Source organism: Ensifer sp. 4252, from assembly GCF_050434565.1.
Taxonomy (GTDB): Bacteria; Pseudomonadota; Alphaproteobacteria; order Rhizobiales; family Rhizobiaceae; genus Ensifer.
In genome coordinates, this window is sequence record NZ_JBNDIU010000004.1 from 335,941 (window position 1) to 391,065 (window position 55,125).

Annotated in this window: 54 protein-coding genes and 1 pseudogene (1 of these 55 only partly in view); 31 read left to right on the top strand and 24 right to left on the bottom strand. The window is 62.0% G+C overall.

Annotated features, from left to right (window positions below; translation table 11 throughout):
• The 5 genes from ABIE33_RS12660 to ABIE33_RS12680 form a co-directional block, all read right to left on the bottom strand.
• A protein-coding gene (locus ABIE33_RS12660) for a hypothetical protein (RefSeq protein ID WP_429125351.1) crosses the window boundary here: on the bottom strand, positions 1-104 show its 5' portion. Its footprint begins 181 nt before the window's first position; only the first 104 of its 285 coding nucleotides appear in the window; it begins with the start codon at positions 102-104; its stop codon lies off the left edge, out of view.
• A gap of 213 nt (positions 105-317) precedes the next feature.
• Positions 318-518 (bottom strand): hypothetical protein, encoded by a 201-nt coding sequence (locus ABIE33_RS12665; protein WP_429125353.1) that lies wholly within the window; start codon positions 516-518, stop codon positions 318-320.
• A gap of 200 nt (positions 519-718) precedes the next feature.
• A complete protein-coding gene (locus tag ABIE33_RS12670) occupies positions 719-934 on the bottom strand; it encodes a hypothetical protein (RefSeq protein ID WP_429125355.1) in 216 nt (71 codons plus the stop codon).
• A gap of 14 nt (positions 935-948) precedes the next feature.
• Positions 949-1,236, bottom strand: a complete 288-nt coding sequence (locus tag ABIE33_RS12675; protein WP_429125357.1) for a hypothetical protein — start codon at positions 1,234-1,236, stop codon at positions 949-951.
• A gap of 173 nt (positions 1,237-1,409) precedes the next feature.
• The gene (locus tag ABIE33_RS12680; RefSeq protein WP_429125358.1) at positions 1,410-1,613 is read right to left on the bottom strand and encodes a cold-shock protein; all 204 of its coding nucleotides are present in this window, start codon (positions 1,611-1,613) and stop codon (positions 1,410-1,412) included.
• Between the two features lie 710 nt (positions 1,614-2,323).
• Between ABIE33_RS12680 and ABIE33_RS12685 the strand changes: the two genes are divergently transcribed.
• The 3 genes from ABIE33_RS12685 to ABIE33_RS12695 all read left to right on the top strand — a co-directional run bounded on the left by ABIE33_RS12685 (position 2,324) and on the right by ABIE33_RS12695 (position 4,482).
• Positions 2,324-3,253, top strand: a complete 930-nt coding sequence (locus ABIE33_RS12685; protein WP_429125559.1) for a glycine betaine ABC transporter substrate-binding protein — start codon at positions 2,324-2,326, stop codon at positions 3,251-3,253.
• A 47-nt stretch (positions 3,254-3,300) separates the two neighbouring features.
• Positions 3,301-3,960 (top strand): L,D-transpeptidase, encoded by a 660-nt coding sequence (locus tag ABIE33_RS12690; RefSeq protein ID WP_429125561.1) that lies wholly within the window; start codon positions 3,301-3,303, stop codon positions 3,958-3,960.
• Between the two features lie 210 nt (positions 3,961-4,170).
• A complete protein-coding gene (locus ABIE33_RS12695; RefSeq protein ID WP_429125360.1) occupies positions 4,171-4,482 on the top strand; it encodes a hypothetical protein in 312 nt (103 codons plus the stop codon).
• A 969-nt stretch (positions 4,483-5,451) separates the two neighbouring features.
• Here the strand turns inward: ABIE33_RS12695 and ABIE33_RS12700 are convergent.
• Positions 5,452-6,054 (bottom strand): class I SAM-dependent DNA methyltransferase, encoded by a 603-nt coding sequence (locus ABIE33_RS12700; protein WP_429125563.1) that lies wholly within the window; start codon positions 6,052-6,054, stop codon positions 5,452-5,454.
• 371 nt (positions 6,055-6,425) lie between these two features.
• On the opposite strand from ABIE33_RS12700, the gene ABIE33_RS12705 reads away from it, so the two are divergent.
• Positions 6,426-6,713, top strand: a complete 288-nt coding sequence (locus tag ABIE33_RS12705) for a putative quinol monooxygenase (protein WP_429125362.1) — start codon at positions 6,426-6,428, stop codon at positions 6,711-6,713.
• Positions 6,714-6,758: 45 nt separating this feature from the next.
• Complete coding sequence (locus ABIE33_RS12710) at positions 6,759-7,391, top strand: glutathione S-transferase family protein (RefSeq protein WP_429125364.1); 633 nt, start codon at positions 6,759-6,761, stop codon at positions 7,389-7,391.
• Between the two features lie 52 nt (positions 7,392-7,443).
• Here the strand turns inward: ABIE33_RS12710 and ABIE33_RS12715 are convergent, their stop codons facing one another.
• Positions 7,444-9,072: an arylsulfatase gene (locus tag ABIE33_RS12715; RefSeq protein WP_429125366.1), complete on the bottom strand. Its 1,629-nt coding sequence runs from the start codon at positions 9,070-9,072 to the stop codon at positions 7,444-7,446.
• 346 nt (positions 9,073-9,418) lie between these two features.
• Here ABIE33_RS12715 and ABIE33_RS12720 point away from each other — a divergent pair, with 346 nt between their 5' ends.
• From ABIE33_RS12720 to ABIE33_RS12745, 6 genes are all read left to right on the top strand, one after another.
• Positions 9,419-10,648 (top strand): PLP-dependent aminotransferase family protein, encoded by a 1,230-nt coding sequence (locus tag ABIE33_RS12720; protein WP_429125367.1) that lies wholly within the window; start codon positions 9,419-9,421, stop codon positions 10,646-10,648.
• 187 nt (positions 10,649-10,835) lie between these two features.
• Positions 10,836-12,326 carry a DUF1254 domain-containing protein gene (locus ABIE33_RS12725; protein WP_429125369.1) on the top strand — a complete coding sequence of 497 codons (1,491 nt, stop codon included), beginning with the start codon at positions 10,836-10,838 and terminating at the stop codon, positions 12,324-12,326.
• Between the two features lie 51 nt (positions 12,327-12,377).
• Positions 12,378-12,503: a hypothetical protein gene (locus ABIE33_RS12730; protein WP_429125371.1), complete on the top strand. Its 126-nt coding sequence runs from the start codon at positions 12,378-12,380 to the stop codon at positions 12,501-12,503.
• An 86-nt stretch (positions 12,504-12,589) separates the two neighbouring features.
• Positions 12,590-13,837 (top strand): DUF1254 domain-containing protein, encoded by a 1,248-nt coding sequence (locus ABIE33_RS12735; protein WP_429125373.1) that lies wholly within the window; start codon positions 12,590-12,592, stop codon positions 13,835-13,837.
• Positions 13,838-14,030: 193 nt separating this feature from the next.
• Positions 14,031-14,801, top strand: a complete 771-nt coding sequence (locus tag ABIE33_RS12740) for a siderophore-interacting protein (protein ID WP_429125375.1) — start codon at positions 14,031-14,033, stop codon at positions 14,799-14,801.
• A gap of 150 nt (positions 14,802-14,951) precedes the next feature.
• On the top strand, positions 14,952-16,376 hold the full coding sequence (locus ABIE33_RS12745) for a tetratricopeptide repeat protein (RefSeq protein ID WP_429125377.1): 1,425 nt from the start codon (positions 14,952-14,954) through the stop codon (positions 16,374-16,376).
• Positions 16,377-16,455: 79 nt separating this feature from the next.
• Here the strand turns inward: ABIE33_RS12745 and ABIE33_RS12750 are convergent, their stop codons facing one another.
• Both ABIE33_RS12750 and ABIE33_RS12755 read right to left on the bottom strand, forming a co-directional pair.
• Positions 16,456-16,824, bottom strand: coding sequence for a DUF4180 domain-containing protein (locus ABIE33_RS12750; protein ID WP_429125379.1), 369 nt, complete (start codon positions 16,822-16,824; stop codon positions 16,456-16,458).
• 113 nt (positions 16,825-16,937) lie between these two features.
• A complete protein-coding gene (locus ABIE33_RS12755) occupies positions 16,938-17,750 on the bottom strand; it encodes an aminotransferase class IV family protein (RefSeq protein ID WP_429125381.1) in 813 nt (270 codons plus the stop codon).
• Between the two features lie 127 nt (positions 17,751-17,877).
• On the opposite strand from ABIE33_RS12755, the gene gcvA reads away from it, so the two are divergent.
• Positions 17,878-18,819 carry a transcriptional regulator GcvA gene (gcvA, locus tag ABIE33_RS12760; RefSeq protein WP_429125383.1) on the top strand — a complete coding sequence of 314 codons (942 nt, stop codon included), beginning with the start codon at positions 17,878-17,880 and terminating at the stop codon, positions 18,817-18,819.
• 354 nt (positions 18,820-19,173) lie between these two features.
• Entirely contained in the window at positions 19,174-20,835 is a 1,662-nt protein-coding gene (locus ABIE33_RS12765; RefSeq protein ID WP_429125384.1) for an arylsulfatase, read from the top strand.
• Positions 20,836-21,009: 174 nt separating this feature from the next.
• Here the strand turns inward: ABIE33_RS12765 and ABIE33_RS12770 are convergent, their stop codons facing one another.
• Complete coding sequence (locus ABIE33_RS12770; protein WP_429125386.1) at positions 21,010-21,999, bottom strand: aldo/keto reductase; 990 nt, start codon at positions 21,997-21,999, stop codon at positions 21,010-21,012.
• Between the two features lie 89 nt (positions 22,000-22,088).
• Entirely contained in the window at positions 22,089-22,499 is a 411-nt protein-coding gene (locus tag ABIE33_RS12775) for a (R)-mandelonitrile lyase (protein WP_429125387.1), read from the bottom strand.
• Between the two features lie 137 nt (positions 22,500-22,636).
• Here ABIE33_RS12775 and ABIE33_RS12780 point away from each other — a divergent pair, with 137 nt between their 5' ends.
• A complete protein-coding gene (locus ABIE33_RS12780; RefSeq protein ID WP_429125389.1) occupies positions 22,637-23,557 on the top strand; it encodes a LysR family transcriptional regulator in 921 nt (306 codons plus the stop codon).
• A 363-nt stretch (positions 23,558-23,920) separates the two neighbouring features.
• Entirely contained in the window at positions 23,921-24,412 is a 492-nt protein-coding gene (locus tag ABIE33_RS12785; protein WP_429125391.1) for a hypothetical protein, read from the top strand.
• Between the two features lie 297 nt (positions 24,413-24,709).
• Here the strand turns inward: ABIE33_RS12785 and ABIE33_RS12790 are convergent, their stop codons facing one another.
• From ABIE33_RS12790 to ABIE33_RS12800, 3 genes are all read right to left on the bottom strand, one after another.
• Complete coding sequence (locus tag ABIE33_RS12790; RefSeq protein ID WP_429125393.1) at positions 24,710-25,399, bottom strand: RES family NAD+ phosphorylase; 690 nt, start codon at positions 25,397-25,399, stop codon at positions 24,710-24,712.
• Entirely contained in the window at positions 25,396-25,800 is a 405-nt protein-coding gene (locus tag ABIE33_RS12795; RefSeq protein WP_429125395.1) for an antitoxin Xre-like helix-turn-helix domain-containing protein, read from the bottom strand. Before ABIE33_RS12795 ends, ABIE33_RS12790 begins: the two co-directional genes overlap by 4 nt.
• A 359-nt stretch (positions 25,801-26,159) precedes the next feature.
• Positions 26,160-27,209 (bottom strand): aldo/keto reductase, encoded by a 1,050-nt coding sequence (locus ABIE33_RS12800; RefSeq protein WP_429125397.1) that lies wholly within the window; start codon positions 27,207-27,209, stop codon positions 26,160-26,162.
• 222 nt (positions 27,210-27,431) lie between these two features.
• On the opposite strand from ABIE33_RS12800, the gene ABIE33_RS12805 reads away from it, so the two are divergent.
• The 3 genes and pseudogenes from ABIE33_RS12805 to ABIE33_RS12815 form a co-directional block, all read left to right on the top strand.
• Entirely contained in the window at positions 27,432-28,241 is an 810-nt protein-coding gene (locus tag ABIE33_RS12805) for an alpha/beta fold hydrolase (RefSeq protein WP_429125399.1), read from the top strand.
• A complete protein-coding gene (locus tag ABIE33_RS12810) occupies positions 28,238-29,101 on the top strand; it encodes a hypothetical protein (protein WP_429125400.1) in 864 nt (287 codons plus the stop codon). Before ABIE33_RS12805 ends, ABIE33_RS12810 begins: the two co-directional genes overlap by 4 nt.
• A gap of 28 nt (positions 29,102-29,129) precedes the next feature.
• Positions 29,130-29,456, top strand: a pseudogene (locus ABIE33_RS12815) (SphA family protein); the annotation flags it as partial.
• A gap of 397 nt (positions 29,457-29,853) precedes the next feature.
• Here the strand turns inward: ABIE33_RS12815 and ABIE33_RS12820 are convergent.
• The gene (locus ABIE33_RS12820; protein WP_429125402.1) at positions 29,854-31,407 is read right to left on the bottom strand and encodes an arylsulfatase; all 1,554 of its coding nucleotides are present in this window, start codon (positions 31,405-31,407) and stop codon (positions 29,854-29,856) included.
• Between the two features lie 630 nt (positions 31,408-32,037).
• A complete protein-coding gene (locus tag ABIE33_RS12825; RefSeq protein ID WP_429125404.1) occupies positions 32,038-32,721 on the bottom strand; it encodes a glutathione S-transferase family protein in 684 nt (227 codons plus the stop codon).
• A 274-nt stretch (positions 32,722-32,995) separates the two neighbouring features.
• On the opposite strand from ABIE33_RS12825, the gene ABIE33_RS12830 reads away from it, so the two are divergent.
• The 5 genes from ABIE33_RS12830 (at position 32,996) to ABIE33_RS12850 (ending at position 40,007) form a co-directional block, all read left to right on the top strand.
• Complete coding sequence (locus ABIE33_RS12830; RefSeq protein ID WP_429125406.1) at positions 32,996-34,954, top strand: elongation factor G; 1,959 nt, start codon at positions 32,996-32,998, stop codon at positions 34,952-34,954.
• A 181-nt stretch (positions 34,955-35,135) separates the two neighbouring features.
• Positions 35,136-36,476 carry a DUF1214 domain-containing protein gene (locus tag ABIE33_RS12835; protein WP_429125408.1) on the top strand — a complete coding sequence of 447 codons (1,341 nt, stop codon included), beginning with the start codon at positions 35,136-35,138 and terminating at the stop codon, positions 36,474-36,476.
• A gap of 508 nt (positions 36,477-36,984) precedes the next feature.
• Positions 36,985-37,458 (top strand): VOC family protein, encoded by a 474-nt coding sequence (locus ABIE33_RS12840; protein WP_429125410.1) that lies wholly within the window; start codon positions 36,985-36,987, stop codon positions 37,456-37,458.
• 118 nt (positions 37,459-37,576) lie between these two features.
• Complete coding sequence (locus ABIE33_RS12845) at positions 37,577-38,389, top strand: sulfite exporter TauE/SafE family protein (protein ID WP_429125412.1); 813 nt, start codon at positions 37,577-37,579, stop codon at positions 38,387-38,389.
• Positions 38,390-38,816: 427 nt separating this feature from the next.
• Entirely contained in the window at positions 38,817-40,007 is a 1,191-nt protein-coding gene (locus ABIE33_RS12850; protein ID WP_429125414.1) for a TCR/Tet family MFS transporter, read from the top strand.
• A gap of 133 nt (positions 40,008-40,140) precedes the next feature.
• Here the strand turns inward: ABIE33_RS12850 and ABIE33_RS12855 are convergent, their stop codons facing one another.
• Positions 40,141-40,644 (bottom strand): GrpB family protein, encoded by a 504-nt coding sequence (locus ABIE33_RS12855; protein WP_429125416.1) that lies wholly within the window; start codon positions 40,642-40,644, stop codon positions 40,141-40,143.
• A 187-nt stretch (positions 40,645-40,831) separates the two neighbouring features.
• Positions 40,832-41,749, bottom strand: coding sequence for a LysR family transcriptional regulator (locus ABIE33_RS12860; RefSeq protein ID WP_429125418.1), 918 nt, complete (start codon positions 41,747-41,749; stop codon positions 40,832-40,834).
• Positions 41,750-41,996: 247 nt separating this feature from the next.
• Between ABIE33_RS12860 and ABIE33_RS12865 the strand changes: the two genes are divergently transcribed.
• The 3 genes from ABIE33_RS12865 to ABIE33_RS12875 all read left to right on the top strand — a co-directional run bounded on the left by ABIE33_RS12865 (position 41,997) and on the right by ABIE33_RS12875 (position 45,509).
• Positions 41,997-42,791: a transporter substrate-binding domain-containing protein gene (locus ABIE33_RS12865; RefSeq protein ID WP_429125420.1), complete on the top strand. Its 795-nt coding sequence runs from the start codon at positions 41,997-41,999 to the stop codon at positions 42,789-42,791.
• 203 nt (positions 42,792-42,994) lie between these two features.
• A complete protein-coding gene (locus ABIE33_RS12870; protein ID WP_429125422.1) occupies positions 42,995-44,533 on the top strand; it encodes a M81 family metallopeptidase in 1,539 nt (512 codons plus the stop codon).
• Positions 44,534-44,711: 178 nt separating this feature from the next.
• Positions 44,712-45,509 carry a DUF1194 domain-containing protein gene (locus ABIE33_RS12875; protein ID WP_429125424.1) on the top strand — a complete coding sequence of 266 codons (798 nt, stop codon included), beginning with the start codon at positions 44,712-44,714 and terminating at the stop codon, positions 45,507-45,509.
• Positions 45,510-45,631: 122 nt separating this feature from the next.
• On the opposite strand, the gene ABIE33_RS12880 is transcribed toward ABIE33_RS12875, so the two are convergent.
• Positions 45,632-45,814 (bottom strand): hypothetical protein, encoded by a 183-nt coding sequence (locus ABIE33_RS12880; protein ID WP_429125426.1) that lies wholly within the window; start codon positions 45,812-45,814, stop codon positions 45,632-45,634.
• Between the two features lie 84 nt (positions 45,815-45,898).
• A complete protein-coding gene (locus ABIE33_RS12885) occupies positions 45,899-46,384 on the bottom strand; it encodes a RidA family protein (RefSeq protein WP_429125428.1) in 486 nt (161 codons plus the stop codon).
• A 197-nt stretch (positions 46,385-46,581) separates the two neighbouring features.
• Here ABIE33_RS12885 and ABIE33_RS12890 point away from each other — a divergent pair, with 197 nt between their 5' ends.
• Positions 46,582-47,280 (top strand): TetR/AcrR family transcriptional regulator, encoded by a 699-nt coding sequence (locus tag ABIE33_RS12890; protein WP_429125429.1) that lies wholly within the window; start codon positions 46,582-46,584, stop codon positions 47,278-47,280.
• Between the two features lie 427 nt (positions 47,281-47,707).
• On the opposite strand, the gene ABIE33_RS12895 is transcribed toward ABIE33_RS12890, so the two are convergent.
• From ABIE33_RS12895 to ABIE33_RS12905, 3 genes are all read right to left on the bottom strand, one after another.
• Positions 47,708-48,565, bottom strand: coding sequence for a sigma-70 family RNA polymerase sigma factor (locus ABIE33_RS12895; RefSeq protein ID WP_429125431.1), 858 nt, complete (start codon positions 48,563-48,565; stop codon positions 47,708-47,710).
• Complete coding sequence (locus tag ABIE33_RS12900; RefSeq protein WP_429125433.1) at positions 48,565-49,035, bottom strand: carboxymuconolactone decarboxylase family protein; 471 nt, start codon at positions 49,033-49,035, stop codon at positions 48,565-48,567. Before ABIE33_RS12900 ends, ABIE33_RS12895 begins: the two co-directional genes overlap by 1 nt.
• A 199-nt stretch (positions 49,036-49,234) precedes the next feature.
• On the bottom strand, positions 49,235-49,492 hold the full coding sequence (locus tag ABIE33_RS12905) for a hypothetical protein (RefSeq protein ID WP_429125435.1): 258 nt from the start codon (positions 49,490-49,492) through the stop codon (positions 49,235-49,237).
• A 140-nt stretch (positions 49,493-49,632) separates the two neighbouring features.
• Here ABIE33_RS12905 and ABIE33_RS12910 point away from each other — a divergent pair, with 140 nt between their 5' ends.
• The 3 genes from ABIE33_RS12910 to ABIE33_RS12920 are packed head-to-tail and all read left to right on the top strand — an operon-like array spanning position 49,633 to position 53,410.
• Positions 49,633-50,613, top strand: a complete 981-nt coding sequence (locus ABIE33_RS12910) for an ABC transporter substrate-binding protein (RefSeq protein ID WP_429125437.1) — start codon at positions 49,633-49,635, stop codon at positions 50,611-50,613.
• Positions 50,614-50,621: 8 nt separating this feature from the next.
• Entirely contained in the window at positions 50,622-52,397 is a 1,776-nt protein-coding gene (locus ABIE33_RS12915; protein WP_429125439.1) for an ABC transporter permease, read from the top strand.
• Positions 52,385-53,410 carry an ABC transporter ATP-binding protein gene (locus ABIE33_RS12920; protein WP_429125441.1) on the top strand — a complete coding sequence of 342 codons (1,026 nt, stop codon included), beginning with the start codon at positions 52,385-52,387 and terminating at the stop codon, positions 53,408-53,410. The genes ABIE33_RS12915 and ABIE33_RS12920 overlap by 13 nt, the downstream gene beginning before the upstream one ends.
• A gap of 73 nt (positions 53,411-53,483) precedes the next feature.
• On the opposite strand, the gene ABIE33_RS12925 is transcribed toward ABIE33_RS12920, so the two are convergent.
• On the bottom strand, positions 53,484-53,780 hold the full coding sequence (locus ABIE33_RS12925; RefSeq protein ID WP_429125443.1) for a hypothetical protein: 297 nt from the start codon (positions 53,778-53,780) through the stop codon (positions 53,484-53,486).
• Positions 53,781-53,996: 216 nt separating this feature from the next.
• On the opposite strand from ABIE33_RS12925, the gene ABIE33_RS12930 reads away from it, so the two are divergent.
• Positions 53,997-54,605, top strand: coding sequence for a glutathione S-transferase family protein (locus ABIE33_RS12930; RefSeq protein WP_429125445.1), 609 nt, complete (start codon positions 53,997-53,999; stop codon positions 54,603-54,605).
• Positions 54,606-55,125 lie beyond the last annotated feature (520 nt).

Consider the following 55,125-nt stretch of genomic DNA (forward strand, 5'->3'; position numbering starts at 1 on the left):
ATCTCCGCGTCGGTCAGTGCGGCAATCATATCTGCGGGTAACCCGTGCATGTGTATCTTTCTCAGGCCGCTCGTGTCTGCAAGCCGCCGGTTGAGGATGTCCAAGTCCCTGTCTGGGCTGCGACGATCGCGGCCCGTCGCTTCGTCAGTTGAGCTGCGCCGGAGCCGCGAAAGTGCAACCGGTCGTCAGAATTCCTTCGACGCGTTGGCCGGATTGATTGAAGCGCCGGTTCGGTAGGCAGAACCACCGGAGGCCCGCCTGCCGACTTGTGCGTTTGCTGTTCGTGGCGCGTGTTCAGATCACATCCCGTTGTGGGGTCACAACAGGCGGTGCCGCTCCAACGTCTCGCGGCCGCGCCGCAATTTGACAGTGCTCTCGTTCACGCTCTTCTGCTCGCCGTCCGACATGGATTTCGGCTTGCGGACAGAGGGTTTTCGGGTGGGCGGCTTGGTGATGGGCTCCATGGCGGGAGCGCCCTTCCACTGGAGCAGCTGTCTCAGTTTTCCGTAATAGGTCATGGCAATTCCTCTAGCAGGGCATTTCCAGGAAAAGTGCGACGCGGTTTTCCGTCTGAAATGCGCAAGAACAAAACGATAGAGCGTTTCTGAAACGCTCTACGGCATGTTTCCTTAAATCGTCGCCGATTTAAGGATAAAAACATGCAGCAATTCAAAGTGCTACAGCGACCTTTGCGCGTCTGATAAGACGCGCGGTGCTGTTAGTGGCGGGGCATGCCCCATTCGATCGGCTCCAGGTTTTCCTCTTTGCTGACGCGGTCCTGCCCAAGCTCGTCGTTGCGGATGCGGTACTGGGGCTGGCTGTCGCGAACGGGCATGATGGCGGTGATGCGGTAGGTTTCCGCCGCATTCGGCGAGAGATGGCTGCGATCCCTGAAACGGACCGATAATCCAACGGCGAAGCGATGTGCGGGCATTGGTTCTTGACCTCTCAGGGTTGGGGTGCCTGGCCGAAGGCATGCTTGGCGCGGTCCACCGCGATAATGCGATCGAGCTCATCCGGCGCGATCGCGACCATGCGCATGCACTGCTGATTGTCCGTCGTCGCCGGTACCTTGATGAACGTGGCGACGCGGTGATAGGCGAGCCACGAAATGCCTTCGATCAGTTCCTCGTCATCATCCACCTCATAGTCTCCGGCCGCGAGCATTCCTTCGACATCCGGCAATCGGAAGGGTTCGCTGAAGTGGACGGTTCGGTGCTTGGTTCGGCTGAACATAACGTCTCCTTCTACTTGCACAATTCCTTAAATCGGATCCGATTTAAGGTGAAATTATGCAGAAAATACATAGTGTTACAGCGTCCTTGGTGCGTCATATTTGACGCGCGGCGCTGTAACGCCGGCATTTGCTCGGCGTTGCGGCTATGACAATCGGTTCGTTGTCGACTGCGTCAGAGCCGCAGGTTGCGGGCGGCGATGCGGCCCTTCTCGTCTTTCCAGATCTCGAAGCGGAATGTCTGCCCGGGAAAGATCGATTTGATGCCTGATTTATAGAGCGCCCGCGCATCGACGTAGACCGCGCGACCACCGTCTTCCGGCTGGACGAAACCGTAGCCGCGGTTGAAGTCGAAACGCATGATCGTGCCTATGATCATGTCAGCACATGGGCATTCGAGGAACCGCGCGTGCACGCGGCGCGCACACTTCAGCGCTCGATATAGGGAAAGATGGCGGGTCGAGGGCCTCTGACGCCGCGAAAAGCCATAATGGCCAATGTCGATGTAACACTGTGAGCTTTAATTGCGTCTAACGCAAGGTGGCTACGAATTCGGCCAAACGAGTTGCAATCTCGATCCTGTTCGCGTCATGCCTGCCGCGCTTCACATGCCCGGGGAAATCGTTCGGGTTCATTGCTCATTTGCCGGCCGGCTATCTGCTCAACCGTTTCATCGCGCGCGGCAGACCGGCGCAATCCGGTGCGTGCTTGCGGCCGCCATCGCCGCTGCGCTCGACTGGCGGGCGGGGCGGCGCCGCCGGTGCCGGCGGCGAACGAGCCGATGCAGCGCGCCCTGCCGCTCCTTTGGGACAACTGCCGGCTGATGGAAAAAATCACAGCACTTTCAACGTCCGGTGTAGCCGGGCGTTGACGGATGTCGATCCTGTAGGCATCCTGCCGGCCAAAGAAGACCAGGTGGCGGAAAACGTTGCCGGGGCCGGAAGCGGCCCGACTACGGGAACAGTTGCATTCGATAGGGTGCGGGCATCGCCGCCGCCCGCTATGCCTTTCATACGCATTCGCAAGTCATTCAAGTCGATCGGTCAATGCTGTTCGGAGGGGACTGTGAAGAGACGTCTAGAGTTCTGCATGTCTGCCTGCCTGGTGCTCGCGCTCGGTTCCGCTGCCCCCGTCACGGCGGCGGACCTGGTGATCGCCATGCCCAACTGGCCGTCCGGCCAGGCGACGGCCAACATCCTCAAGGTCAGCATCGCCAAGAAATTCGGCCTCGATGCCGAGGTCAAGGAGCTCGGAACACTCAACGCCTTCGTCGGCTTCGAGACCGGCGATGTCGATATCCAGCCGGAAGTCTGGCAGCCCAATTTCGGCGACATCGTCAAGAAATACGTGACCGACAAGGGTGTGGCGACGCTCAGCGCGCGCAGCGTGTCGGCCTGGCAGGGGCTCTGCGCCACGCCGGAGGCGGCCGCGACGATCAAGACGATCGCCGATCTCAGCGACCCCGAAAAGACCAAGATCCTCGACACGGATGGCGACGGCAAGGGCGAGCTCTGGATCGGCGCGCCGACCTGGCTTTCGACCGGTATCGAGCGCGCCAGGGCCAACAGCTACGGCTATGGCGCGAACCTGACGCTGTTCGAGGCGGAGGAAGAGGTGGCGATGGCAGGTGTCGATGCGGCGATCGCGACGGCACGGCCGATGGTGTTTTACTGTTACGCGCCGCACCACGTCTTCGAGCTGCACAAGATCGCTCGCATCGAGGAGCCGCCGCACGATCCGGCCAAGTGGAAGATCGTTGGTGCGGATGACCCCTTGTGGGTAGCCAAGTCGACGGCTGCGACCTCCTGGGACGCGGCGCATTTCCAGATCGCCTATGCCACCAGCTTCGGCAAGAAACATCCCGACATCGCCAAATTCCTCGATCAGGTCGACTTCTCGCCCGAGGAGGTGACGAAGATGAGCTACGCGCTGGAGGTCGAGCGCCAGACGCCGGCCGACTACGCGAAGAAGTGGGCGGACGACAACGCGGCACGCATCGACGGGTGGGCGAAACCATGACGACAACACCGGATCGAAACGCAGCCGATGCGGGAAGCACAAAGTTCATGACCCGGGCGCGCAAGCTCGGGCTGGTGATGCTTGCCGCAGGCCTCTGCCTCGGACCCTTGGTGGCGCTGGCGCAGACCCAGATCTACGACGCCAGAACCAAGAAATGGGTCAATTACGACAAGAAGAAAGCACGGCAATATTATGCCCGCAACAATCAGCTGCCCGAGGCCTTTCGCCGGCAGGTGGTGCCGTTCCGCACAGCGGAAAAGCCGGGCACGATCATCATCGACGGCAACCAGCACTTTCTCTATCTGGTCCAGCCCGGTGGGCAGGCGATCCGCTACGGCATCGGCGTCGGGCGTGAAGGGTTCGGCTGGGCCGGCATCGTGCGCGTCGGGCGCACGGCGGAGTGGCCGACCTGGACGCCGCCGGCCGAAATGGTTGCGCGTGATCCGAACGCGGCAAAGTGGGCAGCCGGCATGCCCGGCGGCCCGGACAACCCGCTCGGTGCCCGCGCGCTCTACCTCTATGAGGGCGACGCCGACACGATCTACCGCATCCACGGCACGGTGGAGCCCTGGACGATCGGGCTCGACGTGTCATCCGGCTGCATCCGCATGAACAATGACGACGTAACCGACCTGCATTCGCGGGTCGAGGTCGGCGCGAAGGTGATCGTGCTGATGCAGGGTGCGGCACTCTACAAGGGTGTTTGAAGCAGCGGCCCGGCGGCAGCGCCTGTGAAGGCCGCCGTCGGCCGGGGCATGTCTCGGCTGCTTCGTCCTGCGAGTGCGCCGAGGCCGGACTGTTTGAACAGAAGCTTGGCGATTGGTGTCTGATCCGAGCCGGCAGCCGGGGCAATGGGCGGCGGGGCAGGGCAGCGAACCACAGGATTTGGAAGGGGAGGACTTTTTGTGATCGAGGGGATGATGCGTTCAAGGAACTTGTTTGTGGCGGCAGGGGTTGGCCTTGCCGTTCTCGGCGGCTGCCAGTCTGCGCCGCCGAAGCCCGAGGAAATGGCGCGCACCAGCCTGCAGACGGCACCGGCCGATCTGCAGCTGATCTGCGCCAATGCGGCGGCGGGCACCGCCAAGGTCGATAGCAGCAAGGTTCTGCCCACAAGCTCGCGCCAGCTGGACGCGGCATCCTACAGCGTCGATCTCGACGCCGGCGGACGAAAGTTCAACTGCATCGTCGACAACAACGGCAGCGTCAAATCCGTCCAGCCGGTGGCCTGACGCACGGCGCCAGGACGGATACCTGCCGCAGGTCCTGCAGGCCGCGCGTCAAATATGACGCGTTGGCGCTTTAATGTCTTGAATTTGCTACATAATTTTGTTATGGGATCACATCCGATCTAAGGAGGCGTGCAGTTGTGTCTGTCCGAAATAGCCGCCAGGTTTCGGGCAATGCCGGTTGGAGCAGACCCGGCCGTGCGTGCCTATTGGGGTGCGCAAACACGCCGCGGCTTTGAGCTTCCGCATAACTTCTTCTGGAGCCGATGCCGGTTGATGGAGATCTGCCGGGCCGCGCACACTCGGTCGGCCTGATGCGGGAAGGCGAAGCCATGCCGTCACACGGGATATCGGTGGACATCTTCGGTCCACGTGACGGCCAGGGCATGCAACGCAACCAGCCACATCGGCGACCGTTGCGAGCCATGACTACCACCTCCGCGGCGCTCCTTCTGGTTGCGTTTACCGTAGATTTTGATTGGTAATTTCTTGTGCGGCGCAGTATATTCCTGCTGCATCGCAAGATTTTGTTTTCGAATTGACGTTGGTCAATAAAGTATATTTTTCTGAAAGCTTCCCATTGGAGCAAAAATATGCTCTCATAGGTTTAGTGGGAAGGAGAATGTATCATGCCAAACATTCTGGAGCACTTTGCACTTTTCGATGCCCTGATCATTGGCGCGATCTGCACGCTTCTGATCCTGAGTTACTTTAGCCGCGAAGCCTGAACTAAGGTTTCGGCTTGAACTGCGCGCATGGTTAGGGCAGGTCAACGGCGTTTGCTTACTGGTGTTGATCTGCCGTGCCCCGGCCGCGCGACCCGGGGCCTTCTGAACGCGGTCCGGTCCTCTGCAGCGCCGCGCGTCTTGTCAGACGCGCAGAGGTCGCTGTAGCACTTTGAATTTCTGCATGTTTTTATCCTTAAATTCGCGGAGTGTCCGTCTGCGTGCTCAGGAGCAGAAGCAACCCGCTTCAAGGCGTTGCGCGGTCAGCCGTGGCCGTCACATGCAGCCAGCGGGTCGGCTGGTTGTCGTAGCCGCCGCCGTCCGCCGCTTCGATGTGGATGTTCGACCATCCAGCCCATTCGAAACAGGTCTGAAGCCAGGTTGCCGAGGGGTAGTTGAAGTAACGGCCGAAGCGGTCGTGGCCTTCTCGTTCACCGGCCTTGAAACTCGCCTGCAGCAGGCCGCCCGGGCGCAAGGCCCTGTGCACGCGCACCAGCACGTCAGGCAATTCGGCGCGCGGCACGTGCAGCAAGGACGCTTCCGCCCAGACGGCGTCGAACCTCTGGCTCCACTCGATTTCCTGAAAGGTGACGACCTCGACCTTGCGGCCGATCCGCCGCTCTGCCGCCTGCGCCAGTTCCGCAGATCCGTCGCAGGGCGTGACATCAAAGCCACCCGCGATCAGATGGATGCTATCGTGGCCGCCGCCGCAGCCGAGATCGAGCACCGCGGTACCGGGCGAGAGCCGGGCGATGAAGGCGGCGAGGCGATCCGTCGGCGGCTGCCGGTCGCGTGCCGCGTAGGTCTCGGCATTGTCGCGGTAGAAAGCGAGGGTGTCGTTGCTGTCTATCGTCACTTGGTGTTCCTCTGGCGTACCGCATCATTCTGGAGCGGTTCCGATCTAAACGAAGTCGCAGAAACGCTCTATCTCTTTGTTTCCAAGCATTTCCTGATGGAAAGCCGCTTCACACTTTCCTGGAGATGCCCTACTCGAGCGGTTGGCATGCGGCCGCGCGATTGCGCCAACATTGCGCCCAGGCAATCTTTGGCCGAATGGCGGGTTTCCGCGATCCGGTATCGCGCGACGCACATCGCCGAGCGGCGTGAGCGAGAGCCGGATCTGCAAACTGCCTGCACATTTTTGCGAGCTTCTGTCGGATCGGCGTTTCCTGCAACGTCCTTGGAAGGCGACCACGCAATTTTGATGTTGGGAGAAGAAACATGCTGGTTATCGCGGGCCATTACAGCGTTCCGGCCGCTCGGCGGAAGGCGTTCGTCGAAGCCTTTGCGGATCTGATCAGGCGGGCTCGTGCCCATCCCGGCTGCCTCGACCTGTCCATCAGCGAAGACCCAGTCGATCCCACTCGTGTCAACATGATGGAACTGTGGGAATCAGAAGCCGCGCTCAAGGCCTGGCGAAAGATATCGAACCCGCCCAAAACTGATGTAAAATTCGAAGCCGGAAATGTCCGCACGCATCACATCAGCCATTCGGGGCCGCCGTTTTGACAGTGCAGCGACGCTGCAGGCTGATAGAAACCGAGGAACGCCAAGATGATGAAACTGTATGGATTGGGTCCGACACGCTCGCTTCGCGCTCTCTGGGCGCTTCAGGAACTGGACGCGGACTTCGAGTTCGTGCCCGTCAACCTGCTGGGCGGCGAAAACCGTCACCCCGACTTCCTGCGCCTCAACCCCGCCGGAAAGGTTCCGGTCTTGGTCGACGGTGACCTTGTGCTTACGGAATCCGCGGCGATCGTGTTCTACCTGGCCGAAAAATACGCCGCCAAGGGGCTGATGCCCGTCGACTTGACCGAGCGGGCGCAGGCCTATCGCTGGTCTCTGTTTGCGGTCACCGAACTGGAACAGCCGCTGTGGCGGATATCCAAGCACAGTTTTCTGTATCCCGAAGACAAGCGCTTGCCCCAGGACATCGCGCTTGCCAAGGAGGAGTTCGTGGCGATGGCGCAGGTGCTCGAGCGGCATATGGATGGGCGCACGTTCGTCATCGGCGACCGCATCAGCATCGCCGATTGCGTCACCGTCTATGTCATCGACTGGGGCAATGAGTTCGGGCTGATCGACGAATTCCCCAATCTCAAAGCCTATCTCGAGCGAATGTATGCGCGCCCCAAGGCGCCGCCGCGGATCGCCGATGCTCTTGCAAGCCTCGAGGCCACGGACTGATTACTGCATAATTCCTTAAATCGAATAGGATTTAAGGAAACATGCTGTAGCGCTATTTGCTGCCGGAGCCGGACAGCTTTTCCATGACCTCATCGAGATTGAAGCTCGCCGGCTTCTGGCGGATCGGGAAGTCGTTGAAGCTTTCCAACCATTTCGCCACGATCGCCTGTGACGGCACGACGACGAAGGCGCGGTTGAAGAACCAGGATTCGTACTCGATCGACTCGTCGCCGCGCTCGAACGGATCGGCCCTCAGGTTGAACAGCTTGGGCGTGCGCATGGTGGTGAACTGGTCACGCCAGACGCCGATGCCGGTGCTTTCCTGCGCCTTGAACACGACCTTCCAATCCTGGAAGCGCACCGATACCAGTTCGCCGTCGTCGTTCCAATAGAGGAACTCGCGACGGGGAGCGTCTTTTACCTCGCCCTTGAAATAGGGGATGAGGTTGTAGCCATCGAGATGCACCTTGAAGGTCTTGGTGCCGGCCTGATAGCCCGCCTTGCATTTCTCGACGATATCCGGTTCGCCGGCGGCCGCGCAGAGGGTCGGGATGAAGTCGTAATGCGAGGCGATGTCGTTGTAGATGGTGTTCGGCTTGATCACGCCCGGCCAGCGGATGCAGGTCGGCACGCGGTAGCCGCCTTCCCAGTTGGTGGCCTTTTCGCCGCGGAACGGCGTGTTGCCGCCATCCGGCCAGGTCATCACCTCGGCACCGTTGTCGGTGGTGTAGACGACGATGGTGTTTTCGACGAGGCCGAGATCGTCGAGCTTCTTCAGGAGTTGGCCGACCATGCCGTCATGCTCGACCATGCCATCGGAATAGATGCCCTTGCCGGTCTTGCCTTCGGATTCCGGCTTGAGGTGGGTGTTGACGTGCATGCGGGTGGAATTGAAGTAGCAGAACCACGGCTTCTGGGCGTTGTGCTGGCGATCGATGAATTCGAGCGCTGCGGCCAGGAATTCCTCGTCGACCGTTTCCATGCGCTTCTTCGTCAGCGCGCCGGTGTCTTCAATCCTTCCATCCGCGTAGGAATGGATGACGCCGCGCGGGCCGAAGCGTTTACGGAAATCGGGGCTCTTCGGATAATCCGGGTTTTCAGGCTCCTCTTCGGCGTTGAGGTGATAGAGGTTGCCGAAGAACTCGTCGAAGCCATGGTTGGTCGGCAGGAATTCGTCCTTGTCGCCCAGATGGTTCTTGCCGAACTGGCCGGTGGCGTAGCCGAGCGCCTTCAGGAATTCGGCGACCGTCGGGTCTTCCGGTTGCAGGCCGATATCGGCGCCGGGCAGGCCGACCTTGGTAAGGCCGGTGCGGATCGGCGACTGGCCGGTGATGAAGGCGGCGCGGCCGGCGGTGCAGCTCTGTTCGCCGTACCAGTCGGTGAACATCGCGCCTTCGTTGCCGATGCGGTCGATATTGGGTGTGCGGTAGCCCATCATGCCGCGGTGATAGATGCTCGGGTTGAACCAGCCGATATCGTCACCCATGATCATGAGGATGTTCGGCTTGCCGCCGCCTGCGGTGGCGGGCGTGGATTGCTGGGCACTCGCCGGTGCGGCCCCGCCGGAGGCGGTCATCGCCGCTGCCGCGAGCGCGCTGCCTGCGAGCAGAAGGTCGCGCCGGCTTACGCCTGATGAATGCCCGTTCTGTTGCTGATCGTCGTCTCCCTGATGCGTACTCATGGCGTGTTTCTCCATACCGGTGAATGATCGAGAATGCGGCCTGTGATATGCGATCGATGGAAGGTGAAACTCTGCGCCCTGTTCCGGCGGCGGACAAGGATGTAACAGTTACATCATGCCTTCGGCCGGGGCGTATGCACGCTGATGCGGACGGCCACTTCAGGCTGACGCGACGTCGACTGCATAACGCAGAGTGAGATCCGGCGGGGAGGCGGAAAATGCCGCGGTTTAGGTCAATAACGTTGACATAAATTAGCCGCCGTGATCCTGTCGAAGGACAAACGAGAATGCGGGACGAAGCCTGGAGGCGCTGCCCCGCTCCAATAATCCTTGAGGAAACGACCCAATGCTCGACTGGGACCATATATTCGCGACGCGCTCTAGCCGGATGCGCGCCTCGGAGATCCGCGAACTGTTGAAACTGCTCGACCGCCCCGACATCATCTCGTTTGCCGGCGGTATTCCCGATCCCGAGCTGTTTCCGGATGTGGAGTTCAAGGATGCCTATGCGGAAATCTTCTCCGGCCCGGCCGTAAGTGCTGCCTTGCAGTATTCGGTCAGCGAGGGCTACAAGCCGCTGCGCGAATGGCTCGCCAAGCAGATGGAAAAGCTGGGCATCCCCGCCACCGTCGACAACATCTTCATCACCTCGGGCTCGCAGCAGGGCCTCGACTATATCGGTAAGCTGTTCCTTTCGCCTGATGACACGGCGCTCGTGACCTGGCCGACCTATCTCGGCGCGCTGCAGGCGTTCAACGCCTATGAGCCGCATTACGACCAGCTGAACCCGGGCGGCAACCGCACGCCCGCCGCCTATGCCGAGGCTGCGAAGGCCGCCGGCGGCCGCGTCAAGTTCGCCTATCTCTCGGCCGACTTCTCCAACCCGACGGGCGAGACGGTGGACCTGGCAGGGCGCGAACGGGTGCTGGACCTTGCCGAAGAGCTCGACATCGCCGTCATCGAAGACGCCGCCTACCAGTCGCTGCGCTACGACGGCGAGGCGATCCCGCCGATCCTGGCGCTGGAAATCGCGCGCAAGGGCGACATCAACAACACCCGCACCGTCTATTGCGGCTCGTTCTCCAAGACGCTGGCGCCGGGCCTGCGCGTCGGCTGGGTTTGCGCCTCGGAGACGGTGATCCGCAAGCTCGTTTTGCTGAAACAGGCGGCCGACCTGCACTCCTCGACCATCAACCAGATGGCGATCTGCACGGTTGCCGAGCGCGGCTTCGACGCGCAGGTTGCCAAGATCCACAAAGTCTACAAGCACCGCCGCAGCGCCATGCTGGCAGCCCTCGAGAAGTACATGCCGGATGGCGTGACCTGGACCAAGCCCGAAGGCGGCATGTTCGTCTGGGTGACGCTGCCCAAGGGCATGGATGGCACCGCACTTCTGGCGAAGTCGCTGGAGACGGCCAAGGTTGCCTTCGTGCCTGGCCGCGCCTTCTTTGCCGATGGCTCGGGCGAGAACACGCTGCGCGTTTCCTTCTCCTGCGCCAACGACAAGATGATCGAAGAGGGCATCCGTCGTCTCGGCGATCTCGTGCGCGGCGAAGCGGCGGCCCTGGCGGCCTGATCGCGACCATCCGGCTTTTCGTAAAAGGCGCGTCCGCTGAAGCGGGCGCGCCTTTTTCTTTGAGCCGGAACGAAAGCAACGGAAGTCTCGTCGGGCCCGAACCGGTCGTTACGTCATCGTAACCGTTACGTTCTTTTGCCGCCTGCCTCGACGTGATCTTGTGATCGGGCTTTCGAGGAGTGGACCCATGCCAAGATACACATTGCTAGCCACTGGGCTTGCGGCAAGCATTCTTGCCCTGTCGACGATGAACACGAGCGCTATCGCTGCCGATGCGCGCGATCTTGCGGGAGCGCCCTACACCAAGGGATACCTGTCGCCTGACAGCGTCACCGCGCTGCAGAAGGAGTTGATCTTCCAGCGGGCGGTGCAGACCTATCTCTGGGCGTTGCCGGCGCTCAACATGTACGGCATGAAGGAAGGTTCGGAGGCCAAGTTCGGCAAGGGTTACAATGTCCTGCCGATCTTCAAGAAGCGGCTCGATGCCAAGACCCTGATCACCACGCCCAATTCCGACGTGATCTATGCCCTCGGCTATCTCGACCTCAAGCAAGACGGGCCGATGGTGATCGAGGTACCGCCGGGACTTCAGGGGATCATCGACGATTTCTTCCAGCGGCCGATCCCATCCGAAGGCGAGATCGGCGGACGCAAATGGGCGGGTGATGTCGGGCTGCCCGGCCCGGATCAGGGCAAGGGCGGAAAATACCTGATCCTGCCGCCGGATTATGACGGCGAGGTACCCGAAGGCTACTTCACCTACCGCTCCGGAACCTACGGAGTGTTCGTCTTCTGGCGCGGGTTCTTCAAAGACCCGAAGCAGCTGGAGGAACCGGTGAAGGTCATGGAGCAGACCCGAATCTATCCGCTCGGCAAGGAGGAGACGGCCAAGAAGATGGAGTTCCCCGATGCCTCGGGCGTGCCGGTCAACATGCTCTACCCGCAGGATGGGGCGGCTTTCGACATGCTGGCCCGCTTCGTCGATCACGAATATGTCGACCCGAAGGATTTCGAGATGCGCGGCATGGCCGCCGATCTCGGCATCGTCAAGGGGCAGGCTTTCGCGCCTGACGAAGAGACCCGCAAGCTGCTCGATGATGCGGCCAAGACCGCTTCGCGCATGGCGCATGGCTTCGCCTACGGCCCGACGTCGCTAAAATACTATGAGGACCGGCAATGGCTGAACCCGTTCGCGACGAATGCCGAATTCACCGCCGACAGCTACAACCAGCTCGATGCCCGTGCCAGCTTCTTCACCTATGCCTATTCGACGAGCCCGGGCATGGCGATCAACATGGAGAATGTCGGCGCGAAATACCCCAACGCCTTCAAGGATGCCGACGGCGATTATCTCTCCGGTGATCTGAACTACAAGCTCACCTTGCCCAAGGACATCCCCGCCAAGATCTTCTGGTCCGTGACGGTCTATGATCCGATCACCGGATCCGGCCTCGACAACGGCCAGCCGTTCCCCTCGCTCAACACCATGGACAAGCCGGTACAGAATGCCGACGGCTCGACCGATATCTATTTCGGGCCGACGTCGCCGGGTGCGGGCAAGAACTGGATCGCCACTATTCCCGCCAAGGGCTGGTTCACGATCCTGCGGCTCTACGGTCCGACCAAGGCCTTCTTCGACAAGAGCTGGAAGCCCGGCGATCTGGAAAAGGTCAAGTAACCCTCGACCTGCGATCCAACGGTCGCGGCATCAATCCTTTGGGAGGTTTTAATGGCTATCAAGACAACCCATCGCATGATCCTGGCCGTCACGGCGATTGCCGCGATCCTGGCCGCCTGGCAGGTTTCGGCAGAGCCGGTTCAGATCTCGCCCGCCTGGGCGGCCTCCATGCCTTAGGCCCGGTCGCCGGCACGCGGATCACCGCCGACTATGCAAAGCTCGTCGTCAGCGACGCTTATTTCTGGGCCTGGCCGCTGGTCAACATGTACAGTCGGCGGCTGTCTTACTCCAAGGTTCCCGAGCGACTCTATTCCGGCGCGGCCCCGATGGCGCCGATGCTCACGGATTATGTCGAGCCCGATGAAAGGTTGGTGGCATGCCCCAACCAGGATGTGGTCTATGGTGCCGGGTTTCTGGCGCTGGACACGTCTCCGGTCGTCATCCAGGTTCCGGATTTCAAGGATCGCTTCTGGGTCTATCAGGTCGTCGATCTGAGGACAGACAGCTTTGCGCAGCTCGGCAAGATGTACGGCACGCAGCCGGGTTTCTACCTGCTTGTCGGGCCGAACTGGCGCGGCGAGGTGCCCAAGGGCATCACCAAGGTATTCCGCGCTTCCACCAATACGGGCAACGTGATCCCACGCGTCTTTCAGGACGATACGGCTGAGGACAAGGCGGCGGTCCAGGAGGCGCTGAAAGGCATCACGCTTTATCCTCTGTCGGAATACGACGGCACCATGAAGACCGTGGATTGGAACACGGTCAAGAAAGTGCCGGCCTCGGGAGACGGATCGGCGGAAACGCAATGGGTGGTGCCGGAAAAATTCATAGACGAATTGCCGCTTGCCCTTGCCGATGCGCCGCCTCTTCCGGGCGAGGAGTCTCGTTACGCCCAGGTGCTTGCCGTCGTTGCCGCCGCAAAGGCAGATCCCGCCATCCGCAAGGCGGTGGACGAGGCAGCCGCCGAAGCCGATGAAAAGCTCGTCAAGCCTCTGTTCCAGTTCCGCAACTACGGCCTGCCCCTGGCGCACAACTGGACGACGACGGCGAACAATGCGGCGTTCGGCACGGATTATTTCACCCGCACGGCCGTCGCCAAGTCGAACATCTTCGTCAACGCTCCGTCAGAGACCAAGTATTTCTACCAGGATCTCGATCAGACGGGCGCGCGGCTGAACGGCAAGAACAGCTACACGGTGACCTTTGCCAAGGGCCAGACGCCTGACGTCAACGGGTTCTGGTCGCTGACGCTCTACAACGAACACCACTTCTTCGAGCCGAACGACGTCAAGCGCTATTCCGTCGGAACCAAGAACAAGTCCCTGAAATACAATGCCGACGGATCACTGACGATCTACGTGCAGCCCGAACCGCCCAGGGAAGATCATCGCGACAACTGGCTGCCGGCGCCGAAGGACGGGGATTTCTCGCTCTACATCCGCGCCTATTGGCCGAAGCCAGCGGTTGTTGACGGCACGTGGACGCCGCCAGCGGTCGAGAGGGCAGGCTAGGGCTTGTCGGCGCTCTGGCTCGATCGCGTTGCACCGGAGCGGCATGTCGGCTACAACAGTCGAAATGGCCGGGCGCTGTCCGGTCACGTAAGCGTTAACGTCACTCAACGCGTATGATCGAACGGCTCTGCGGCTTCGATCTGCGCGACTGTGTCCTGCGGATCGAAATTTACGAGCCCCCAAAAGGATGCAGATGGACAATATCCTAACCACGCCCCATACCTCGACAGCCCCAAGGATCGAGCGCGTGCGCCACGATCTCAAGCGACGCTTGCTCACCGTGACCGCTGTCGAGCGGATCACGCCCGGCATGCTGCGCATCACGCTCTCAGGCGATGATCTTGCCGATTTCGTCAGCCTCGCGCCGGATGATCACGTCAAGATCCTGGTGCCGGCAGGCGACGGTACGGAGGAGCGTCGGGACTACACGCCGCGGCGTTACGATGCCGCCACCCGCACGCTGGTGCTTGACTTCGCGCTGCACGAGGCCGGGCCGATCACCCAATGGGCGATGAACGCGCGCCCGGGCGATGCCTTGAACGTCGGCGGCCCACGCGGCTCCGCCGTTATTTCCAATGTCGAACGCTGGCTGCTAATCGGCGACGAGACGGCGCTGCCGGCGATCGGCCGTCGGATCGAGGAGGCCGGTGCCGGTGCTCGCATCACCAGCATTGCCGTCGTCACTGAAGCTGCCGAACAACAGGCGTTCGAGACGAAGGCGGAGTTGACGTGCCACTGGGGCTATCGCTCCTTGCATCAGGCGACCGACGCCTCGGCGCTTCTTGCCATCCTGCGCTCTCTTGTCATCGAGCCCAACACCTTTGTCTGGGTCGCGGCCGAAGCCTCGGTGACGCGTGCGATCCGCGCCCACCTCACCGAGGAACGGGGCTATCCGCTCGCCTGGATCAAGGCGTCGGGATACTGGGTCAAGGGCAAGGCGGACAGCACGGAGAAGTTCGAGTAACTGACTGCTATATGGCCGTTGGCGCTTCCGGTAGGGCGCGCCACGGCCATCGCCAGCGATGGGCCGCGGCACCCCCCAAAACGGCCGGGGAGACAATCGCGAAAGACGCCCTATATTCCGTGACACATCTTGTCGTTGAAGCCGGGGTTCATGCCGATGAGGATTGTGACGCGTGTCGCGGTCGTAGCGCTGCTGGGCTTTTCGTCTCCGTCTGCCTTGGCGCAACACGCTGCGCCGGCGGCGAGCCCCGAGCAGTCGATCGCCGAACTCGATCGATATATCCGGCTCGATCCGAGCAACGCCGTCGCCTATCACAACCGCGGTATGATATATTTCAGGCTGGGCAACCTCGACAAGGCGGTTGCCGATTTCGATGCGGCGATCGAGCGCGATCCGAACCGGGCGATGTCCTACAGCAACCGCGGCGTCGTCCGCTTCGAGCGCAACGAATTCGAGCCGGCGATCGCCGATTTCAACGACGCCCTCAGGCTCGATCCCGCCTTGCCGAATGCGTACAACGGACGCGGCATCGTCTATTCGCAGATGGGCGATTTGGAGCGGGCCTTTGCTGACCTGAACAAGGCGATCGCGCTCGATCCGGGCTTTGCCACCGCCTATGGCAACCGCGCGGCGACACACTCCTTGAAAGGCGAGTTCAAGCAGGCGCTCGCCGACTATGACAGATCGGTAGCGCTCGATCCGACGCAGGCAGCCACCTATAACGGGCGAGGGGAAGCCTATGGCCGCATGGGCGAGGCGGAAAAGGCACTCGCCGACTTCGACGAGGCAATCCGGCTCGATCCCGGGCTCGCCATGGCCCACTACAACCGCGGTACGATGCTTCTCACCCGGAAGAAGCTGGAGCCGGCGATCGTCGATCTCAACGAGGCGATCCGGCTTGCGCCGTCGAATGCCGATGCCCTCCAGAGCCGCGCTGCCGCCTATTACGAGCTCGGTCGGCTCGATGAGGCGATGGCGGATTTCGACGCGGCGATCAAGCGCGACGGTAAACTGGCCAATGCCTATACCGGCCGTGGATCGGTATACGCGCAGCGGGGTGAGTTTGCCTTGGCGATTGCCGATTTCGACAGGGCGATTGCACTCGATCCGACCTTTGCCAATGCCTATGGCGGCCGCGGTGCTGCCTATTCGCTCAAGGGCGAGTTCGATCAGGCGTTCGTCGATTTCGACAAGGCCGTGAAGCTCGACCCTGACAATGCCGATACCTATAACGGCCGCGGCGAAAGCTATTTTCGCATGGGTGCGCTCGACAACGCGATCGCCGAACTCGACCGGGCGATAACGCTCAATCCGCGGCAAGTAGCGGCCCGCTTCAACCGAGGAAACGCCTTGCTTGAGAAGGGCAGGCTCGATCAGGCGATTGCCGATTTCGACGCGGTGCTGGTCATCACGCCGAATTCGCCGCAGACCCTGCACAGCCGCGCCGTAGCCTATGCCGCCAAGGGCCGGATAGACCGCAGCATTGCCGATCTCGATGCCGCCCTGAAGCTGAGACCGGACTATGCGCAGGCCAAGGCGCTGCGCGAGTCGATCCGCATGGAAAAGGGCCAATAGGAAGATGCCATTCGGGGCCCTGGCTTGATCGGCGTCGCCAGCGGCGCTTGGGCGCGCCGATTGTCTGGCGCAAGCGCGGTCAGGCGGCGCTGGCAAGCTTGAGACGAAGCGCGTCGAAATCCCGGACGAACCAGAGGGCATTGCCCTTGTTGGTTTCGCGGACGAAGTCGCGAAGCGCCTTGCTGGCATCAAGCGCTTGCGAGATATCGCCGACGACGGCGCATTTCATGCGGTAATTGACGAACTTCTGGAAAACCTCGCCAGCGACGCGCGTGCTGAGGTTGAGGAAATCCGGGCCGAGGCGTGTAACCGGGATCGCCAGCAGGTCGGCACTATGAGCCCAAGCGTCGCCAAGAGAATCGTTGGCGTCGCCTGCGACCCGAAGCAGGGCACCTTCGTCTGCGCATCTGAGGACGCGCGTATTTCCGATTTCGATGAGCTGGTCCATGGTCTCGAGATAGCGCGGAAAAATCTGGCATGCAACCCGGAGGTGTGAGCGAGGAGGGCCGCCGCTTGGCACGCGGCGGCCCCTTGGCGCCCGGATTGTTCCGCGCATTGTGGTCACGGCGAAACGAGGGGCTCCGCCTCATGGGCCCGATGGAGCAGTGCCAGGAAGGCCTGGGGGTCACGCAGCGGTGTCGCGTCGATCCGACTTATGGCGATGCCCGGGGTCCACGAGTTCATCACCACGCCGGCAAGGGCGGGCAGGTCGGCGGGCCTGATTTCCTGTGTGCGCTGGGCGATGCCGAGCGACTGTAACTGACGGCGGACGATGCCCATGGTGGTGCCGGTCAGCATCTCCGCCTCGGGCCAGACGACGGTCTCGCCGTCCCAGAAGGCAAGGTTCCAGATCGAGGCTTCGCTGAGGCGGCCATGGCGGTCGATGAAGGCGGCATCGTCAAAACCTTGAGCCACGGCCTGGCGCAGGAAATAGGTCTTGGCGACCTCGCCGACATGTTTGATCGTTGGCAAGGCCCGCTCGTGCTCGACGGTCAAGAGCGCCAACGGACCCTTCGGGCCTGATGAGGCGGGGCCGGCGCGGACGAGCACATCGAGCCCGACATCCGGGCCGGCGACGGTGAACTCTCCTGCCGGCGAAGAGACGGTAGCCATCAGCGAGTGGTCGGCCGGGGAGGCGGCCAGCGCTGCGCGCAGATGGGTGCGCAACTGCTCGTCGGGCAAGGCCTTTCCGAACATCTCGATCGAGGCATAACGCAGGCGGGCGAGATGCAGGTCGAGGCCGCGCACCTTGCTGCCGCGGACCTGCATGGCGGTGAAGTGGGCGTAACCGGCAAAGGCGAGCGGCGAAAGGTCGTAGGCGCTTGCGGCCTGACCGTTGCGGTGTACGACTGAAGAGGTTGGGCCGGCAGACATTGTTTTCTCCAAGATCCGGTTTGTGGCGGGGCGGTTGCCTCCGTCTCTGATCGTCATCATCGGCGATTGATCGATCAAAGAAAAACAAGTAGTTCTCGATGGATCATTAAGGCTGGTTTGAAGATCCATGAACCGAATGCTGCCAGGGACCCGCGCACTCAGAACCTTCGAGGCTGCCGGTCGCCATCTGAATTTTACTCGCGCGGCCGACGAGGTGGGGCTGACGCCGGCGGCGGTCAGCTACCAGATCAAGGAAATCGAGGATCAGCTCGGTCTCGTGCTGTTCACCCGCACCAGCCGCAGCATCCAGCTGACGCCGGCCGGTGCGGTCGTGTTCGAGGCGGCCGTCCAGGCGCTGGAGACGCTGCAGCGGGCCGTGGGCCGCGCCCGCCGGATGGCGCGCGGCGCTCAACAGCTGCGCGTGTCGCTCAGCCCGCGTTTTGCCACCAACTGGCTCTTGCCGCGGCTTTCGCAATTCCGTGCTGCCAATCCGACCGTCGAATTGACGTTCGACATCAGCGACGAGGTCAGGGATTTCGACGCTGACGATGTCGATATCGCCATCCGCTTCGGGTCCGGCCGGTATGCGCGGATGCGGTCTGAGCGCCTGTTCGAAGCGGTGATCGCACCGGTCTGCAGCCCGAAGCTGAACGCTGCCGGCGCAAGGCCGAAGACGCCGCGCGACCTCGCCGGCCAGACGCTGTGCCACGTCGAGTGCACCACCGAAGGCATGCTCTGGCCGAACTGGCGCATGTGGATGGCGGCAGCCGGTATCGACGATTTCGACGACAGCCGATGCGTCGCCTTTACCGACACCAGCCACGTGGTCGAGGCCGTGATCGACGGCGGCGCGGTCGGCCTGGTTGACCTCGCGATGATCCGTAACGAAGTATCCGAGGGACGGCTGGTGCAGCTGTTCGACATCGGCGTCAGTGTGGCGGAAGATTATGCCTATCACCTCGTCTACCCCGAGAACTCCGGGCAGGATCCACGGGTTCTGGCCTTTTGCGACTGGATGCAGGGCGAAATGACGTCGACGCAGCGACCATTGGCGCTGCCTGCGTCCTGAATTGATGCGCCGAAAGCGGCGCCGCGGCTCCCGCGCACTCCAGGCTGGCATAGGTCGTGACCATCAGCTGCACAGGGTCGGGTGCGTGCGAAATCTCCAGCTTTATCGTGCCATTCCGACGCGTTCCGCGCGCCGGTCAAGCGATTAATTGCCGCTACGTAACTGTTACGTACTCCTGATTGCGCGCGCTTGCGTGGTAATTTTTTGAGGCGCGATCGGTGGGCAGTCAGCAACGCCCAAACGGGCGGTGCAAAAGCGGGCTCCAGCACCCCCCCGCAACAGTTTCAAGAAGGTTTCAACAGGCGTTTCAGAGCAATCAAATATTGCAGTCCTCACGAACAGGAGACGATGAGCATGGTTCACAATGTCGATAAGCCATCCAGCGACGAGACCCGTCATTCGCTTGACGTCGACCGCCGCAGCCTGCTTCTCGGCGGCACGATCTTTGCCGCCGCGACCATGGTGGGCTCAAGCGCGCCGCTTAGCGCGGCAAAGGCGCAAACACAGCCTGCCGCCGGCAATGGCAAGCCGCCGAACATCCTAGTCATCTTCGGCGACGACATCGGCATTCCGCAGATCAGCGCCTACACCATGGGCCTGATGGGCTACCGCACGCCCAATATCGACCGAATTGCGGCCGAGGGTGCGATCTTCACCGATTCCTACGGACAGCAGAGCTGCACGGCCGGACGCGCCTCGTTTATCCTCGGACAGGAACCGTTCCGCACCGGGCTTCTGACCATCGGCATGCCCGGCGACCCGCATGGCATCCAGGACTGGATGCCGACGATCGCCGATGTGTTGAAGACGAAGGGCTACTCCACCGGCCAGTTCGGCAAGAACCATCTGGGCGACCAGGACCAGCATCTGCCGACCAATCACGGCTTCGACGAATTCTTCGGCAACCTCTATCATCTCAATGCCGAGGAAGAGCCGGAAGGCTATTTCTATCCCAAGGATCCCGAGTTCAAGAAGAAGTACGGCCCGCGTGGGGTCATCAAATCCAGTGCCGACGGCAAGATCGAAGACACGGGCGCGCTCAACACCAAGCGCATGGAAACGGTTGACGAGGAATTTCTCGGTGCTGCCAAGGATTTCATCGACCGGCAGGCAAAGGCCGACAAGCCGTTCTTCGTCTGGTTCAACGCGACCCGCATGCATGTGTTCACGCACCTGAAGCCGGACTCGATGGGCAAAACCGGCAAGGGCATTCATGCGGACGGTATGGTCGAGCATGACGGTCATGTCGGCCAGCTTCTCCAGCAGCTCGACGACCTCGGCATCACCGACAACACCATCGTGCTCTACACCACCGACAACGGCGCCGAACTGGCGCTGTGGCCGGACGGCGCGCAGACGATGTTCCACGGCGAAAAGGGCACGACCTGGGAAGGCGGTTTCCGCATTCCGATGATGGTGCGCTGGCCAGGCGTGGTGAAGCCGGGCACGCAGATCAACGACCCCGTGACGCTGATGGATTGGCTTCCGACCTTTGCGACGGCCGCCGGCATTTCCGACGTCAAGGGCCAGATGAAGGAGGGGTTCCAGGCGGGCGCCAAGACGTTCAAGGTGCATCTTGACGGCTTCGACCTGACGGAGCTGCTCAAGGGAGAGGCCAAGGCCCCGCCACGGGACTCGGTCTACTATTTCGACCAGGGCGGCAACCTCAATGCCATCCGCTGGAACGACTGGAAGCTAAGTTTCGCGACTGCCAGCCACGGCAACATCGCGACCGCAACGCGCGAGGTGTCGAGCTGGGCATTGATCGCAAACCTGCGGATGGATCCCTATGAGCGGGCCATGGAAGACGGCGGCGGAGCGATCGAGTTCCTGGCCCGGAACATGTGGCTGCTGGTGCCGATCCAGGGCAAGATCAAGGAGTTCTTCTCCGACTTCGATCAGTTCCCCTACCAGGCCGGCAGCTCGCTGAACGCAAGCGGGATCAACTACGGACTGTTGCAGCAGCAAGCGGCGATGAAGCGACTGAACGACCTGGAAGGCCTGGCGCCGAGGTAAGGAGGGCGTTTCCATACGCCCTTCTGCGTGCATATCATCGGCCGGCGCATTGCGCCCGCCGAGCCGTGTCTGGCGCCCGCTCATCACGGGCTTCAATATTCCTGGCTGGTTGAGCGGAACAGGATCTCGTTGGTATCGATATTCCCTGGCTGGCTCCTTTCGAAGCTTGCGGGTTCAGCGGCCGACGCGCGCCTGCAGGTGGGCGGGATAGCGGTCGCCCTCGATGGTGACCTTGGCGAGCGCATCGTCGATTTCGCCGCGATCGTCCGATGTCAGTTGCACGGCCGCAGCGCCGATGTTCTCCTCAAGCCGGTGGAGCTTGGTGGTGCCGGGGATCGGCACGATCCAGGGTTTTTGCGCCAGCAACCAGGCGAGCGCGATCTGCGCCGACGTTGCCCCCTTGCGTTTGGCGATCTCACCCAAGAGATCGACCAGCGCCTGGTTGGCCTTGCGCGCTTCGGGCGTAAAGCGCGGCACGACATTGCGGAAATCCTTGCTGTCGAAGGTGGTGTCGGCGTTGATGGCGCCGGTGAGGAAACCCTTGCCGAGCGGGCTAAAGGGCACGAAACCGATGCCGAGCTCTTCGAGCAGCGGCAGGATTTCGGCCTCCGGCTCGCGCCACCACAGCGAATACTCGCTCTGCAGCGCTGCCACCTTCTGTTCTGCATGGGCTTTGCGGATGGTCTGCGGACCAGCCTCGGAAAGACCGAAATGCCTGACCTTGCCCTCGCTGATCAGCCGTTGCACCGTACCGGCCACGTCCTCGATCGGCACATTGGGATCGACGCGGTGCTGGTAGAACAGATCGATCACATCGGTCTTCAGGCGCTTGAGTGCCGCATCGGCGACCTTGCGGATCTGCTCCGGCCGGCTGTTCATGCCGCTCTGGCCGCCGTCCGCATCAAAGTCGAATCCGAATTTGGTGGCGATCACCACCTTGTCACGCACGGGGGCGAGCGCCTCGCCGAGAAGCTCTTCGTTCCGGTAGGGACCATAGGCCTCGGCGGTGTCGAAGAAGGTGACGCCGCGTTCGAAGGCTGTGCGGATCACGGCGATGGCCGCCTGCTTTTCCGTGGCCGGGCCGTAGCCATAGCTGAGGCCCATGCAGCCGAGGCCGAGGGCCGAGACTTCAAGGCCGCTTTTGCCGAGTGTGCGCTTTTCCATGGAGCTTTTCCTTGTCTCGAATGACGATGTTTCCGGGATAGAGATGGCGCGCCCAGCCGGGCAGGCGAGGGCTTGCCAACGGCCGACGATCAGCCAGCTTTGATTTCCGCCTGGTAGTCCGCGTCGCTGACCTTCTCCATCCAGTCGACGACCTTGCCGTCGAGGGCTTCGGCAATCGCGACATGGGTCATGGCTACCGCTGGCGAGGCGCCGTGCCAATGTTTCTCGCCCGGTTCGAACCAGACGACATCGCCCGGGCGAATTTCCTCGACCGGGCCGCCTTCGCGCTGAACGCGACCGAGGCCGGACAAGACGATCAGCGTCTGGCCGAGTGGGTGGGTGTGCCAGGCGGTGCGGGCGCCGGGTTCGAAGGTGACGGTGGCGCCACTGATGCGCGCCGGCGCAGTGCCCTGGAAGGGGGCATCGATGCGCACCGAGCCGGTGAAATAATCCAGCGGTCCCTTGGCCGAGGCTTCAGAGCCGCTTCGCTTGATGTTCATGGCGTCGATCCTTTGAAAATGGCTGCGTGACCCGTATCGGCCGCGATGTCGTCGCTATCGTCTCAAGCAATTTAGGGCGTGGGATTGATCAGGATTAGGTGGTAAATGTCGCAAGCGCTTGTGAGAGGATTTCATGAATGCCGCGCCAGCCGATCAATGACCTCATCGCTTTCCTTGCTGTCGCACGGGAACGCAGCTTTACAAAGGCGGCAGCGCAGCTCGGGGTCTCGCAGTCGGCGCTGAGCCACACGATCCGCGGGCTCGAGGCGCGGCTGGGGCTGAGGCTGTTGACGCGCACGACGCGCAGCGTCTCGCCGACCGAGGCAGGCGAGCGGCTGCTCGTGTCGATCGGCCCGCGCCTCGACGAGATCGATCGGGAGCTGGCAGCCCTCAGCGAATTTCGCGACAAGCCGGCGGGCACGATCCGCATCACTGCAGGCGAGCATGCGGCCGACCGCATCCTCTGGCCGGCGCTGGAGCGGCTCTTGCCTGATTATCCGGATGTTCACGTCGAGGTGATCGTCGACTACGGCCTGACCGACATCGTCTCGGAGCGCTATGACGCCGGCGTGCGTCTTGGCGAGCAGGTGGCCAAGGACATGATCGCCGTGCGCATCGGGCCCGACATGCGCATGGCGGTGGTCGGCGCGCCATCCTATTTCGCCACGCGGAAAGTACCGCACACACCGCAGCAGCTGACGGAGCACAATTGCATCAACCTGCGCCTGCCGACCCATGGCGGCATCTATGCCTGGGAATTCGAGAAGGATGGGCGCGAGGTGAAGGTGCGGGTCGAGGGCCAGCTCGTCTTCAACAACATCGCGCTCAGGCTAAACGCGGCGCTTGGCGGGCTGGGGCTGGCCTACCTGCCTGAGGATGCCGTCGCACCCTATCTCGCCTCAGGCCAGCTGGTGCAGGTGCTGGAAGACTGGTGCCCGTCCTTTGCCGGCTACCACCTCTATTACCCGAGCCGCCGGCAAACGTCGCCCGCCTTCACATTGATTGCCGACGCGTTGCGCTATCGCGGCCAGCGTCGTAGGTCATTCCAGCAGGCGTAGTTGTTGAATCTTTTCGGGAGGGATACGCAAAGGGCGCCCGTTGCCGGACGCCCTAAGGTTGCCTGAGTACCTTACGATTGGCAGCGGTGCCCAAAAGCAAGCGGCCACGCTCACGTTACCAATTTTTCGGTGATTCCAAGATTAAAGAATGGTTAATCCACCGAATTGTTTGATTGCGGGTGCAACCCAGGCGGCACGTCGATGGTATTTCTCCCGTTTCCATTAGAAAGCCGCAGTTGCTCGCTTTTCTCCTGCACGCAAACTCGTGTTGAAGCCGTTGCCGCGCACCCCGTTGGGCGCTGCTATAAACGGCGTCCTCCGCGCTTGGCTTGGTAATTCCTGCTAAACAAAAAGGAGATTGCTATGAAGACGGAGATTGCAATTGGACTGACGCTGGCCTTCTCGACCCTCTTTGCAACTGATGTGATGGCCCAGAGTAAATACGGTTCAGAAGCCGGCTGGGACATTCTCGTGAAGGACAACATGGGACCGGGATGCTTGATCACAAAATCAAACGCAGACGGTACACAAGTCCAGATGGGCATCGATGCAACCGCCGCGTTGCGTGGTTACATGGCGCTCTACACAAAAGCCGACGCCAAAGTCGCTGCAGACGAAAAGCTTGCAGTTCTGTTCGATGTCGATGGCCAGAAGTTCAGCGGTGAGGCCAAAGGCCAGGTCATGGACGGCTACCGCGGAGCGTTTGTCTGGGTGAACAACCCTGACTTCATCTACGACCTGGCCAAGAAGACGGCCTTGACGATTACGCCCCAGGGAGGCAATCCCATTGTCGTCAAACTCGCTGGAACCGATGCCGCCTTCAAGGCGCTGAGGGCCTGCCAGGCCGCCCAGTAATCACGCCCTGACGAGCTCGAGCGCGACTGTGGCCAGGAGCGCGTGGAGCCTTCGCCTATTGGTGATGGCGCGTGGGTTCCTGGCGCATTCCCGGCATTCCTGATTTGCCGCCTGCTTTTCGACCTGCTCCCAAGTGCCGAGCGGTTGTTCCAGCAAACCGTCTTTACTCAGCGGGCGTGCAACTCGATCTCCCTCATTCCGGCACAGGCAGGAATGAGGGTGTTTTTCGGCAGTCAGAGGATCTCGATCTTTCCGCACCAGACGTGACTTTGCCTCCGCAGCACTGCTGCGACACACTCAACTTTCGCGCCGGATCGTCGGTTCGGGCGAGCCCTTCCACTCGAAGGTGATGGTGCGGCCCTGGCGGATGTTCTGGATGACGGCGGGGCGGAAGACGGCGATGCATTCGCCTGAGAGGTGCCGGGCGGAGGGGTAGATCAGGCCGTTGCCGCCTTCCGTGTAGACAGTGGCGGCGAGCGCCTGGCCGGCGGGATAGGCAAGGGCCGGGTCGGGGCCGAGATAGGCGGCGCGCGTTTCGCTGCGCACGTCGTGGAACCGGCAAGTGAAACCGGCGATCAGCTCGCGATAGGCGCCGATATCGTGGAAGGTGCCGGCGTCGGCAAGCGCCCGGGTGCGATGATAGACGATCTCGGCCTGGCAGGTTTCAAGTGCATTGTCGCCGAAGGCGCAGTACCAGGCGCCGCGGTCCTCGGTGTTGAAGCGGTTGCCGGGCGGGCGGGCATGGCAAAAGGCGGCATTGATCAGCGACCAGCCGTAGCCGAAGGATTCGTTCAGGAGTTCGGCTGGGTTGACGCCGGCGGGCAGGGCCAGCGGGCTCAGCCGCGCGGATGTGAGCGCCTCCAGCCGGTTGAGGATCTCGATGTCGTCCTCGTCGTCGCAGAGCGGCTTGACGGCCGGCTCGTCGATATAGGCGGTCGAGATCAGCCGGATGGTGGCCGGATCGGTAAAATCGATCTCGGCGATCATAGGCCGCCGCGCAGGCCATCGAGATAGCGCCGCACCTTCATCATCGCGGGTATGCCGCCCTCGATCATCAGGTCGACCGGCGACTGGCCGTCAAACACCGGTCCGGTGTTGACTGCCTTCGGCCATTGATAGGTCAGCGGTCCGTTGAAATAGAGCCGCAGGCCCTTGAAGATGCCGACGATCAGGCTGGCGCGCATGCGCTTGTCTTGGTCGAGTTTTCCCTTGAAGTCGCCGGCCTTCATTCGGTTCCAGGTGGCGATCGGCACGTCGAAGAGCTGCGATGCCTCCCTGTTCGTCAGCTTCCACAGGTCGCAGGCCTTCACCACCGCCTTGACGATGACGGCTTCCTCATGTCTTGCCGCGTCGCGATCGGGGGCAAAAGCCGGCTGTGCGTTGGGCATGATTGTCTCCTATGAATTCCTGCGGCGTATCATATGATATAAAATGTGCTTCGCAAGGCAAAAGTCAAGGGGAGTTGCTTTCCCGGCACCGGCACCGGCACCGGCATTTGGCAGGTTGGTCTCTGGCCGCCCTCTCGATGGCTTGCCCCTCACCCTAACCCTCTCCCCGCAGGCGGGGAGAGGGGACGCGGACAACGGCTGTGTCGCCAACTGACATCTGTTGTCAAAGAACCGCAGTGACTGAGCTTGGCTGTTGTGGAACGAGCGGTGCGACGGATTTCCTTCTCCCCGCCTGCGGGGAGAAGGTGGCCGGCAGGCCGGATGAGGGGCGTCCATTCAGTGCGCAGCCGCGTGGGGGTTCAAACATGCGGGCCCAGCAGCGACAGGTCGGCCTCGCCAAGCCGGTCCTTGGCGCTGCGCAACTGGTGCCAGTAGGGATAGAGCACCGGCGGCAGGCTGACGGCGTCGAGAAGCTCGCGTTCCTCGTCCGTCAGTTTCAAGCTGGCGGCCGCGAGGTTGTCGCGGAACTGTTCCTCCTTGCGCCCGCCGATGATGACGGAGGTCACGCCTTTGCGGTCGACCAGCCAGGCGAGTGCGACCTGGGCCGGCGAGACGCTGCGCTCGCCGGCGATTGCCACCAGCATGTCGACGATCTTCCACAGCCGGTCCTCATCGCGGATCGGCGGTTCGTTCCAGCCGGCAAGCTGGCGGGTGCCATCCGGCGTCTGGTCGCGCCGGTGCTTGCCCGACAGCAGGCCGCCTGCAAGCGGGCTCCAGACGAGCACGCCGAGGCCCTGGTCGATGCCAACAGGCAGCAGCTCGTATTCGGCTTCGCGGGCTTCGAGCGTGTAGTGGATCTGCTGGCTGACGAAGCGGTGGCGGCGGTCGAGCGCGCTGATGCCGAGCGCCTTCATGATGTGCCAGCCGGAATAGTTGGAGCAGCCGATGTAGCGCACCTTGCCGTGGCCAACGAGCGTGTCGAGCGCTTCCATGGTTTCCTCCAGCGGTGTCTGGCCGTCCCATTCATGCACCTGGTAGAGATCGATGACGTCGGTCTTCAACCGCCTGAGGCTTGCTTCGCAGGCGGCAATCAGGTGGTGGCGGGAGAGCCCGCCGTCGTTCGGCCCCGGACCCATGTTGAAGCGCGCCTTGGTGGCGACGAGAACGCCGTTCTTGCGTTTGCCGCCGAGGATATCGCCGATGATTTCCTCCGAGCCGCCGGTGGAATAGATATCGGCGGTGTCGATCAGGTTGACGCCGGCATCGAGGCACATGTCGACATAGCGGCGCGCCTCGTCGAGGCCGACATTGCCGACCTGCGCGAACTTGCCGCCGCCGCCGATCGTCATCGTGCCCATGGTGATGGTCGAGATCTTCAGGCCGGAGCGGCCGAGCAATCGGTATTCCATCTGGCTTTCCTCTTCCCTGTGGTGTCGGCATTTGCCGTCGGGTGACAAACTAGGGGCGGAGGGAAACGGAACAAGGTGACGGTGCGGATGAGATGCCGGCTCTGCATCGAACGGGAGAACGTGCGCGCGTGCCGCGCCGCAATGCTACTTACAATAGATGCATCGCATGATTGAGCAAGGCCTTGTATAGTGGTCGGCAGAGAGGTGTTGGATGGGCGGACAATGAGCAATCACTATTGTCTCGGCCGGATCGATTTCGGCGTGGGCAGTTCGGCCTTCTGGTGCCGCGAAACGCCCGGAACGCTCATCGTTTTCCTGCACGGTTTTACCGGCGCCGCGGAGGCGACCTGGCACAATGCCAGTGCCTACATCCGGCGGGATGCGCTTTTTTCGACTGCGGACGTCCTGTTCCTCGGCTATGACAGCGTGCACAGCCGGGCACGTCCGATCAGTCGCTCGGTGTTGGAGTTTTTCCGCAAGCTGCTGGCCGAGCCGGCTGAATTTTCCAATCGCTACATCTATTACGGTCGCAAGCGCGAGCCTTTCCTCTATGACCGGGTTGTCGTCGTGGCGCATTCGCTGGGCGGTGCCATCATGCGGCATGTGGCGCTGGATCTGGCGGCGGTGAATGATGCCTATGTCGATCATATTCAACTGCTGCTTTTCGCCCCGGCCCACAAGGGATCAAACGCGCTGCAAAACGCGATCGGGGTGATTGAGGGGCACGGCATTCTGGCGGCGCTGCACGCCGGCTTGCTCTACAAGGTGCCGATCCTCCAAGACCTTCGACCGAACTCCGGATTCATAACGGATACCGAGGCCAATACGCTGACGCGACTGACGCTGGGGCGGCTGCGATGCCTGGTCGCGGCAAAAGTCACCATCGGCCAATACGAAAACACCGTGGAACCCGGTGATTTTGCGCAGGATCCGCCGTCCTACACAGCCGATGGTCGCAACCATACGGACGTCTGCAAGACCGATGCCCGCTATCGCAGGGTGCTCGACGATATCGAGGAGTGCCTGCGATGACTGACGTGGCAGAGTCCCATCCGTCGCTGGAACGCTTCGGCGGTTTCGAGCACAACTGTTTCGAGCGGCGCGATCTTCGCCTCTACAATGCACCCGTTCTCGGCGCCGCTTATCTGCTTGCGCGCTGGGCCGTCTCCCGCCCGGTCAGGATTGCCTGGCTCGCCTATCTCCAGACGTCGATGCTGCGCTACGAATATCTGGCAAGCCGTGGCGAGATCGAACGGGGTGTGCCGGATGCCGCCGTCGTACGCCCGGCGGATAAGAAGGCCGCACGCGGTTCGCCGATGTCGCCTTCCACCGTGCGGCTGGCGCTTATCCTCACCAGGCGCTCGATGCCCTATTTCAACGTCGATCATGAGCTGGATGGGCTTGGCCCGCTCGGCGAGGCGGAATGGACTGATTTGATCGACACGGCGCTCCGCATCGATATCTTCCTGTGCTCGCGGCCGCGCTTTTCCGAGACGATGCGCGCATTGCCTCGCTATCCTCAGGGCGATCTCGGGGCAGACAGCTATCTCTTCCTCGTCAATTTCCTGTCGATCCTGGGCTTGCGCTCGGAGCTTAGCGCCGGTCCGCGTGGCTACCTGCAACGCAAGATCAATATCGTGCTGCATTCGCTCGGGCTGAATGTCGATGCGGTTCGCGCCGATCTCTATCGGGTACAGGACGAGATCGGCCGCCGCCAAATACCGTCCTCGCGCCTGGGGCTTGAGCCGATTGATGTCAGCATTGCGCTGTTTGGAACCGAACTTCAGGCGGCCTGGGAACTGGCGCGCACGCTCGAGGTTCTGGAGCCGGCGAAGGCGACGGACAGCGGCCCGGAAGGCAGCGGACAGGCCGAGCCGCAGCCGCAATTTTAGCTTTACGCCGCCCGACGGCGAGAACCCGGCGACGGACTACCGCACCGGCACCGAATTTCACACGGAATGGGCGCTTTCCAAGCATTTCACGCCGCAATTTTCGGCCGGCTTCATCGGCTACTTCTACCAGCAGGTGACGGGCGACAGCGGCTCGGGCGCGCGGCTCGGCGACTTCAAGGGCCGGGTAGCGGCACTCGGCGGCACGGTCGGCTACAACTTCAAGATGGGCGAGACCCCGGTCTCGCTGCGGCTGAAGGTCTACCAGGAATTCGCCGCGAAGAACCGCATGGAAGGCACCGCCGGCTTCGTGACCGTGTCCTTCCCGATCGGCACGCCGCCAAAGCAGGTCGACTAGGTTCGCTTTACGTCGCGATTGCCGAGGCCCTCCGGGACCGCCCGCTTTGCAACGAACCGGCCGAACGAAATCTGTGGGCCATGCGAGACCGCGCTCCGCTACCATTCTCGCGGCAGGTTGAGATTACTTCCCATAGAGAACTCCGAGAGCGGTTCGCCGATTATTGAGAACCTTCACGAAACATCGACATCCTCTTTATGCCGGCAGCGGGAGTGTGGTGTCGTTGCCAAGACGGGGGCGGAAATCGGTCCCGTACCTCTCTTGACGCCACACCACTTTCCCTACAGCGCCGCGCGTCTTGTGAGACGCGCCAAGGTCGCTGTAGCACTTTGAATTGCTGCATGTTTTTATCCTTGAATCGAATACGATTTAAGGAAACATGCAGTAGTCGACGTGATTAGTTGCCCGTTGGCATGGAAATGTTGAAACCTTCCTTGTTCAACTGATCGCGCATCCACTGGAATTGCTCGTATTTCGAGATCTCGAGCGGACCGGCATAGCTCTGGCTCTGCAGCTTGCGCGGCGGATATTTCACATAGGTTTGCATCAGCTCCTTGATCGCGGCGCTGATGGTTACCATCGTCCAGGTGCGTTCCGTATAGTTGTTCATGAAGATGTCGTAGCGCTCCTGCGGATCCTGCCAGAGATCGAAGACCTGCGGGACCGTTGCGACATATTTGGACGCGCCCTTCCAGCCAAGGTTCGAATCGACCGCCAGTCCTCCAGTCGACTGACCGTCGTCGCCGCGCAAGTTGAACACGGCCTTGTAGTTGCCGACGCGGGCAGCGCCGGGTGAAAGTTCGTTCTCGGTGAAGTAGAACCAGGATGTGCGTTCCGACTTGCCCGTACCGAGCAGGATCGGCGACATGTCATAGCTGTCGAAGATGATCGGCTGGCCCTCGCGGTCCTTGTCCGGCAGGGCAACGCCGGCAACAGCGGCGAAAGTCGCCATCAGGTCAAGCCCACCGACGATGTCGTGGTTCTTGCCGTGTGGTTTGACCTTGCCCGGCCAGACAGCGATGGCGGGAACGCGATTGCCGCCTTCGCGGACGGTACCCTTGGTGCCACGGAATGGGGTGTAACCGGCGTCAGGGTACACATCCTGCCAGGCGCCGTTATCGGTGGTGTAGAACACGAGGGTGTTTCTGTCCAAGCCGGTCTCACGGAGCTTATCCATGATGCGCCCAATGCGGGTGTCGAGTTCCACGATGCTGTCGGCATACTTCGATTTCGACATCGACTTATGCTCGAACTCCGGTGCAGGCATGTTCGGCTGATGCACCTTCATAAAGTTGACGCTGATGAAGAATGGCTTGTCGGATTTGGATGCGTCGTCAAGGAAGCCAAGGGCAGCCTTCTCGACGTAACTGTCGAAGAACGGAATACCGACAACGCCCGGTGCACCGTTCACGCTTGGCGTATCGACGTATTGGCCGTTGATCTTGAACTCTTCTACAGCTTTTTCACCCGTTTTGCCTGACAAAGCGCCTTTGGTCACGCGCTGGAACATGGCCCGCAGCTTCGGGTCCATATCGGGAAACCACGTTGGATCGGCGTAGGTGTAGGCGTTCAGGTGATACAGCCCGCAATACTTCATCACGTCAAATCCCTGGGCGTTCGGCAGCGCGTAGTCTGCCTCGCCAAGGTGCCACTTGCCGGTAAAATAGGTTTCGTAGCCGCCAAGTTTGAGGACGGACGCAAGTGTCCATTCGGCCGCAGGCAGGCCGCCGCCTTCGCCTTGGAACGCGACGGTTGTCATGCCGCTGCGGTTGGGAATTCGCCCCGTGATCATTGCTGCGCGGCCAGGTGTACAACTCGGCTGCGCATAGAAGTTAAAAAACGTCATGCCACTGTCTGCCATCTTGTCGATGTTAGGCGTCGGCATCCCGCGTCCTTCGCCACCGCCATACGGTCCAAGATCGCCGAAACCCGTGTCATCGGAGACAATCATGAGAATGTTCGGTTTTGCAGATTGGGGCGTTTGAGCAGTCGCCGACCCCCAAGGAATGGCGACGAACGTAAACGCAGCAGCGGCTGTCGCGAGCAGCTTTGCTCGACCTCCAGCGCCTAGCCTAGGTCTACCTAAAAAATATGGTCGATCAGCTTGGTCTATCATGATCAGGTCCTCATCTGTTGTGTGGATGTGGCTGCGAATTTGATAGGGGGATGCGCGCGACTATTGCCGAGCCGCGGGGGGCAATCCCGAACGCTGTTCTTGCATTCTGTGCATCCTTGATGCACGCGGCGCAGCTTCTCGTTTTTTAGTAGCTGCGCAAGTACGTTACTGTTACAAAATTGATGAAAAGCCGATCGATCTGCCGATGCTGAAGCGGGATAGCAAATCGAAACATCTCGACCGCATCGAACCCGCATTGGCGAACTCCAAAAAAGGTTCGTCGAGAGCATTCGCCTTGGCTAACCTTCGGTAGCCAATTGATTTTGCTCTTTCGCGGGCCCTCCAGGGGCAATTTCACCGATGTGCGTGGGACACACCGAGGAAAAAGCAGGGCGACGTCAGGGGTAGGTATTTTGTCGCACTTTTTTGGAAGCCGTTGAGGATTCTGGCTTTCCAGAATTCCTTTCAGGCTCCGGCAAGAAACCGCGCCGGCATGAGATCCTTGTAGGGAAACATGTGGAAATAGGGCCGCGCCTCGTCGAGCACGCGGTTCATTGACGGGCGTTCGAGCAGCCGTTCGAAATAGGCGGAAAGATGCGGATAGGCGTCCGCAAAAGGCTCGACAATCCCGCCGTAGAAGAGAGCGGGGGCGGCAGCGCAGTCGGCAAGGCTGAAGGCGGCTCCGCCGGCAAAGGCGTTGGTTTCGAAATGCCGTTCGGCCATGCGATAGGCCACGCCAAGCGTGGCGCGGGCATCGGCGACGCCGCGACGATCGTTCTCAGCCTCGGCGCGCAACGTGTCGGTGACGATCTTCTGCATCGGCACGTGGATGTAGAGATCGAAGAAACGGTCCCAGAGTCTCGCCTGCAGCGCCGCGTCGGTATCCCTGGGGATCAGCGGTTGGTTGCCGGGATAATGGTGATCGAGATACTCGATGATAACAGAGGTTTCCGGGATGATGACGTCGCGGGCGCTTTCGCGCAGCACCGGCATCTTGCCGACAGGCCAGAGCTCAGCGAAGCGGGCCGCCTCCACGGGGTCAAGAAGGTCCACCAGGCTTGCCTCGAAGGGCGTGTCGTTCTCGTAGAGCGCGATCAGCACCTTGTGGCAGAAGGACGCGAGCGGATGCAGATAAAGCGTGAGCGACATGCGGACAATCTCCGGTGTTGACGGTTCAGGCCTGCGTTGCATCCGGTAGCTCCGTGCAACGCTGATGGGGCAGGTTTGCCAGGGCAGTTATTGCAAAACTGGTTCGGCTTTGCAATCAGTTTTGAGGTGTTTTGAGCCTCGTCCGACGTATTTTGAAGCGCTCCACGTGTTTCGTTTTTGCGCACGGCCATTGAAAGCCCAAAAGATGCGCTAGAATTAATAGAAGGCAGGGCGTCGAAACGCACGGCGCCCTACGACAGGGGGAGGATCGCCGATGCGCTGCTTCACGGTAGTTGGGCCTTCGCAGACCGGAAAATCCACGCTGGTGGAAAAACTGGCTGCGCTGGGGGAAAGCTCCAGAAAGGCCACGTCACCTTACGGATTGAACATCACCGAGTTCGAGATCGGCAAGGAAGCCTGGTGTGCGGTCGATGCGCCCGGCGGCACCGAGGCGCTCGCACATGCACAGCACGCGCTTCTGGCGAGCGACGCCTGCGTGCTCTGCGTCTCGCCGGCGCCGGAGGAGGCGGTGCTGGCGGCGCCCTATCTCAAGGTGATCGAGGCATCGGGCACGCCCTGCATCATCTTCGTCAACCGCATGGACGAGCCGCGGGGCCGATTGCGGGATGTCATCGCCGCGCTGCAGGACTATTCCAGCCATATGCTGATCCTGCGGCAAGTGCCGATCCGCGAGGGCGACAAGATCGTCGGCAGCTGCGACCTGATCTCGGAGCGCGCCTGGCGCTATCGCGAGGGCCAGACCTCGGCGCTGATCGAGATCCCGGATACGACGCTGGAGCGCGAGAAGGAAGCGCGCACCGAGCTGCTCGAGCATCTCTCGGAATTCGACGACTGGCTGCTCGAAGAGCTGATCGAGGATCGCGAGCCAGGCAGCGACACGATCTATGCCATTTCCTCGCGGCTGCTTAGGGAAAACCGGATCATTCCTGTTCTGGTCGGCGCGGCAAGTCACAGCAACGGCATCCTGCGGCTGATGAAGGCGCTGAGGCACGAGGCGCCGCCGGTCGACGCGCTGCGGAAAAGGCTGGGCGAGGCAGGGAACATTCCCGAAGCGAGCCTGGCCGCCGTCAGTTTTCACGCCTATCACCGCCAGAATGTCGGCAAGACCGTGCTGGTCCGCGCGCTTTCGAGCGGCATCAAGCAGGGTGCTGCACTCGGCGGCGGCAGTGTCGGCTCGGTGCAGGACCCGGCGACCGGCAAGCCGCTTGCAGCAGGAACACCTGAGCCCGGCACGATCTTTGCCGCCGTCAAATCCGACCACCTGCCGGTGCCGGCGCTTCTGACCGGCACTGCCGCATCCGAAGCGCCGGACTGGACAGTGCCGCCGACGCCGATGCTGGAGCGCATCCTGGTGCCTGACAGCGAGCGCGACGAGACCAAGCTTTCCGGTACGCTTGCGAAGCTGGCGGAGACAGATCGCAGCCTCAAGGTGATGCAGGAGGAGGGCACGGGCGCGCAGTTGATCTGCGTGCAGGGGCCGGTGCATCTGCGCGATCTCTGCAAGACGCTGGCAGACGTCTTCCATGTCGGCGTCACCGACAGGCCGCCGAGCCCGACCTATCGCGAGACGGTGCTCAAACCCTCAGACGTGCACTACCGCCACCGCAAGCAGACGGGCGGAGCAGGGCAGTTCGCCGACGTCAAGCTCAGCGTCCACCCCAACCAGCGCGGCGGCGGCTTCAGCTTCAACGAGACGGTGAAGGGCGGCGCGGTGCCGCGCAACTTCATTCCCGCGATCGAGGCGGGGGCGCGCGAGGCGATGGAGAAGGGGCCGCTCGGCTTTCAGGTCATCGATGTCGGCGTGACGCTGACGGATGGCCAGCACCATCAGGTCGACAGTTCCGAATTCGCCTTCCGGGCTGCTGCCAAGATGGGCGTGCGCCAGGCGCTGTCGCAAGCCTCCGCCGTGCTGATGCAGCCGGTGGTGCGCGTCGAGATCCACATCCCGTCGATCTATTCCGGCAGCCTGGTGCCGGTTGTCTCGACCTTCAAGGGCCAGGTGCTCGGCTTCGACCGCGACGAAGCCGCCAAGGGCTGGGACGTTTTTCGCGCCCTGGTACCTGGGTCGGCGCTCGACGAGCTGGCACGGGCGCTGCGTTCTGCAACGCAAGGGATCGGCTACTTCTCCAAGAACTTCGACCATTTCGAGGAGCTCTACGGCAAGGAGGCCGAGGCGGTGATCCATGCCCATGGCACGGCGCAGGCCGGATGAGCGCATCGGAAAGGCGTTCGCTGGGGCGCGGGCAGAAAAACTGAACCGGCCTCGCTTTGGGCTCGAGCACGGTATTGGGTCGCCTGTCGCTCGAAGCCATATGGTCGCGTTGTAACTGTAACGTACTTTTCCAGTTACGCGGCAAAGCGCATTGTCACCGCGATAGCAGGGAGGAGCGACCGTGAACCGATTGCAGTACACCGTCAGTCTGTTGCTCATGTCCGGCCTGGTGTTTGGCGGCGCACCCGTGATTGGTGATGCTCCGGCGCGCGCGCAGCAGGCGACGGACGAGGAAATCAGCGAAGCCTATATCTATCTTCTTGGCCGCCTGCTGATCACCCGGCAGCAGCAGCTCGACTTCCAGGAAGGCTTCAAGTGGAACGAGCTGGTCCACAGGAAGCCCGGTGCGGTCGACTGGCCCAATCCGAACCTGGATGTCGCCTATTCCGAGGCCTGGGTCGCGGTCGACGAGAGCAGTTGCACCATCGTCACGGTTCCCGAAATCAACGACCGCTATTATACCGTCCAAATCTTGAACGGTTGGGGCGAGACGCTCGCCAATATCAACGAGCGCCTCTTTCCGGGCAGGGCTTCGGGTGAATTTGCGGTATGTCTGCGAGGGGCGAAGGTGGACCTGTCGGCAGACGCGCTGCGCATCGATCTGCCGGTTCCGCATGCCCGGGTCCTTGCCCGCATCGCGCTTGGCAGCGACCCGGATCGGGCCGTGGCGCTGCAGCATGATTTCAAGCTGCAGGCGACCGGCGCGCCAAAACTGCCGGATATTCCGAAGACGCCGATCTTCGACCTCGACAAACTGCCGGGCGTCGAGGCATTCGAGGCCGCTGTTCCGGCCCTCGATGGCGAGCCGGACCTGAGCGTCGGGCTCGAGAAACGGCAGGCAGACGTTCGCGAGATCGCGGCAGCCATCAAGGACAACGCGGAAGAGCGCAGCCGCGTCGATGGCATCATCAAGCAGCATGCCTTCGCGGAGATCGGCAAGGCGGGTCAGACGATCGGGCATGGCGTCGTTCAAAACGGATGGGCGCGTCCGGGCGTCGTTGGAGAATATGGCCTCGATTATCTGGCACGGACGCTGGTCAACAACGGCGGCATCTGGGCGAACGTCAAGCCGGAGGTTCTCTACTACCGCGGCGGCAAGGACGAGAGTGGCGGCGACCTGACCGGAGACCACGCCTACAAGATGACCTTCCCCAGGCAAGCATTGCCGTCGCGCTTTGCCAAGTATTTCTGGTCGGTCATCGCAGTCGACAACGTCCACTTCCGCGTGCTGCCGAACCCGTCGAATCGCTACCTGCTCAATGAGCAGACACATCCGGAATACGGTTCGGACGGTTCGCTTACGCTCTATTTCGCAACCGACAAGCCCGCCGACGCTCCTGATGGAAACTGGCTTCCGATCCCCAAGGGGCAGAAGTTCCGCCTGACATTCCGCTTCTACGGCCCGCTCGACGGTGTGGCGAACGGCACGTACTGGCCGCCCGCCCTGATCAAGCTGAACTGATTTTTTCGCGCATGGCGAAGTAACGCTCAAGGGGGCAGCCGAGGCCGTCGTTGAGAGGTACAGCCATGCAACTCGGTGCACATTTTGCCAAATGGGGGCTCGCCCTCTTCATCTTCGGGGTTTTCCTGACCTTCGGCATCGTTGCCCACTACTGCGTCGGTGCCCGGTGCCCGGTGGCCGACGGGCGAACTGTTCATGCGGAACATCACGCTTTGGTGGGCCTGCCCGTGGACACTGTCCGTCGCGGCCGTCCAGGCAGGCGGACTTGGAATGGTTGCGCTCGGCTTGACGCAGATGCTCGGTTTCCGGCTCTCCGGACGAGCATGCCGGCGGTACCGGTCGAGATCCGGATGTACGTTGGCCGCCCGGGTGTCGCGCGCAGCGTCAGGCAGAAAAATCGAGAGGGACCTCCGGCAGCCTTTTCTCCAAATGGCCGGCGCGGACTGGAGAATGACGGCGCGCGCCATATCTCAGGGGACTGGGAAGCAAACAGCGAGAGGATGATGCAATGGCCAAGAATACGATCTGCCTATGGTACGACAAGGACGCCGAGGAGGCCGCACGCTTCTACGCTGCGACCTTTCCTGACAGTGCTGTGGGCGCCGTCATCCGCGCGCCGGGAAATTACCCCAGTGGCAAAGAGGGAGATGTCCTGGTTGTCGAGTTCACCGTTGCCGGTGTTGCCTGTATCGGCCTCAACGGCGGCACTGCGTTCACACATAACGAGGCCTTCTCCTTTCAGATCGCGACCGACGATCAGGAAGAAACCGACCGCTACTGGAACGCCATCGTCGGCAACGGCGGCAAGGAGAGCGATTGCGGCTGGTGCAAGGACAAGTGGGGCATATCCTGGCAGATCACCCCGCGCGTGCTGACCGAGGCGCTTGCTATAGGCGGCGCGGAGGCAAAGCGGGCTTTCGACGTAATGATGACCATGAGGAAGATCGACGTGGCGGCGATCGAAGCGGCGCGGCGCGGCTGAGGCATCCGGGCGATCGGCAAGGCCCTGGCGTGAAACAGATCGAGTGGTGCACAATTTGAGACACTTGCCGGTATTCCGTTGCTATCCATGCCGTTAGATTTCTGCATATATATCGCTCATGGAAACCGCTGCCAACACATCCACCACTCCTGCGCGCAGTGCGCCGGCAGCATTCGGCGGAGGCGCAATGATCGGCGCACTCGGCGGCCTGATCGGCCTTGGCGGCGCCGAGTTCCGCTTGCCGCTGCTCATTGGCCTGTTCAATTTCGCCGCTCTGGAAGCCGTCGTCCTCAACAAGGCGATGAGCCTGGTCGTCGTTGCAACGGCCCTTCCGTTCCGGGCCGCCACAGTGCCGTTCGGAGCGATTGCGGATAACTGGTCCATTGTGGTCAATCTGCTCGCCGGAAGCCTGTTGGGCGCATGGTTCGGGGCAGGGTGGGCCACGCGTCTCAAGTCCGAAACCCTTTATAAGGTCATCGCGGTTTTGCTCGTGGCAATCGCGGTCATTCTGGTTGTGGGCCATGATGCGACGTCAGGCGAGCCACTCTTGACTGGATCGGCGCAGCTTGTTGCGGGCGTCGTGGCAGGCTTCATCATTGGGATCGTCGCCTCGCTCCTGGGCGTGGCCGGCGGCGAACTGCTTGTTCCGACCCTTGTGCTGCTGTTCGGCGCGGACATAAAATTGGCCGGCAGCCTTTCACTGGCCGTGAGCCTGCCGACGATGCTGGTCGGCTTTACCCGATACAGCCGCGATCAAAGCTTCGCCGTTCTAGGACGGAATAGGCGCTTCCTCGTTATGATGGCGGTCGGCTCGATAGTGGGCACCTTCATCGGCGGCTTGCTGTTAGGTGTCGTGCCGAACGGCGTCCTGTTGCCGGCTCTCGCTGTGATTTTGCTAATCTCTGCCGCAAAGGTCTGGCGACACACCTGATTGAAGCACGCGCATTTGTGGTGCGTCACGGGGTGCGGAACGCAGTCGAGACATCTCGACCGGCCCTGAAAAATAGGCTTGTCGCGCGCCGTCGTCTGGCGTAATTGTCGTCCGTCGCGAAAAGCGACCGCTTCCCTTGATCCGCTCAGTGGCGGAGTAAACAGGTGGACGAATTGGCGTCCAGGCGGTCAAGCACATGTCATCCGTGCGCTCTTGAGCATGGATCGGCCAGCGGCTCCCAAAAGCAAATACCTGCCACATCTTACAGCGCCGTGCGTCAAATATGGCGCTCAGTACGCTGTAAGCCTTTAAACTCGCTGCATGATTTCCCCTTGAATCGATCCGATGCGGGGAAATGTGCGTAGCCCTGATCGCGAGCGCTTGGCGCCTGACGGCGCCCGCATGCTCGCGTCCGCCGGAGCGTGCCATGACCAAATCCCTGATCGTTATTTTCACTGCCATTGTGCTCGATGCCGTCGGCATCGGCCTCATCTTCCCCATCCTGCCCTCGCTGCTCACGGAGGTTACCCACGCTGACAACGTCGCGCCTTACATCGGCACGCTGACCGCGCTTTACGCGGCCATGCAGTTTGTCTTTGCGCCGGTGCTCGGCGCGCTGAGCGATCGGCTCGGCCGTCGGCCGGTGCTGCTGATTTCCCTTGGCGGTGCCGCTATCAACTACCTGTTCCTGGCTTTTGCGCCCAGTCTCTGGATGCTGTTCATCGGCCGGGCGATCGCAGGCCTGACAAGTGCCAACGTCTCCGTGGCGATGGCCTACATCACCGACATTTCGCCCGAGGACAAACGGGCCCGCCGCTTCGGCCTGTTCAACGCCATGTTCGGTATCGGCTTCATCGTCGGCCCCGTGCTCGGCGGTGCCTTGGGCGATTATTGGCTGCGACTGCCCTTCATCGCGGCGGCCGTCTTGAACGGCTGCAACCTGCTGCTGGCATTCTTCATCCTGCCGGAGTCGCGCGCACCCAGCCGGGAGAAGCTCGATCTTTCGGCGCTGAACCCGCTTCGGCCGTTGCGCTGGGTGTTTTCTATGAAGAGCCTGCTTCCCGTCATCATCACCTTCTTCATCTTCAGCGCGACTGGCGAGGCCTACGGCACCTGCTGGGCGCTCTGGGGCAGCGATACATTCCAGTGGAACGGGCTCTGGGTCGGCCTGTCGCTCGGCACCTTCGGCGTCTGCCAGACCCTTGCCCAGGCCTTTCTCCCCGGTCCGGCGGTAAAGTTGCTCGGCGAGCGCGCAACGATCCTGACGGGTGTCGCAGGCGTATGCGTCGCGCTTGTCGTCATGGCGTTTGCGACGGAGAGCTGGATGATCTTTGCAATCATGCCGGTCTTCGCGCTCGGCGGCATCGGCGTGCCGGCGCTGCAGGCTCTGGCGACCGGCCAGGTGGATGACAGCCAGCAAGGCCAGTTCCAGGGCGTGCTGGCGTCCGCGGTCAGCCTTGCCTCGATCGTCAGCCCGCTGGCGTTTTCAAGCTTCTACTTCGTCGTCAGGGAGCAATGGCCGGGTGCGATCTGGCTATCGGTCGTGGTTGTCTATGCGATCGCCGTGCCTCTGGTTTTCGGCTTGCGGTTGGGGCCGAAGCCAGCGTCGGCGGGGTAGATGCGCTTGCGCTCGAAGCGGCTCGCACATCAGGGCAACGTCGAGCATGAATTTCGGCTGATCGCCGTCTTGATCGGCACATGCGACAGGACCGTGGGAGATCCAGCACTGACCTCGGCTGCCCTTGTTCGGCCTACTCCGGGCGCGATCCGATCAGCATGTCGATAAACGGCGCCTTCTTCGCGAGATATTCTGCGATACCTTCGCGATTGGTGGCCTCCAGGTGCAGCTTCAGATCCTGGTACTGCTGTCTCACAATCGGGTCGTTTCTTAACAGGTCGCGGAATCGGAGCATTCGCTGGATCTGCCAATGGCCAGTTATGCATATGTGTACCTTGTGCGTCCTGATGCCTTCGATATCGCGGCGATAGAAGTGGTGCCCATCTGAGAGGTTCGATCCACGAACGTATCCGAGTGCGCGCATTGAGCTATCTCGGCCCGTTTGGTTTCGATGATCCAAGACCTCCACCAGAAGATCAATTTCTGGCTTCGCTGAAAGGCCGGGAACTGCGGTGCTTCCTACATGATGAATGCCGACAAGCTCAGCCTTAAATATCTGAAGCAGGCGAGCCTTCTCGTTTTCGAACATGGCGGGCCACAGCGGGTCGTAGGGAGAGATTTTACTTGTCAACGCCATAGCGAAAGGCCTCATTCCCTGGAAAGTTGTATCCGTAAATTGTAGCAATCAGGGTGAGCGCGAAGCAATTGTGATGGCGCAGACGTCCAGCGTTTCCTCTTGCCGCAATTGCAACTGGCTCCGGCAAAGCAATTTCGTCATCCGCAGGGTAAGATTTTCATCGACCGCCGCGCGGCACGACGGCGCCTCAGCTGCCGGTGTGGGACGGGGCAATCTCGGCATAGCGGCGCTGGCGGTCGTCGATTTCCTGCAGCAGCCAGCCAAGAAAGCTCTTCGTTACCGGCTTGGTGCGGAACAGTTCTTCCTGACAGACGAACTGGTAGGTTTCGGCCGGTTCATAATAGTGGTCGTGCACCAGGCGGATCTGCCCGGATCTGAGCTCATATTCCACCATGGTGCGGTCGATCAGCGCCACGCCCTGTCCCTCCTTCACCGCTTCCAGAATGATGTGCTGGTCGTCGAAGATCAGATCCTGGCGGCTGGGCGTTAGCCTGAGGCCGGAAGAGGCGATCCAGCTCTGCCATTCCTGAAGGCCGCGATAATGCAGGCGGTTGCCCGAGAGCAGGTCGTGCTTGTCGGTCTGCCCCTCCCAGACGGCGCGGCCGCAGACCGGCACCAGGCGTTCGCGCAAGAGCCGCTGCGAAAACCGGGCGGGCGGCGGGTGCAGGCAATAGTCGATGATCACGTCGGCGGTGCCGGAAGCGGGCGTGTTGGTTTCGAGATGGGAGAGGTGGATCTGCAGGCCGGGATTTTCGGCCAGAAACCCGGAGATGCGCGGCGCGATCAGCTTCATCGAGAAGAACGGGCCGACCTTCACCCGCAGGATCTTCTGGGTGTTGCGTGGGCGGATATGCTGGACGACACCTTCGAGATCGTCGAAGGCGCGGTTGCAGGAGGCAAAGAGCAGGGCGCCCTCGGGCGTCAGCTCGACGCCGTGCTGTTTCCGGACGAAAACGCTGAGGCCGAGATTGTCTTCGAGAATCCTGATCTGGTGGCTGATGGCGCCCTGGCCGATGCACAATTCCTTTGCCGCCGCCGTCAGGCTGCCATTGCGCGCCGCCGCCTCGAAGGCGCGCAGGGATTTGAGACTCGGCAGATCGCGCATGGGCTTCTCCGGAAGTTGTCCATTCCCTCAAGCATATATGAATTTTTTGGATGGCTGGGATTATTTCTTTGACATTGCGAAGCACTGCCGCATCCCCCATTGTCGATGAATAATAAAGCGAAAACGCAATAACAATCGGTAGCAAGCTCAGGGAATAGCGAGCGAAATCCGCGTTGGGCGCTGCCCGATGCGCGGCTTTGCGGGCGATCTTCCGGGAGGCGCCGAAAGGAAAAACAAAGGGAACCAGATGCAAAAGAAGTTCATGAGTGCGGCAGCACTTTTCTTCGCCTGCGCGATATCAGGTACCAGCCTTGCGGCGGACAATCTTTCGATCGGCACCGAAGGCGACTATGCGCCCTTCAACTATGTGACCGCGAGCGGCGAGATCAAGGGTTTCGACTACGATATCGGCCAGGCGGTCTGCGCCGAGATCAAGGTGGAATGCGTGTGGAGCACCAACGAGTGGTCCGGCATCATTCCGGCCCTTCAGGCCAAGAAGTTCGACGTGATGATCGCCTCGATGGCAATCAACGAGGACCGCAAGAAGGAAGTCGACTTCACCAAGCCCTATTATTTCAACGCCATGCGCTTCATCGCCCGTAAGGACCTGGGGCTGACCGCGGTTTCGCCCGAGGCGCTGAAGGGCAAGGTGATCGGCACGCAGTCCGGCTCGGTGGCGGTCGAGGCGCTGCAGGAGTTCTTCCCCGATAGCGAAGTGAAGCTCTATCCGACGCTCAGCGAAGTGTTTCTCGACATGGCCAACGGCCGCCTCGACCTGATCATCGAAGGGCAGATGGCGCTGACGGACTGGCTGGCCAAGGATGACAGCGGCTGCTGCGATTTCGTCGGCGACAGCTTCATCCTCGATACGGCGCAGGGCAACGCCATGGCGGTGCGCAAGGGCAATGATGAACTGCTCGCCAAGCTCAATTCCGGGCTGGACGCGATCATGGCGAACGGCACCTACGAGAAGATCCGCAAGCAGTATTTCGACTTCGACATCATGGTGCGTCCGAAAAGCACGACCGAGTATTTTCGCTAGATAGCGATGCGCGGGATGCGGGCTGAAAACCGCACACACTTTTCTTCATCTCGCTCCAAGCGACAGGCCGTTGCCTGATCGCAAGGTGCGGCGCCGGGGTGTTCGCGCTTCCCCGGCGCTCGCAGTGTCCCGGCGCTCGCAGCGCCCGCACGTCGATCGATCCTATCCAGAATGCCCCAATCCATAAAATGAAAGTGCATGCGATGAGCTTCAAGGTCGCCGTTCTCGAGTTCAACCAGGAAACCAACACGTTCTCGAAGCTGAAGACCGGCTTTAAAGACTTTGAGATGTGCCACTATTTCAAGGGCGCGGCGATCGAGGACAATTGCCGCGGCACCAATTCGGAGATCGGCGGCTTCATCGACTGTTGCGACCGCTACGGCTGGGAGCCGGTCTATACCGTGGCGGCACGGGCCGAGCCCGGCGGCCGCGTCGACGAGGCGACGCGGCTGCGCTTCGTCGACGATGTGACGGCAGCGCTTGACGGCCAGAAGCTCGATGGGGTCTTCATCGTCTTTCACGGCGCCATGTGTACGGAGACTGCCGACGACGCGCAGATCCAGTTGCTTCAGACGGTGAGGGGCATCGTCGGGCCTGACCTGCCCATCGCCGCCACCTTCGACCTGCATGCGAATTCCGCGTCGGAGATGGCAGCCCTTCTCGACATTGCCGTGTCGTTCCGCACCTATCCGCATATCGACATGGCGGAATGCGCGCTGAAGGCCGGGGCGCTGCTGGAGGCGGCGATGCGCAGGGAGATCGCGCCCGCCATCGCCATCCGCCAACCGCCGATGATCAACGGCTGCAATGACGGCCGCACCACCCACGCCTGCGCCATGACCGAGCTCCTGGAGATTGCCGATGCGATTGCGGGTGAGGATGGTATCCTTGCGACCTCTGTCAATGCCGGCTTCTACGATGCCGACATCCACAACACCGGACCTTCGGCGGTGATCTGCTACGACAAAGCGCGGGTTGCCGACGCCGATGCGATTGCGCACGCGGAGCGGCTCTGCGACGAGATCTGGCAACGGCGCGAACATCAGGATCAGCAATTGCCGCTCACCGCGCTGCCGGGCGCTATTGCCGAACATTTTGCCGCCAAGCGCAAGCCCGGGCCGCTGGTGATCGCCGATTTCTCCGACAATCCTGGATGCGGCGCCTATAGCGATTCCACCTGCCTGCTCACGGGCCTGCTGCAGGCGGGCGTCACGAGTGCCGCCTTCGGGGCGATGTGCGACCCGGTAGTGGTGGCCGAACTGATCGAGGCTGGCCTCGGCGCCGAGCGAGAGGTGACGCTCGGCTGCAAGATCGATCCCGCGGTCGGCGGCGGGCCGATCCGGGTGAAGGGCACGGTGCAGGCGATCTCCGATGGCCGGATCATCTTCGAGGGGCCGATGTTCCAGGGCCTGCCGGCGTCGCTCGGCCCAAGCGTACGCTTCCATGTCGCCGGCATCGACATCCTGATTTCGAGTGAGCGACAGCAGCTGCTCGACCAGAACCTGTTTCGCGCCGTCGGCATCGAGCCCGGTCATTACGACATCGTCGTCGTCAAGTCCCAGCAGCATTTCCGCGCCGCCTTCGGGCCGATTGCGTCAGAGATCATCGAGGTCGACGCCGATGGCCTCAGCACCGCCAATATCGGGGCGCGCACCTACAGGCGCGTGCGCCGGCCGGTCTATCCGCTGGATCGGGAGGCGGGGATCGTCGCGCCGGCCGTCACCGCGGAGGTCCTGGCGTGACGGCCTGATTGCCGGCCGGCCGGCTGGCGGCGGCATGGGGCACTTTCTGCTTCGAGCCTCCTGTGTCGAGCGGGAAAGCGGCGAACCATCGTACCAGCGGCTACTCCGTGTCGGCATCCCCGCATTGCGGGCGCGCTGAACGGGCGTAATATCATCGTGCACTGGGCTTCCGATCGCGATGAAACGGCAATGCGCGCTTCTTGTCTGCTTTGGCCTTCTGGGGGGCAGCACACCCGCTCAGCTTTCTCCATTTGACGTCGATCTTGAGTTGGTTCTTGCCGTTGATGTCTCCTACTCAATGGAGATCGACGAACAGCGAGCGCAGCGTCAAGGCTATGTGAATGCATTTCTCCAGCCCGAACTCGTCAATGCAATTGAGGGTGGGCCTTTCGGCAAAATCGCCGTGACATACGTTGAGTGGGGTGGCTCTGCTGTCCAGATCGTGCCGTGGACGCTCATCGATGGCCCCGGCACTGCGGGTCAATTCGCAGATGCTCTGCGCCAGCAACCGATGAGGAAGATATCGTTCACCTCGATTTCCAATGCGCTGGCATTTTCACGAAACCTCTTCCCAATCAGCCCGTTCCAGGGAATGCGACGCGTGGTCGACATATCCGGAGATGGGCCGAACAACTCCGGTGTCCCGGTACCCGTTGCCCGTAATTCGACTGTCGCCCAAGGCATCGTGATTGATGGATTGCCCATCATGTTGACGCGCCAGGATTCCGCATCGATTCCGGACCTCGACGCCTATTACGAGAATTGTGTGATCGGTGGAGATGGGGCCTTTCTGTTGAAAGTCTCAGATCCTGGCGACTTTGCGGCGGCTATTCTCAGCAAGCTCATTATCGAGATACTTGGACCGAACGTCAGCGACCTGCAGCGGTTCGAGCCATTGTTGCAACGCGTCGACGACCGAGCGGGCTACAATTGCTTTGTCGGCGAGGAAATGCAGGAGCGCCGCATTGGGCAATAGTTCTGTGCGCAGAGATGTCTGCTTTGGGGCAGACGATGTCGCGCCGTCCGATCTGACAGGCCCCCGGCCGACGCCACCTATTTCAGGATGGGTAACCGCTTCGTACCGTCCCTGGAAATACGCTAATCCAGATGCCCGAGCTTGTCGGGATTGTGGACGATATGGATCGCCACGACCTGGCCGTCCTCGATCGCGGTCGCCTGCAGCTCGCCGCCGGCCTCGCGGGTGACGAGGCCGGCGCGGGCGAGATTGGAGCCGTGCTCGCGGAAAAGTCCCGACGGACGCTTCGCGCCACGAGCGGACATTACTTGCGTCTTGGCCCAACGACATTCCCCGTAGGTACCCATCGCACCCGTTCTTACCGCTGACGATCGCGTCCGCCGCCACCCCTAATTCAACATGACGACGGCTTCGACCTCGAAGAGCATGGGGTCGATTGCAAGCTTGGGGACGGGAATGAGAGTCTGCGCCGGCAGGGTCTCGCCGAACATTTCCTTGACGTTTTTGGTCAGCACCTCAAGCTTGGACATATCGTGATCGACCACGAAGATCGTCAGCTTGGCGACCTGATCCGGCCTTGCACCGAGTGCATCAAGCGCGGTGCGCAGATTTGCGTAGGCCTGCTTAACCTGGACGGCGAAATCGGGCGACAAGGCGCCGGTGCTGTCCTGGCCGCCCTGTCCGGAGATATAGGCCAGCCGGCCTTCGCGGGGCACAATCACCGCCGTGCTGTAGCCATTCGGCGTCGGGTCGTAGAGGTTTTGCGGGTTGACGATGGTCAGCTTGAGATTCTCATTTGCTGTCGTCGCCGTGGGAACTGCCATGGTCATGATGATTAGCCCTCCGATAAGCAGATGCTTGATTGCGTGTGACATGATTTGCTCCTGGCTCTGAGGACCGCGGGCAAAATACCCTCGCGGCCTGCAGGATTGACCTTTAACTCATCGCTCATATGATTGACTCGTACGCTGTACGAACAATTCGCATCGTACGTCGTACGAGTCAATCGGTCAGAATCGACATTCGTCGCATTGTCGGCTTAAAACGACGTTCTGATCAGCAAGGAAAACCGATGGCAGCCAAACGTAGCGGCACCCAGAGCAAGCGGCCTCAGCGGGAGCGCGCGTCACTCCAGTCCGTGCAGGAGCCGCGCAGTGAGCCGCCTCTCTCGCTGGAACGGATCGTGGCGACCGCGGTAGAACTGCTGGATGCCGAAGGGGTCGACGGATTGAAGATGCGTCGGCTGGCCGATCGCCTCGGCGCGGGCGCAATGAGCCTCTATTGGCACGTCGACAACAAGGAAAAGGTCTTTGATCTGGCGCTCGACTCGGTGCTCGAATATCGGGGGCTCTCGCAAAGAGTTGAGTCTCAAGACTGGCGCGCGGACGTCGTTCATATGCTCGAAGACTGGCGCGCGAGCATGCTGCGCCATCCCTGGTCGGCATCGCTGTTGCCGCGTCGGGCGCTCGGCCCGAACATGCTCGGTCGCCTGGAACTGCTGAGCAAGACACTGTCCGAAGCCGGTGTCGCGGACGCGGACTTGAACGTCGCGATATGGTCGCTGTGGAACTATGTGATCGGCGCGACCATCACCCGCGCGAGCTTCGACCTCTCGGACGAGGACAGGGCCGCCGGGCAGCAGCGCCTTACACGTCTCAGCGAACACTACCCGACAATCGAACGCTCCCGTCTGCTGTTGGATAACGATTGGGACGGCGTTTTCCGGAAAGGCCTCGACTTCCTGCTTGATGGCCTCGCTCCGGGGCAATGAATACTCGTCAAATCCTGGATGGGACGGCTCGGGATTGCCTCGCCATTCTGCGCTCGTGCGGCGACAGAGCTCCGTTCATGCCTGTCGCCGAGCACGCTACAATGTCCGCTTGGGCCAAAGGCGGTCGCGCCGTCCCAACTGACAAGGGCGCCGAGCCTAGAGCGCTTCATCTTTAAAACGGAAGCGATTCTGTTGGCTCAAAACGGCCGTTCCACACGAAGGATGGCGCAGAGCGATGCGGATCCATCGGGCAAGCCATCCGACACAGTGGGCGGCCGTTTTCAGCCAACCCGAAGGGCCGGATGAATTTCGGCCATTACCGGCGGCGGCCGTCTTGACCGCAGCTTGTGCTGCGCTCTTCGCCAGCCGCCTTGGTCCTGGCCGAAATTCCTTCCGGCAGAATGCTTCTGTTTAAAGATGAAGCGCTCTAATGCAGATGCCCCAGCTTGTCGGGATTGCGCACGATATAGATCGCCACGACCTTGCCGTCCTCGATCTCGAGTGCTGTCGACTGGAGTTCGCCGTCGGCTTCGCGGGTGACGAAGCCGGGCAAGCCGTTGATGAAGCCGGCGCGAACGAGTGTCGAGGTCTGCGTGCGGAAGGCGATCGCCAGTTTTTCGTGCACGCCGAGAACCGCGTCGAAGCCGAGGATCGGGTGCATGGCTGCCGGGCGCTTGCCGCCGCCGTCGGCGTGGATGCTGACATCGGAGGCGAGCATGGCGCCGAGCGCCTTCAGGTCGCCGCTGCGTGAGGCCGTGAAGAAGGCTTCGGCAAGTTCGACGCCGCGCTGCTGCTCGACGTGGAAGCGGGGCCGCGCCTCGCGGACATGGGTGCGGGCGCGGGCCGCCAACTGGCGGCAGGCGGCCGGATCACGATCGATGGTTGCGGCGACTTCCTCGAAGCCAAGGCCGAAGACGTCGTGCAGCAAAAAGGCGGCGCGCTCGAGCGGCGACAGGCGCTCCAGAGCGAGCATCAGGGGCAGGGTGACATCTTCCTCCGGCTCCTCCTCGACGACGGGATCGGGAAGCCAAGGGCCGACATAGGTCTCGCGCTGGCGTCGCGCCGACTTCAACTGATCGAGGCAGAGCCGGGTGACGGTGCGGCGCAAAAAGGCTTCGGGCTCGCGCACCGCGGAGCGGTCGGCCCCCATCCAGCGGATGAAGGCCTCCTGTACCATGTCCTCGGCGTCGGCAACCGAGCCGAGCATGCGATAGGCAACACGCATGAGTTTTGGACGCAGCGGGTCGAAACCCGCCGCTGCGTCCTCGCGGGCGTTGCCCACCATCAGGCGGCCGCCTCGGCGACTGCCTTTGCCGCTGCAGGCTCGACCCAAAGGCCGAAGCCGACGGCCAACCGGTTCCAGCCGTTGATGACGTTGATCATGAGCGTGAGCTTCACCTGTTCCTCCTCGGTGAACTGTTCGTTCAGGGCCTGACGGGCGCTTTCGTGGGTATGGCCCTCCGAAAGGCGAGTCAGCGCCTCGGTCCAGCCTAGCGCGGCGCGCTCGCGTTCGGAATAGCAGGGGGCCTCACGCCAGGCCGAAAGCAGGTAGATGCGCTGCTCGGTCTCGCCCTTGGCGCGGGCTTCCTGCGTGTGCATGTTGATGCAGTTGGCGCAGGCGTTGATCTGCGATGCACGGATCTTGACGAGTTCGATGAGATCAGGCTCGAGGCTGGCGGCGATGGTCATCGAGACGCTGGTCCAGCTCTTCATCAGTTGCGGGGCAGCGGCGAAAAGGTCGATCTTGGCAGTCATGGTTCCGTTTCCTTTCGTTGGTTCCGACAACATGACGAGACAGGATTGGCCCCTGTGACATCGGCGAAGATTTTTTCACGAGATTTTTTTGGCGGGCCCGGAGGCGGGTTGTTTCCCGCACGGCCAAGAGACGTGCAGGGTGAGCCCACGGTCTCACCCGATGGCCGGATGAAGCTGTGGCCGATCGCGATCGGTGCGGCTATTTCGCGGGCTGGCGGCGGTCCAGAATGGATTGAAACAGATCGGCCTGCCGCTCGGCGGCAAGGCGAATGCGCTTCAATTGGCCGAGCATCGAACCGAAGGCGGCAAGGGCGATGCCGATGCCGATGGCCGGAAGCGCCCCTTGCAGGGCCAGCATGACAGCCGGCGCGCCGAAGGACGGCATGGTTACGGCCACAGCTGCGCCAGCCGAGATCAGGATGACCAGAGCGCCGGCCACTTTCAGCAAAGTATCCATCACAACATCTCCACCCGTTTGGCGGGCACGATTTCGCGGCTTGCCGATGCTGTCAAGGGTGTCTTGGCCGGCGACCCTGTCACACCCCTGTAAAACACCGGCTCTAAGGCTCGGCGCCATCTTGAACCGAGGATATGCCGATGAAATCGTTTGTTTCCGTCGTTGCCGGTGCGCTTGTCGCCTCGCTGCTTTCCACCGCCGCCTTTGCCGAAAGCCTGGTGCTCTATACCAGCCAGCCGAACGAGGATGCACAGGCGACGGTCGACGCCTTCAAGGCGGCCAATCCTGGCGTTGAGGTGGAGTGGGTGCGCGAAGGCACGACGAAGCTGATGGCCAAGCTGATGGCCGAAATCGAAGCCGGCAACCCGGTTGCCGACGTGCTTCTGATCGCCGACACGGTGACGATGCAGCGCCTGAAGGAAGCGGGCCAGCTGCTCGCCTACAAGTCGCCGGAAGCAGCAAACTACGCCGCCGCACTCTATGACGCCGATGGCGCCTATTATTCCACCAAGATGATCACCACCGGCATCATCTACAACACCTCTGCCTCGACAAAGCCCGAGGGCTGGCAGGATCTGGCCAAGGCCGACGCCAAGGGCCTGGTGACGATGCCGAGCCCGCTGACTTCGGGTGCCGCCCTCATCCACGCGCAGACGCTTGCCGGTATCGACGGCCTCGGCTGGGATTATTACAAGGCGCTGGCCGAAAACGGCGCGACGGCCGCCGGCGGCAATGGCGGCGTGCTGAAGGCTGTTGCCACCGGCGAGAAGGCCTATGGCATGATCGTCGACTTCATGGCGATCCGCGAGAAGGCCAAGGGCGCGCCGGTCGAGTTCGTCTTCCCGGCGGAAGGCGTGTCGGCCGTCACCGAGCCGGTCGGCATCCTCAAGACCGCCAAAAATGCCGAAGCCGCCAAGAAGTTCGTCGACTTCCTGATCTCCGAAGAGGGGCAGAAGACCGCGGTGAAGATGGGCTATATCCCCGCACGCAACGGCGTGGCGCTGCCGGAGGGCTACCCGGCGCGCGAGACGATCAAGGTTCTGCCGATCGATGCGGCCGCGGCGGTGAAGAATTCCGACGCCGACCTCAAGACCTTCTCCGGCATCTTCGGCACGAACTGATCGCCTGAATGTCCGAACAGGGTGAAACCATGCGCAGCCGGCACGGCTGGCTGCGCTTTTCCAATGCGAGAGTGTCTCGCGCAGCAGGTCGGGTGAAACCGGGCGCTTCGCCGGCCGGCGAGCCGCGCTGGCTGGTGCCCTTTGTGCTCGCCTGCCTTTTCCTCCTCTGCGCGCTGCCGCTCATCAGCCTGGTAAAAGCCGGCTTTGCCGGGCTTGTTAGCGGCAATTCCATCGGCGTCTTGACCGAGCCCGCGACCTATGCAGCCATCCGCAACACGCTGATAACGGCGACCGGCGGCATGCTGATCTCGCTTTTGATCGGCGCGCTCTTTGCCTTTGCGGTGGCGCTCACCGATATCAGGGGCAAGCTCACCTTAAGTTTCGCCTTCATGCTGCCGATGATGATCCCGCCGCAGGTGACGGCCCTTGCCTGGGTGGAAATGACCGGTCCGGCAAGCCCGCTGTTGAAGACGCTGGGCATTGCGCCGCCGCTCGGCAGCCCGCAGCCGCTTTATTCGCTGTTTGGTATCTCGCTGCTTCTCGGGGTGCAGCACGCGCCGCTGGTCTTTCTGGCGCTGAAGGCGGGGCTGGCAGCCTCGCCGCGCGACGGGGTGGAGGCGGCAAGGCTTTCCGGCGCTTCGCCGTTTCGCCTCTTCCTCGATATTATCGCGCCGTTGGCCGCGCCCGGGCTGATCGCAGGCGCCGCAATCGCCTTCGTCTCCGGCGTCGGCAATTTCGGCATTCCGGCGATCCTCGGCATTCCCGCGGGGATCTCGGTGCTGCCGACCTTGATCTATACGCGGCTTGCAAGCTTCGGCTCGGGCACCTTTGGCGAGATCGCGCTCATCTCCAGCCTGATCGCCGCGATTGCCGCTGGCGGGTTGATCCTGCAGCAGCGGGCGCTTTCCGGGCGAGACTACCGCATCATCGGCCTTTCCGGGGCGGGTGCCGCCTTTTCGCTCGGGCGTTTCCGGGTGTTGGTCGAGCTGGGATTGGCGGCAATCCTTTTGCTTGTGCTGGTGGCACCACTTGCTGCGCTGATTGCGAGTTCTCTCGTGCCGGCCTATGGCGTGCCGCTGAACTGGCAGACCGTGTCGCTGCGCGCCTACGAAGAAATCCTCTTTCGCCAGACGATGACGCTCAGCGCCTTTACCAATTCGCTGTTCCTCGCAAGTTCGGCGGCACTCGGGCTGCTCGTCGTTGCCGTGCCTGCCGCCTATCTCATGAACCGGCGCAAGGGTGCGCTTTCCAGCACGCTCGGAATCCTGATCGAGATCCCCTATGCGCTGCCCGGCATCGTGCTGGCTGTCGCCTTCATCCTTACCTTTGCGGCACCGCTGCCGATCCTCAACGTCTCACTCTACGGCACCATCTGGATCATCCTGATCGCCTATTTCTCGTCGTTCCTCGCCGTCAGCCTGAAGCCGGTCATGAGCGCCTTTTTGCAGATGGATCCATCGCTGGAGGAGGCGGCGCGGCTGTCGGGCGCCGGCTTTTTCCGGCGCATGCGCGACGTCATCCTGCCGCTGGTGGCGCCGGCGGCGGGAGCCTCGATCATCCTCGTCTTCCTGATCGCCGCCAACGAGCTGACAGTCTCGGCGCTGCTCTGGTCGGCCGGCACGCAGACGCTCGGGGTGGCGATCTTCAACCTCGACGACAGCGGCTCTTCCGATCTGGCCTCGGCGCTGTCGATGCTCGTCGTCATCATGGTCATGGTGCTGATGGCGGCGCTGGAAACCCTTGCAAACTATCTTCCGGAAGGCGTGCTACCGTGGCGCAACTGATCCTCAATCACCTGACCAAGGATTTCGGCGGCGGCCGTCCAGCGGTATCCGACGTGTCGTTGACTGTGCGTGAAGGCGGGTTTCTGGCGCTGCTCGGCCCGTCGGGCTGCGGCAAGACGACGGTGCTGCGCATGATCGCCGGCTTCGAGCAGCCGACCGACGGGTCGATCGATTATGGCGAGCGCCGGCTGTCGGATGCCTCGCGGGCGCTGCCGCCGGAAAAGCGCAACATGGCGATGGTGTTCCAGTCCTATGCGCTCTGGCCGCATATGACGGTGGCGGAAAATGTCGGCTATCCCCTGAAGGTGCGGGGCATTTCCGGCGAGACCTGGCGCAGTCGCGTGGGCGAGGCGCTGGCGCTGGTAAAACTCACCGATTATGCCGAGCGCCGGCCCGCGGCCCTTTCCGGCGGGCAGCGGCAGCGGGTGGCGCTGGCGCGCTGCCTGGTAACATCGCCCGATGTTGTGTTGCTCGACGAGCCACTCGCCAATCTCGACCAGCATCTGCGCAAATCGATGGAGGAGACGTTTCGCATCTTCCACGAACGCTCGGGCGCGACGATGGTCTATGTGACGCATGACCAGTCGGAAGCGATGGCGCTGGCGACCGATGTCGCCGTGATGTCGGAAGGCCGGCTGGTGCAGCTGGCGCCGCCGGCGGAAATCTATGCCCGGCCGGAGGGCGCGGTCGTCGGCGGGCTGATCGGCCGCGGCTCGATCCTGCGTCTGCCCGTGGCCGAGCATACGCCGCGGGCGCTCGCCTGGCCGCAACTTCGCCAGGCAATCGGCTCTGCGGGTGATGGCCTTCGCCGCGACGTTCTGGTGCGGCCCGAGCATGTGCGCCAGGACGCCGACGGCATCGCGCTCGAGGTCAAGACTTGCGTCTACGAGGGCGAACGTTTCGCGCTGACGCTGGCGCTGCCGGACGGTCAGGCGCTGAAGGCCTACGGCGATACGGCCATTCCCGTCGGGCAGAAGGCGGCCTTCGCGATGGTGAGTGGCTGGCGGCTTTGAGGGCATAGGACAAGTGCCCACCGCGGCCAAAGGTTCTCGCTATCGGCCATGGGTCTTTAGACACACAAAACCGTCAACCGCAACGCGGCCTGTCGAGCTCCACCTTGAACTGCTTCGGGCCGACCAGCCCGGGCTTTGTCGGCAGGTCGACGATGCGGGCGATGACGGTGCACTTGCCGGCGACCACCGCGTAGCGGTCACGCCCCTGGATGATGATCTTGTCGATCGGATATTTCGGGACTGCCGCTGCGACTGCGCTGATGATCGCGGTCAGCTCGGTGGCCCGCTGGTAGTTCGGTGCAAGCGCGGCATGGGATGCGCCGGCGCAGAAAAGCGCGATGGCGGAAAGGGCGAGGGCTCTGATCTGCATGAGGTGGCTCCTGTTCGTCGCAAACAGAACACGGGCCTGGACGGTCTGCAAGGTGGCTTGTCATTGCGCCCGGTCGCTTAGGGCGCGCGCTCGTCGCGCAATCTCGAAGTAAACTATAAAGTTAAATAAAACCGGTTGCTAAAAACAACTGGTATGGCATATTGTCCGCATGGGAGAGAGCGGCGATGGTGCCGCGCAATCCGATGGGAGGAAGCGATGAAACTCTATCAGGGCATGGGGCCGAATTCGTACCGGGTGCGCATCTTCATGGCGGAGAAGGGGATCGGGCTGCCGATGGTTGATGTCGATTTTGCCAAGGCGGAGCACAGGGCGCCGGCATTCCTGGCGCTCAACTCGCTTGGCCAGATCCCGGTGCTGGAACTCGATGACGGCACCATCATCACCGAGAGCGTCGCCATCTGCCGTTATCTCGAGGAGACGCAGCGCGAGCCGCAGCTTTTCGGCAGCGACGCCGTCAGCCGGGCCAAAGTGGAGATGTGGAACAGGCGCGCCGAGCTGGTGATCTTTGGCACGATCGGCAATGTCGCGCTGCATTCCGATGCCTTCTTCAGGGAGAGGCTCACGCAGTTTCCGGCCTTCGCCGAGACCGAGCGGCAGGCAGTGCCGAAGAAATGGGCCTGGCTCGACCGGGAACTCGCCGATGGCCGGCCGTTCCTTGCCGGCGAGGAATTCTCCATTGCCGATATCACCGCCGGCGTCTGCGCCTGGCTCGGCGACATCTTCGGCATGGAGGTGCCCGGGGATCTCGCCAATGTTCAGCGCTGGCTGGAAAGGGTGCGGGCGCGGCCGAGTTTCGAGGCTTAGGCAGGAGATTGGCGCGACTATGTGGAGCTGCCTCCGCACGGACAGCGATTGCTTGTCGCGACCCATGCGATCCGCCCCTCATCCCGCTGCCGCGACCTTCTCCCCGCAGGCGGGGAGAAGGGACGTTGGAGCGCCTTCCCAGACACATTCGTCAGGAGGCTGGACGCGTGCGGAAGAACTGGAGGCGGCCGCAATCTCGGTTCTCCCTCTCCCCGCAGGCGGGGAGAGGGTTGGGGTGAGGGGCAAAACCTCACCACAATTTTGGGGTTCGCGTTTGCACCATTTGGATGCTGCGATGACCCGGTTTGCCCAATTGACATGGAGCGGGAAGAGATGCGCCGCGCCGTTTCGGGCTGTTGGAGCCAGAAGAGAGTGCTGCCAGCTCGATCTGGGTCAAATGGTGGTTGCTGCGGTAGAGCTGAAGCAAGTCTTTGATAAAATGACTTAATTAGTCCGTCGTCGCGATCTGGTCGACAGGCTGAAAATCCGCCTCGACGGCAAACGACAAATCATGTGTGGA

Excerpts from the sequence above, each read along its gene's own strand:
- ABIE33_RS12665 (WP_429125353.1), bottom strand. The coding sequence starts at position 518 with ATGACCTATTACGGAAAACTGAGACAGCTGCTCCAGTGGAAGGGCGCT.
- ABIE33_RS12670 (WP_429125355.1), bottom strand. The coding sequence starts at position 934 with ATGCCCGCACATCGCTTCGCCGTTGGATTATCGGTCCGTTTCAGGGAT.
- ABIE33_RS12675 (WP_429125357.1), bottom strand. The coding sequence starts at position 1,236 with ATGTTCAGCCGAACCAAGCACCGAACCGTCCACTTCAGCGAACCCTTC.
- ABIE33_RS12680 (WP_429125358.1), bottom strand. The coding sequence starts at position 1,613 with ATGATCATAGGCACGATCATGCGTTTCGACTTCAACCGCGGCTACGGT.
- ABIE33_RS12685 (WP_429125559.1), top strand. The coding sequence starts at position 2,324 with ATGTCTGCCTGCCTGGTGCTCGCGCTCGGTTCCGCTGCCCCCGTCACG.
- ABIE33_RS12690 (WP_429125561.1), top strand. The coding sequence starts at position 3,301 with ATGACCCGGGCGCGCAAGCTCGGGCTGGTGATGCTTGCCGCAGGCCTC.
- ABIE33_RS12695 (WP_429125360.1), top strand. The coding sequence starts at position 4,171 with ATGATGCGTTCAAGGAACTTGTTTGTGGCGGCAGGGGTTGGCCTTGCC.
- ABIE33_RS12705 (WP_429125362.1), top strand. The coding sequence starts at position 6,426 with ATGCTGGTTATCGCGGGCCATTACAGCGTTCCGGCCGCTCGGCGGAAG.
- ABIE33_RS12710 (WP_429125364.1), top strand. The coding sequence starts at position 6,759 with ATGATGAAACTGTATGGATTGGGTCCGACACGCTCGCTTCGCGCTCTC.
- ABIE33_RS12715 (WP_429125366.1), bottom strand. The coding sequence starts at position 9,072 with ATGAGTACGCATCAGGGAGACGACGATCAGCAACAGAACGGGCATTCA.
- ABIE33_RS12720 (WP_429125367.1), top strand. The coding sequence starts at position 9,419 with ATGCTCGACTGGGACCATATATTCGCGACGCGCTCTAGCCGGATGCGC.
- ABIE33_RS12725 (WP_429125369.1), top strand. The coding sequence starts at position 10,836 with ATGCCAAGATACACATTGCTAGCCACTGGGCTTGCGGCAAGCATTCTT.
- ABIE33_RS12730 (WP_429125371.1), top strand. The coding sequence starts at position 12,378 with ATGGCTATCAAGACAACCCATCGCATGATCCTGGCCGTCACGGCGATT.
- ABIE33_RS12735 (WP_429125373.1), top strand. The coding sequence starts at position 12,590 with ATGTACAGTCGGCGGCTGTCTTACTCCAAGGTTCCCGAGCGACTCTAT.
- ABIE33_RS12740 (WP_429125375.1), top strand. The coding sequence starts at position 14,031 with ATGGACAATATCCTAACCACGCCCCATACCTCGACAGCCCCAAGGATC.
- ABIE33_RS12745 (WP_429125377.1), top strand. The coding sequence starts at position 14,952 with ATGCCGATGAGGATTGTGACGCGTGTCGCGGTCGTAGCGCTGCTGGGC.
- ABIE33_RS12750 (WP_429125379.1), bottom strand. The coding sequence starts at position 16,824 with ATGGACCAGCTCATCGAAATCGGAAATACGCGCGTCCTCAGATGCGCA.
- ABIE33_RS12755 (WP_429125381.1), bottom strand. The coding sequence starts at position 17,750 with ATGTCTGCCGGCCCAACCTCTTCAGTCGTACACCGCAACGGTCAGGCC.
- gcvA (WP_429125383.1), top strand. The coding sequence starts at position 17,878 with ATGAACCGAATGCTGCCAGGGACCCGCGCACTCAGAACCTTCGAGGCT.
- ABIE33_RS12765 (WP_429125384.1), top strand. The coding sequence starts at position 19,174 with ATGGTTCACAATGTCGATAAGCCATCCAGCGACGAGACCCGTCATTCG.
- ABIE33_RS12770 (WP_429125386.1), bottom strand. The coding sequence starts at position 21,999 with ATGGAAAAGCGCACACTCGGCAAAAGCGGCCTTGAAGTCTCGGCCCTC.
- ABIE33_RS12775 (WP_429125387.1), bottom strand. The coding sequence starts at position 22,499 with ATGAACATCAAGCGAAGCGGCTCTGAAGCCTCGGCCAAGGGACCGCTG.
- ABIE33_RS12780 (WP_429125389.1), top strand. The coding sequence starts at position 22,637 with ATGCCGCGCCAGCCGATCAATGACCTCATCGCTTTCCTTGCTGTCGCA.
- ABIE33_RS12785 (WP_429125391.1), top strand. The coding sequence starts at position 23,921 with ATGAAGACGGAGATTGCAATTGGACTGACGCTGGCCTTCTCGACCCTC.
- ABIE33_RS12790 (WP_429125393.1), bottom strand. The coding sequence starts at position 25,399 with ATGATCGCCGAGATCGATTTTACCGATCCGGCCACCATCCGGCTGATC.
- ABIE33_RS12795 (WP_429125395.1), bottom strand. The coding sequence starts at position 25,800 with ATGCCCAACGCACAGCCGGCTTTTGCCCCCGATCGCGACGCGGCAAGA.
- ABIE33_RS12800 (WP_429125397.1), bottom strand. The coding sequence starts at position 27,209 with ATGGAATACCGATTGCTCGGCCGCTCCGGCCTGAAGATCTCGACCATC.
- ABIE33_RS12805 (WP_429125399.1), top strand. The coding sequence starts at position 27,432 with ATGAGCAATCACTATTGTCTCGGCCGGATCGATTTCGGCGTGGGCAGT.
- ABIE33_RS12810 (WP_429125400.1), top strand. The coding sequence starts at position 28,238 with ATGACTGACGTGGCAGAGTCCCATCCGTCGCTGGAACGCTTCGGCGGT.
- ABIE33_RS12820 (WP_429125402.1), bottom strand. The coding sequence starts at position 31,407 with ATGATTGTCTCCGATGACACGGGTTTCGGCGATCTTGGACCGTATGGC.
- ABIE33_RS12825 (WP_429125404.1), bottom strand. The coding sequence starts at position 32,721 with ATGTCGCTCACGCTTTATCTGCATCCGCTCGCGTCCTTCTGCCACAAG.
- ABIE33_RS12830 (WP_429125406.1), top strand. The coding sequence starts at position 32,996 with ATGCGCTGCTTCACGGTAGTTGGGCCTTCGCAGACCGGAAAATCCACG.
- ABIE33_RS12840 (WP_429125410.1), top strand. The coding sequence starts at position 36,985 with ATGGCCAAGAATACGATCTGCCTATGGTACGACAAGGACGCCGAGGAG.
- ABIE33_RS12845 (WP_429125412.1), top strand. The coding sequence starts at position 37,577 with ATGGAAACCGCTGCCAACACATCCACCACTCCTGCGCGCAGTGCGCCG.
- ABIE33_RS12850 (WP_429125414.1), top strand. The coding sequence starts at position 38,817 with ATGACCAAATCCCTGATCGTTATTTTCACTGCCATTGTGCTCGATGCC.
- ABIE33_RS12855 (WP_429125416.1), bottom strand. The coding sequence starts at position 40,644 with ATGGCGTTGACAAGTAAAATCTCTCCCTACGACCCGCTGTGGCCCGCC.
- ABIE33_RS12860 (WP_429125418.1), bottom strand. The coding sequence starts at position 41,749 with ATGCGCGATCTGCCGAGTCTCAAATCCCTGCGCGCCTTCGAGGCGGCG.
- ABIE33_RS12865 (WP_429125420.1), top strand. The coding sequence starts at position 41,997 with ATGCAAAAGAAGTTCATGAGTGCGGCAGCACTTTTCTTCGCCTGCGCG.
- ABIE33_RS12870 (WP_429125422.1), top strand. The coding sequence starts at position 42,995 with ATGAGCTTCAAGGTCGCCGTTCTCGAGTTCAACCAGGAAACCAACACG.
- ABIE33_RS12875 (WP_429125424.1), top strand. The coding sequence starts at position 44,712 with ATGAAACGGCAATGCGCGCTTCTTGTCTGCTTTGGCCTTCTGGGGGGC.
- ABIE33_RS12880 (WP_429125426.1), bottom strand. The coding sequence starts at position 45,814 with ATGTCCGCTCGTGGCGCGAAGCGTCCGTCGGGACTTTTCCGCGAGCAC.
- ABIE33_RS12885 (WP_429125428.1), bottom strand. The coding sequence starts at position 46,384 with ATGTCACACGCAATCAAGCATCTGCTTATCGGAGGGCTAATCATCATG.
- ABIE33_RS12890 (WP_429125429.1), top strand. The coding sequence starts at position 46,582 with ATGGCAGCCAAACGTAGCGGCACCCAGAGCAAGCGGCCTCAGCGGGAG.
- ABIE33_RS12895 (WP_429125431.1), bottom strand. The coding sequence starts at position 48,565 with ATGGTGGGCAACGCCCGCGAGGACGCAGCGGCGGGTTTCGACCCGCTG.
- ABIE33_RS12900 (WP_429125433.1), bottom strand. The coding sequence starts at position 49,035 with ATGACTGCCAAGATCGACCTTTTCGCCGCTGCCCCGCAACTGATGAAG.
- ABIE33_RS12905 (WP_429125435.1), bottom strand. The coding sequence starts at position 49,492 with ATGGATACTTTGCTGAAAGTGGCCGGCGCTCTGGTCATCCTGATCTCG.
- ABIE33_RS12910 (WP_429125437.1), top strand. The coding sequence starts at position 49,633 with ATGAAATCGTTTGTTTCCGTCGTTGCCGGTGCGCTTGTCGCCTCGCTG.
- ABIE33_RS12915 (WP_429125439.1), top strand. The coding sequence starts at position 50,622 with ATGTCCGAACAGGGTGAAACCATGCGCAGCCGGCACGGCTGGCTGCGC.
- ABIE33_RS12925 (WP_429125443.1), bottom strand. The coding sequence starts at position 53,780 with ATGCAGATCAGAGCCCTCGCCCTTTCCGCCATCGCGCTTTTCTGCGCC.
- ABIE33_RS12930 (WP_429125445.1), top strand. The coding sequence starts at position 53,997 with ATGAAACTCTATCAGGGCATGGGGCCGAATTCGTACCGGGTGCGCATC.